Below are 55796 nucleotides of genomic sequence, written 5' to 3' on the forward strand. Positions count from 1 at the left end.
TTGTGCTTTTGCGGTTCGGTGTTCCGCACCTTCTGCCGGGGTGTTCGAACAGTTCAGGGGGCAATGCATCTGCAAAAAGTGATGAATCCAATGGGCTTTTTGTGTATGCTCACAGGATTGCAACCAATGCACTTCGGTGCCTGTCCTCCGTGAGCGATCCAACCCCTTCCCCTGCAGCGGGAAGTGAAGACAAGCGAAGCCTGATGCAGAAAATAGTCGAGTTTCTGCATCCAGGGCCAGATTCTCGAGAAGAACTTTACAACACCCTTTCCCAGGCCGAACAAAATCAGGTGATTGCGCCAGACAGCCGTGCAATGCTGGAGGGTGTGATCCGCATTTCACAGATGACGGTGACCGATGTGATGGTCCCGTCCAAGCGCATGGATCTGCTCGATATCGACAGCGAGTACGATGCGCTTCTTGCTTCTGTGATTGAGACAGGGCACTCCCGCTTTCCTGTATACGACGGCGAAAAGGCCAACATCGTGGGTGTGCTGATGGCCAAGGATTTGCTCAAGCTGCAGCGTGCGCCGGAGCTCAACATCAGAGCATTGCTGCGCCCCCCTGTGTTTGTGCCGGAGAGCAAGGCACTCAATGATCTGCTGCGGGAGTTCCGTGCCAAGAGAAATCATCTGGCCATCGTGATTGATGAATTTGGTCGGGTAGCGGGTTTGATCACGATTGAGGATGTCCTGGAAGAAATCGTCGGAGAAATCGAGGATGAGTTTGACGATGACGATGACGACGAGGGGGATATCTACAACCTCGTGGATGGCAGCTATCGCATCAGCGGCGACACTCCGATCGAACGCTTGGATGAGTATTTCGATGTGAAGCTGGCTCCGGAGGATACAGAGGATGAGAACGCCTTCGACACGATAGGTGGGCTTGTCGCACATGAACTCGGGCATGTGCCTCGTAGAGGGGAAGTGATCACGTTGCAGGGATTGAACTTCATGGCACTGCATACACAGGCAGGTGCGGTGCGCTGGTTCAAGGTGACTCCTGCAGTGAAGACAGAATGAGTGGCGCGGGATTTGCTGTGGCCGATCATACAGAGTGTGAGGTTGGGCACGGCACAGGGGGTGCCTGGCGTCAGGGAATCACAGGGGGATGCTTGGCATGTCTGGGGATTCTGCAGGCATGGAGCGTGGCATTGCCATGGAGTGGGCAGAACAGCTGGTGGCTGCAGGTGCTGTCTTTGGCGGGTCTGTTCGTGCTGTTGACGCCATCGGATGCGCAGGTGGATGACCAGAGACGCGCATGGCGTGGGTTTGCCATGGGATGGTGGTTTGGCTGCTGCTGGCTCCTGGGCAGTTTCTGGTGGCTCTATGTCTCGATGCATGCCTACGGAGGATTGCCTTCGTGGCTGGCGGGTCTGGCCGTGGCGCTGCTGGCGTCCGCAGTAGCTGTGTTCTACGGGCTAGCAGCGGCACTGTACCGGGGATGGGCATCGGCATGGGGGGCAGCGGGGCGCATCATGGGCTTTGCGGCATTCTGGACGCTTGCTGAACTCTGCCGAGCGGAGTGGTTTACCGGTTTTCCATGGGGGGCTTCGGGATACGCCCACCTGACGGGACCTCTCAAGGGCATGGTGCCATGGATTGGTGTCTATGGGGTGGGTTGGGCTGCCGCCTTGTGGGCTGCAGGGATAGGCTGCACTGTGCGATGGGGCTTGTTGCGGCACACCACCTTGCGACGGAGCGGAGTGCGAAAGCGTGAGGGCGCGGTGGTGCATATGCTGCTTGCCTGGATGTTGGTGCCCCTTTTTGGGGGGGTGGCGGGCCTGGCGTGGAGAGGTGGGACGGAGGTAGTGGGGAGGCCGCTGCGGGTGACTCTGTTGCAGGGGAATGTGTCGCAGGATCAGAAGTTCCAGCAGGCTTCCGGGATTCTGCTGTCTCTGCAGTGGTATGGACAACAGCTGGATCTGGCGAAGGGCGATCTGGTGGTGACACCGGAAACTGCCTTGCCCCTGCTGCCTCAATATCTGCCGCAGGCCTATTGGCAGGCATTGAACAAGCGCTTTGCGACAGGACAGCAGGCTGCACTGATCGGGATGCCGGTTGCTGTGCAGGGGCAGGGCTATGCCAATGCGGTATTGGGCATGGCTCCGGGAGGGGCGGTCTCGAAGGGATCGGGACAGGCATTGCCTCTGGAACTGCCTCCTGTGCCAGATCAGGTGTATGGCTATGCCAAGCATCATCTGGTGCCTTTTGGGGAGTTCGTGCCCTGGGGGTTCAGGTGGTTCGTGGACATGATGCACATCCCGCTGGGGGATTTCCGTCGAGGTGCTCTGCCGCAGCCAGGCTTGGCGTGGCATGGGGAACGTATCCAGCCGAACGTGTGCTATGAGGATCTCTTTGGCGAAGAGTTGGCTGCAGCCTTCGTGGATGGGGCGCAGGCGCCCACGCTGCTGGTGAATCTCAGCAATATTGCTTGGTTCGGGGACACGATCGCCATTGATCAGCACCGCAACATCAGCCGCATGCGTGCTCTTGAGCTGGATCGGCCGATGGTGCGTGCCACGAATACGGGAGCCACGGCGATCATTGCCCCGGACGGCACGGTGATCCAGGGGCTGCCAAGACTGACCCGCGGTGTGCTGGAGGGAGAGGTGCGCGGGCGTACAGGGATTACGCCCTATGCCTGGTGGGTTTCCCGCTGGGGACTGATGCCGCTGTGGGTGTTGGCCATTCTGGTCTGTCTGGCATGCGTGTGGCAGACCAGATGTTTCTCGGTGCGAGTGCCTTCCGGGAAGTCGCTTGAGGATCGGCGCCGCTAAAATCGATCCATGATGCTCCATGGGTGGAGCGATTCAGAAAAGATTCATGCTGACTTTCCAACAAATCATTCTCAAGCTGCAGCAATACTGGGATGCCCAGGGCTGCGCGTTGCTGCAACCCTATGACATGGAGGTGGGCGCAGGGACCAGCCATACGGCCACGTTCCTGCGCGCCATTGGCCCTGAGCCGTGGAAGGCTGCCTATGTGCAGCCCAGCCGTCGGCCCAAGGATGGGCGCTATGGCGAGAATCCGAATCGGCTGCAGCACTACTATCAGTTTCAGGTGGTGCTGAAACCGGCGCCGTCCAACATTCTGGAGCTGTATCTGGGAAGCCTGGAGGCCCTGGGATTCGATTTGAAGAAAAACGATATCCGGTTCGTGGAGGACGACTGGGAGAATCCTACGCTCGGGGCCTGGGGCTTGGGATGGGAGGTCTGGCTCAATGGCATGGAGGTGACGCAGTTCACGTACTTCCAGCAGGTGGGAGGGATCGACTGTCATCCGGCCACGGGCGAGATCACCTATGGACTGGAACGTCTGGCAATGTATCTGCAGGGGGTCGACAACGTCTACAAGCTGCAGTGGACCGAGGGGCTGACCTACGGCGATGTCTACCACCAGAACGAAGTGGAGCAGAGTACCTACAACTTCGAGTACAGCGACGTGGACTTTCTGTTTCAGGCGTTTGCTGCCCACGAGAAGGAGGCCCAGTTCCTCATGGACAAGCAGCTGGCGCTTCCCGCCTACGAGCAGGTGCTCAAGGCGGCCCATACGTTCAATTTGCTGGATGCACGCGGGGCGATCAGTGTGACCGAGCGTGCTGCCTATATCGGGCGGATTCGCAATCTGGCACGGAGTGTGGCGCAGAGCTACTACGAAAGCCGTGAACGGTTGGGATTCCCCATGGCGCCACGCGAGTGGATTGCAGCGATGGAACAGAAACAGGACAAGAAGGCCGCTTGAGGAAAAACATCAACATGACTACAGAAAACCTTCTCGTCGAACTTTTCGTGGAAGAGCTGCCGCCCAAGGCACTCCAAAAACTGGGAGACGCTTTTGCGGCAGGACTGACAGCGTCTTTGCAGGTGCAGGGGTTGACGGCACCGGATTCGGTGACGACCGCCTATGCCAGTCCGCGTCGTCTCGCTGCCCACATCACCCATGTGGCGGCCAAGGCCGAGGATCGGGCCGTGCAGCACAAGCTGATGCCCGTGAGCGTGGGGCTCAATGCCGAGGGGCAGGCGACTCCCGCACTGCTCAAGAAGCTGGCCGCGCTGGGGGCAGATGCGAACGTGGTGCCGCATCTGATCCGGCGTGTGGATGGAAAGGCCGAGGCTCTGTTCCTGGATGCGGTGCGCGATGGCGTGGCGCTGGATGAGGGCTTGCAGAAGGCGCTCGATGAGGCGCTTGGCAAGTTGCCCATTCCCAAGGTCATGACCTATCAGCTCGAATCGGAATGCGCGCTTCCCGGATGGAGCAGCGTGCAGTTCGTGCGACCGGCCCATGGGCTGGTGGCTCTGCATGGAAGTGCGGTGGTGCCGGTGTCTGTGCTGGGGCTGCATGCGGGGCGCACTACGCATGGACATCGCTTCGAGGCGCGGGGGGACCCGGTGGTGATCGAGGATGCCGACAGCTATGCGCGGACTCTGCGTGAGCAGGGGGCCGTGATTGCGGGCTTCGAGGAGCGGCGCGCCGACATCGCCAGCCAGCTGGAGCTGGCAGCTGCCCGCGTTGGCGGAGGATGCAGCCCGATCAGTGACGGCGCCTTGCTCGACGAGGTGACTGCCCTGGTGGAGCGGCCCAAGGTGCTGGTGTGCGAATTCGAGAAGGAATATCTCCAGGTGCCGCAGGAGTGTCTGATTCTCACGATGAAGGCGAACCAGAAGTATTTTCCCCTGCTGGATGCGCAGGGCAAGCTGACGAATCGTTTTCTGGTGGTCAGCAACATCAGCCCGGATGATCCGTCCGCGGTGATCGGTGGAAACGAGCGGGTGGTGCGTCCCCGCCTGGCCGATGCCAAGTTCTTCTTCGATCAGGATCGCAAGAAGAAGCTGGAGGAGCGCATTCCCGGATTGGCGAAGGTGGTGTACCACAACAAGCTGGGCACTCAGGCCGAACGCAGCGAACGCGTGCGAGAGATTGCGCATGCAGTGGTGGAGCAGCTGCGACTGGCACAGTACCCCTATGGGGTCGAGGCCAAGGACGAGTTCGATGTGCTCGACAGCAAGGCGCAGCAGGCCGCACGCCTGGCCAAGACCGATCTGCTGACCGATATGGTGGGCGAGTTCCCGGAGCTGCAGGGCATCATGGGCAACTACTACGCGCGGCATGAGGGCTTGCGCGACGGCGTGGCCATTGCCATCGAAGACCATTACAAGCCCCGCTTCGCTGGGGATGCCCTGCCGCGCAACCATACCGGTTCCGTGCTGGCCCTGGCCGACAAGCTGGAAACCCTGGTGGGCATGTTCGGCATCGGCAATGTGCCGACAGGCGAGAAGGATCCCTTTGCCCTGAGGCGCCATGCGCTGGGAGTCGTGCGGATTCTCATCGAGAAGCAGATGCCTGTGGATCTCGGTGCGCTGGTGGCATCGGCAGCGGCCAGCTTCGGTGCCCTGTTGCCTGATGCGCCAGCCAGCAATCGGCAGCTGCTGCACTTCATCGATGAGCGGCTTGCGGGCTACCTGCGGGAACAGGGATTTGCGGCACGCGAGGTCGAGGCTGTGCTGTCGGTGCACCCGATGTGGCGTGAAATTCCGGCACGGCTCGAAGCGGTTCGGGCCTTTGTGGCGCTGCCCGAGGCAGGCGCTCTGGCTGCTGCCAACAAGCGCATCGGCAACATCCTGAAGAAGGCAGGCAATGCCGAGCAGCTGGCCGATGCCCATGTCAGCACCGCCCTGCTGCGCGAGCAGGCTGAAAAGGATCTGCAGGCTGCCATGCAGCAGGTGCTGCCTGAAGCCGATGCGCAGTTCGAGGCGGGGAGCTACACGGCCTCGCTGCAGACGCTGGCTGCGCTGCGGGGACCTGTGGATGCCTTTTTCGATGACGTGATGGTCAACGCCGAGGAGGACGATCTGCGGCTCAACCGGCAGGCTCTGCTCCATGTGTTGCATCAGGCCATGAATCGCGTGGCAGAACTGGCGCAGCTGGCCGTCTAGGTCGGCTGCCTGTCGTCCGTTCTGCCCTCCTTCGGCCCTTCTTTGTTCCCTGGAGTGTGGCCATGGCCCGTCCCCACAAGACCAATTTCAAGCTCGTGGTCATCGATCGCGATGGCACGCTCTGCGAATACCGCGAGGGTTACATCAAGTCGCCCGAGGAGTGGGTGCCGGTGCCAGGTGCCCTGGAGGCGGTGGCACTGCTCAACCGCGCAGGCTGGCATGTGGTGATGGCCACGAACCAGCCGGCCATTGGTCGCGGTGTGATGGACATGGCTTCGCTCAATGCCATCAATGCCGTCATGCATCGGCAATTGGCTGCAGCGGGGGCGCGGGTCGATGCGATCTTCTTCTGTCCCCATTTGCCGGAGGAGGGATGCCATTGCCACAAGCCCGCTCCCGGACTGCTCGAAGAAATCGGCCACTGCTATGGAGTGGAACTGTCCGCAGTGCATGCCGTGGGGGATGCACTGCGGGATGTGCAGGCGGCGGTGGCGGCCGGATGTGTGCCTCACCTGGTCTGTACCGGGGAAGGTGCACGCTGGCTGGATCAGCCGTTGGATGCAGAGTTTCCTCCGCATGTGCAGGTGCATCGGGATCTGATGGATTTTGCGCGCCATCTGCTTGCACAGGAGGAGCGGCAGAAAGAAGAGTCTGCACGCCGCCGCAGGGAAGAGGCAGAAGAACGCGCCAGCGATGGGGATCTCTCGATGGGGTCTGCACCGCAGGCAGGCCCGTCGCCTCATTCCGGGCATGGAACTGCATCGTGAGCTTTCCGGTGAACGGGATACGCTGCCGCGCGTGCGTCATGAGGCGGAAGCGGACACGGCAGGGTCTGCAGGGCCTGTGACGCACGGATGGCATGATGGAGCGTTCTGTCTTTCAGCATCCGCAGGCCACGCATAGGGTGGTGCTGGACGGCGAGGCTGTGGCATACCTGCTGCGGCGTTCGGCGCGGCGGTCCATCGGCATGCGGATTTCAGAGGAGGGGCTGCAGGTCACGGTCCCTTCGCGGCTCGCCCTTTCGGATGTCGAGGCAGGGCTGCAATCCAGGGCACGCTGGATACTGAAGCACCTCCATGAGGTGCAGACACGTTCTGCGGAGATGCCGAAGCAGATGCAGTGGGAGGATGGCAGCCTCTTGCCTTACCTGGGACGCGAGATGGTGCTGCGAGTGCATGCTGCCGCTTCACCGGCCTGGGAAGGTGTTCTTCCTGTGGTGCAAGGGTGTGTCCCGGGTCGCAACCGCAGGGCCCGGCATGCGGTGCAGCACGTGCCGGCGGAGAGACTGGAGCGGGCGGGAGGTCATTGGCGTGACGAGCTGCATCTCCAGTGGGATGGAGAGCTCATGTCCACAACGGGACAGATCCAGCATCTTGTCATGCAGTGGTACCAGGAGCGGGCACTGGAATGGTTTGCTGCACGCATGGATCATTTTGCGCCGCGTGTCGGGGTGGAGTATCGGGCGCTTCGGCTGAGCAATGCGCGCACCCGCTGGGGCAGTGCCAGTGTGCGGGGCGTGATCCATCTGCACTGGCGGCTGATGGAGTGCGAGCCGGCACTCATCGACTATGTGGTGGTGCATGAACTCTGCCACTTGCACGAGATGAACCACAGTCCGCGCTTCTGGGCTCTCGTGGAGTCTGTGTTGCCCGATTTTCGCGATCGGCGGCAGCGCCTGAAGCAAAAACGGCTGTCACCCTGGTAGGGGCAACAGCCGACGATTGCGCGGGAATGATCCGCCACTCAGGAAAAGAGAAAGGGGAATTTATTCGTCGTCGTCCTTCAGGGCCAGCTGCTGTGCCTTCTGGTCGCCGCGGGTGGCTCGGTACAGCACGACCTTGTAGACCCCATGTCCATGCACGCCGAGACGCTCGGCTGCCGCACGGCTCAGATCAATGACGCGCCCCTTGACATAGGGACCCCGGTCGTTGATGCGCACCACGACCGACTTGCCGGTGGTGGGGCTGACCACGCGAACCAGCGTGCCGAATGGCAGGGTCTTGTGTGCAGCGGTCAGTGCATGCATGTCATAGCGCTCGCCATTGGCGGTGCGGCGATTGTGGAACTGGTCGCCGTACCAGGAGGCAGACCCCTGCTGGAAGGAGGAGGCATCGGCATGGGCGATCCGCAGTTCCGTGGGGGTGGACAGCGAGGGAGCAGTGGCTCCGCTGTGTGCCACCTGACGGGCAGTGCGGCGCTTGGCGCGCTGGCTCGACATGCTGTTGGAGAACACTCCGTCCTGTGCATCAGCCGTGGGAGATGCCGTGGAGGAGGATGGGGGGGCGGCATTCATGCCTTGGGACACCGCTGTCTGCTGGGCAGCAGAAGTGGCTTTCGTCCCTGCGTGGGCGGGAGATGAAAACACGGCCAGGCACAGGGCCAGACCCGTTCCCATCTGCGCGCCATACGCTCGAAAGGAGATGAAATGAGGCTTCTTCATGGCTGGTGAGCATAACGCTATCGCCAGAATATGGCAAGTTTTTGACCCCTTGACGACGTTTGGTTATATGGAAAGCCCCGATCGGCCCGGTTGGAGTCGTGTACTGGGTGCGCGGAGCGTGCGTCGGGACAGGTACGGAACCGGGCAGTTCAAGGCGGTGAGGGTGGGCAGAGAGGCGCTATTGCCGTCAGGGGTAGTCGGTCCGCACATACAATTCGGCCATGGTCAAGTGGCCTGATGCAGGAAGGCCACAGAGATTTCTGGCAGTCATCGGTGCTGTGCATCCAGGTGTGCAGAAGGCGGTGGCGAATTCCCCCACGCATTGCGAGAGCAGGCAACCTTGCCATATCAAGGCAAGGCGCTTTTTTCGGATGCTCATGACGGACAACATGGTTTCACGCAACGCCACCTACTCCATCGGCGATCTGGCCCGGGAGTTCGATCTCACGACACGCACCATCCGCTTCTACGAGGATGTAGGGCTGCTGCAGCCCGTGCGGCAGGGGAGGGGGGGACGGGTGCGCGTGTATTCGCCCCGGGACCGGGCGCGTCTCAAGCTGATTCTGCGTGCCAAGCGACTGGGATTCAGTCTGAGCGAAGCCCGTCAGATCATCGAGATGTATGACAGCCCGCGGGATACGGAGGCACAGATGCGGGCCTATCTGGAGGCATTGGCGACCCATCGGCTGCGTCTGGAGATGCAGCTGGCCGAGCTGCAGGCGAATCTGATGGAGGTGGAGTCCCACGAAGAACAGGCACGGCAGGCCTGGCGCCAGATGCAGGCTGGCGCACAGGAGCAGGAGTGACCGTGCGTACTCGTACCCATGCGATTCATGGGAATGGTGCATGGCGGAGTCTGTGCTTCGCGCATGCCATACAACAGCAAGGAAGGAAACTTCAATGACAGACCCACAGCAACAGCCACCCGTGGACAAGCTGGAGCACTTGTTCGAGAACAACCGCCGCTGGGCGGCGCAGGTGGAAAGTCATCGACCGGGCTTTTTCAGCAGCCTGCGGGCGCAGCAGAATCCCAGGTACATGTGGATCGGCTGCTCGGACAGTCGCGTGCCCGCCAACCAGATCACGGGTCTGGACCCGGGAGAAGTGTTCGTGCACCGCAATGTGGCCAATGTGGTGGTGCCTTCCGATCTGAACTGTCTGTCGACCATCCAGTATGCGGTGGACCAGCTCAAGGTCCAGCATCTGCTGGTGGTGGGGCACTATGGCTGTGGCGGAGTGCAGGCGGCGCTGTTCAACCAGCGCGCGGGGCTGGTGGACAACTGGCTGCGCCACGTGCGCGATGTGCTGGACCGCCACCAGCACCGCATGGATCGCGTGCCTGAAGAGCGCAAGCTCGATGCGCTGTGCGAGCTCAATGCCATCGAGCAGGTGGTGCGCGTGTCGCAGACCACGGTGGTGGTCGATGCCTGGTCGCGCGGGCAGGATCTGACCCTGCATGGGTGGGTCTACGGCATCAGCGATGGTCTGGCCCATGACATGGACATGACCGTGCGCAGCACCGAGGAGGTCCGTGCGGCCCGCACGCGCGCCATTGCCCGCTGGGAAAGCCAGTATTGCGAGTAAAGTGCAGGCAGTGCCGTTCCGGCAGCAGCACCCGCCCGGTTCGTGCCGGCGGGGGCGGCCCGGGCGGCACGCAGGGGTCTGTGTTCATGCGGAACCAGACCTGCGGTTCCGCCCACCGACACACCGAGCCACATGATCGTTGACACCACGCTTCCCCAGCGTCTGGATGAGCCGCGCGCACTGGATATCGCGCATGCCATGCTGGACGGGTTCAATCGCCACTATCGGCTGTTTCGCGCCGAGTCCGCGCGGTCCAAGCACCGGTTCGAGACGCAGGACTGGCAGGCCCAGCAGCGGGCCCAGCGCGATCGCATCGAGTTCTACGATCTGCGCGTGCACGAGTGCGAACGCCGACTGGAGCGGGAGTTCGACGCGAGCCATCTGTCGATGGCCGTATGGCAGCAGGTCAAGCTGTTCTACATCGGACTGCTCGCCGATCACCTGCAGCCCGAGCTGGCAGAGACGTTCTTCAATTCGGTGACCACCAACATCCTGCACCGAAACTATTTCCACAACGAATTCATCTTCGTGCGGCCGGCGATCAGCACGGAATACATGGAGATCCGGCCGGACGTGCAGACGTCCTACCGCGCCTATTACCCCAAGCCCGACCATCTCCCGGATGTGGTGCGGACCATCCTCAACGACTACGGGCTGCATGCCCCCTTTGCCGATCTGGAGTCGGATGTGGCACGGGTGGTCGAAGTGTGGAAGCTGCAGATCGGAGGCGGCAAGCTGCGCGCGAACTTTCAGATTCAGGTGCTGTCGAACCTGTTCTACCGCAACAAGGGGGCGTATGTGGTGGGCAAGATCGTCAACAGCTTCAACGAGGCGCCCTTTGCCCTGCCGATTCTCTACAACGAGCGTGGCGAGCTCTACATCGATGCCGTGCTCATCGGCGAAAACGATCTGCTGGCGCTGTTCAGTTTTGCGCGGGCCTATTTTCTGGTGGACATGGAGATTCCTTCGGCCTATGTCCAGTTTCTGCGCACGCTCATGCCGCGCCTGCCCAAGGGGGAAATCTACAACGCCCTGGGGCTGGCCAAGCAGGGCAAGAACCTGTTCTACCGGGATTTTCTGTTTCACCTGCGGCACAGCACGGACCGCTTCCGCATCGCGCCCGGCATCAAGGGCATGGTGATGCTGGTGTTCGACCTGCCGAGCTTTCCGTATGTGTTCAAGATCATCAAGGACTACTACCCGCCCCAGAAGGACACCAGCCGCGAGCAGATCAAGGAAAAGTACAAGCTCGTGCGCTACCACGACCGGGTGGGGCGCATGGCTGACACCATGGAATACCGGGATGTGGCCTTTCCCATGTCGCGCTTCGAGCCGGAGCTCATCGAGGAGATCCAGAAGTACGCGCCCAGCCAGATCGACATCGTGGACCGCAACCACGATGGCCATCTGGAGGTGATCATCAAGCATGCCTACATCGAGCGGCGCATGATTCCGCTCAACATCTATCTGCAGGAGGCGTTCGATGCCGGGCTCGACAATCCCAAGTCCCGCTACCAGATGGAGCATGCCGTCGTCGAATACGGCAATGCGATCAAGGATCTCGTGGCCGCCAACATCTTCCCCGGCGACATGCTGTGGAAGAACTTCGGGGTGACGCGTCACGGAAAGGTCGTGTTCTATGACTACGATGAAATCGAGTACCTGACCGATTGCCATTTCCGGCGCGTGCCGCCGCCGCGTCACGAGGAAGACGAGTTGAGCGGCGAGATCTGGTACAGCGTGGGGCCCAAGGATGTGTTTCCGGAGACCTTCGGTCCGTTTCTGCTCGGCAATCCGGCCGTGCGGGAGGTGTTCATGAAGCACCATGCCGACCTGCTCGACCCCCAGTTCTGGCAGGCGCACCAGGAGCGCATCCGTCGGGGCGAAGTGCTCGACGTGTTTCCCTATGAGCAGGAGAAGCGCTTCATGCGCCATCCGCAGTCCCATCCTCATCCTTCTGCAGTCCCTTCACCAACCAAGGAGAATTGAAATGTCCGAATCCATCGTGATCGTCGCTGCCAAGCGCACCCCCATGGGCGCCTTCCAGAGCGACTTTGCCGGCGTGTCCGCCAACGAGCTGGGCGCCGTGGCCATCAAGGCCGCTGTGGCCCAGGCCGGCATCCAGCCCGAACAGGTCGAGGAAGTGATCTTCGGCAACGTGCTCACCGCTGGTCAGGGTCAGGCCCCTGCCCGCCAGGCCACCATCAAGGCGGGGCTGCCGCAGTCCGTGGGTGCCGTGACCCTCAACAAGGTGTGCGGTTCTGCGCTGAAGTCCATCATGATGGCGGCCGACACCATTGCGGCCGGCAATGCGGACATCATGGTGGCGGGCGGCATGGAAAGCATGACCAACGCGCCCTATCTGCTCAAGAAGGCGCGTGGCGGCTATCGCATCGGGCACGACAAGGTCTTCGACCACATGATGCTCGACGGCCTGGAAGATGCCTACACCGGGCTGGCCATGGGCATGTTTGCCGAAGACTGTGCTGCCAAGTACGGCTTCACCCGTGAAATGCAGGATCAGTTTGCCGTGACCAGCGTGGAACGCGCCAAGGCAGCGATCGCCAGCGGTGCCTTCAAGGAAGAAATCGCTCCTGTCACCGTGGTGGAACGCAAGGGCGAACGTGTGGTCGATACCGATGAAGGCCCCGGCCGCATCAAGACCGAGAAGATCACCACCCTGCGCCCCGCCTTCAAGAAGGACGGTACCGTGACGGCCGCCTCCAGCTCCAGCATCAACGACGGTGCTGCTGCCGTGGTTCTGATGACCGAGGGCAAGGCACGCGACCTGGGCCTGCAGCCGCTGGCACGCATCGTCAGCCATGGCACTTTTGCCCATGAGCCCCAGTGGTTCACCACCGCGCCCATCGGCGCGACCAAGAAGGCACTGGTCAAGGCAGGCTGGAACGTGGAGGACGTGGAACTGTGGGAAATCAACGAGGCCTTTGCTGTGGTTCCCATGGCCATGATGAAGGAACTTTCCATTCCCCATGACAAGGTCAACGTCAATGGCGGCGCCTGTGCGCTGGGGCACCCCATCGGGGCGTCCGGTGCGCGCATTCTGGTCACCCTGCTGCATGCCATGAAGCAGCGCGGCCTCAAGAAGGGGCTGGCTACCCTGTGCATCGGCGGCGGCGAGGGCGTCTCGATGTGCGTCGAGATGCTGTAAGCGTCCACACTCGGACGGTTCGGGTCTTGCAGGCCGGACCGTCCGGGACACATGCCAACTGAAGGGGCTCCGCAAGGAGCCTTTTCTGTGGGGAGGCAAAGACCGTCACAATGGGCGCATGGGTGGTGAGGGCCCCGGGAAGCAGCTGCTCTCCGGCCCTGTGCCGCCGCATCATGCGAAAGGAGACAGCATCATGGGAACCGTGGTCTTGATAGGCGCCTCGAGGGGCATTGGTCTGGAATTGGCTGCGCAGTATGTGCGAGCAGGCGAGCGGGTCATTGCCACGGCGCGCGACGAGGCGGGCCTGGCGCGGCTGGCTGCCGTGGGTGTGGCACAGACCCTGCGGGTCGATGTGTCCGATCCGGCCAGCGTAAGCGGTCTGGCCTGGCAGCTGGGCAGCGTGGCGATCGATCTGGCGCTGTACGTGGCCGGACAGATGAGCCGTGCCGATGCCACCATGCCGCCCACACAGCCGGAATTCGACCGGGTCATGCACGCCAATGTGCTCGGAGCCATGCAGATCATTCCCCAGCTGGCGCCGGGAGTGGAGCAGGGGCGTGCCGGTCAGGGCGGTACCTTTGCCTTCATTTCCAGTGCCATGGGGCGGATGACGGAGACAGGCGGCAGCGATGCCTGGCTGTACCGCGTCAGCAAGGCTGCACTCAATATGGCGGTGGTGTCTGCCCAGCACAGCTACCCCACGGTCTCCATGGTGCTGGTGCATCCGGGATGGGTGCGCACGGACATGGGCGGGGATCGGGCTCCGCTGTCGGTGCAGGACAGCGCCACCGGCATCCGCCAGACCCTGGATGCGCTGACGCCTGCTGCCCATGCACGATTCGTGCGGTACGACGGTACGGAATACCAGGGCTGGTGAGGCATGGCGGCAGGTGCAGAGACGCTGGCCTGACCGGCTGCCTGCCATGGGAGCACGGGTAGACTACCCGGCATGAAGAAACATCCTGCCTCTCCTGTCTGGCCAGATGGCCCCTGCCCGTGCGGCCGAAGCGATGCCGCAACGGGCCGCCCCCTGTCGGGGGCTGCCTGCTGTGGGCGCTACATCGGGCATTTTGCCGACGTACCGGCTCCGGATGCCGAAAGCCTCATGCGCTCGCGCTATACCGCGTTTGTACGGGAGGATGTCGACTACCTCCTGCACACCTGGCATGCCGACACCCGCCCACCCACGCTCACCTGTGAAGCCGGCGTGCGCTGGCTGGGGCTGGAGGTGCGGGACGTGCATGTGGCAGACGCCTGCCATGCGGAGGTCGAATTCGTGGCCCGTTCGCGACTGCAGGGGCGCGCTTCCCGCCTGCACGAGCGCAGCCGGTTCGTGCGCGAGCCCGATGCACAGGGCGTGTGGCGGTGGAGCTATGTGGATGGGGAGCTGTCATGACGATGACGCGACAGGCATGGACCTGCCTGCTGTTCGATTGCGATGGCGTTCTCGTCGACAGCGAGCCGCTCACCATGGGCGTGCTGCGCGACATGCTCGAGGAGCTGGGCTGGACGATGGATCTCGAGGAGTGCATGCGCCTGTTCGTGGGCAAGGCCACCCGTGACGAGGCGGCTCGCATCGAGCGCGAGACGGGGAAACCCTTCACGGTGGAATGGCTGCATCGTTTCTGGGCACGTCGGGATGTGGCCTTGCGCGCCCATCTGCAGCCCATGGCCGGTGCGCCGGAACTGGTGCATGCCGCGCGTGCGGCGCTGGGACGATCCATGGCCTGCGTGTCGGGAGCCGACCGGGACAAGCTCCGGCTCCAGCTGGAAAAGACCGGCATGTGGGCGGCGTTCGAGGGGCGGGTGTTCAGTGGCCATGATTTCCCGCGCAGCAAGCCCCATCCCGACGTGTACTGCGCAGCCATGCGGGCCCTGGCAGTGCAGCCCGAACAGTGCGTGGTCATCGAGGATACGGCCACCGGCGTGCGCGCGGGCGTTGCGGCCGGGGCACAGGTGCTGGGCTATTGCTGCGAAGGCAATCCCGTGGTGACGCCCGAGCTGCTGCGAGCAGCTGGAGCCCATCGGGTGGTGCGCGATCTCGCAGAGGTGACCCGCTGGGTGAAGAGGGGGTTGGGCCCGGAGCTGCCCGGAAGCTGAAGAAGACGTGCCGCCCGCGCCCCGCAGGGCGGCATTGTGTCTGTGTCGTGTGCTTTTGTCAGAAACAGAAAAGCCTGTCTCTTCGAGATGAAGAAACAGGCTTTGCAGGTATTTGGTGGGCCCTGTAGGGATCGAACCTACGACAAACGGATTAAGAGTCCGCTGCTCTACCAACTGAGCTAAGAGCCCTGCGACAGAGATGAATTATGCACGTTTTCAGCCCGGTTTGCCAGGTTTCCGAAAAATTTTTTCGGAAACCTGTGCGCGGGCCCTGCATGCCCGGGGCAGGAAAAGGGGGGAACCGGGCACAATGCCCCTATGAGTGCCATCTTGCCTGGTCTTTCTGCTGCCACAACCGTACCCTCCGGAGTCTCTGCGGACGAGGTGTCTTCTCCATGTCGCAAAAAATGCCGCATCGACGAGGCGACTGGTCGGTGCGAGGGATGTTTGCGCACCCTCGACGAGATCGTGCGGTGGAGGGACATGGACTCCGTCGCGCGGCAGGCCGTGTGGGCAGCGATTCGGCAGCGGGCGGCTGATGGGCCGTTGCGCTGATGGGGCGCTGTGCGGACAGAGTTTTTGGAAGGGGGATTTCATCCATGCCAGTTGTTCATTTCTTTTTTGACGTGGTGTCGCCGTATGCCTATCTGGCATTCCATCTGCTGCCGCAGACGCTGGAGGGGCTGGCGTGCCGAGTGAACTACCGACCTGTGGTGCTGGGAGCGCTGCTCAAGGCGCACGGCACTCCACCGCCGGTGCAGCTCCCGCCCAAGCGGGACTGGATCCGGCGGCACACGCTCTGGCTGGCTGGGCAGCATGGCCTGCCCATGCGGATGCCGGCGGTGCATCCGTTCCGTTCCCTGCCGTGGCTGCGCATGGCCTTGGCGAGCAGTCCGCACGGGCTGCCGAGTCGGTATGTGTGCGAGACCCTTTTTCAGGCCATCTGGGAGGAGGGACGCGATCCCGATGATGCGGACTTCCAGCAGGAGATCTGGCAGGCCATGACGGCCCTGTTGCCCGAGGTGCGCGATCCAGCGGGAGAGGCGGTGAAGGCCGAGCTGTTCGCTCTGGGCGAGGAAGCACTGCGTCTGGGGGTGTTCGGCGTGCCGACCTTTGTGCTCCAGACGGCTTCGGCTGCGACTGGGGAGGGCACCGACGACCATGCGCTGTTCTGGGGTGTGGACAGTCTGCCGATGCTGCGCGATGCGCTGCTGGCCTGTCAGCCGGGAGCCGACGTGCCGGAGGTGGTCGCATGAAGGCCCTGCTGCAGCGCGTGCGTCAGGCCAGCGTGACGGTGGAGGACGAGGAGATAGGCCGGATCGGTCCCGGTCTGCTGGTGCTGCTGTGTGCGGAGCCCCAGGATGACGAGGCGGTGGCCGATCGCCTGTTGGCCAAGGTGCTCAAGCTGCGCATCTTCAGCGATGCCGAAGGTCGTCTCAATCGCGACCTCAGGGACCTTGATGGCGCAGGGACACCGGGCGGTCTGCTGCTGGTGAGCCAGTTCACCCTGGCGGCGGACTGTTCGCGCGGCAATCGCCCGAGCTTCACGGGGGCAGCGCCTGCTGCGCAGGGGCGTGCGCTCTATGACCATGTGGTGCAGCAGGCGCGGTGCCTGCACCCGGACGTGGCCACGGGGCGCTTTGGAGCCGACATGCAGGTGGCGCTCGTCAATGATGGGCCGGTGACCATCTGGCTCGACATGCAGCCCTGAGCGCGGGAGCTGGCGTCACGGGGCCCCCTACAATCTGCGCCATGTCGTCACGCCGTTCCTCTTCTGCATCCGCTGCCCGGCAGGATGCCGCCTGTCCCGCTGTCCACATCTCCGAGGATGGACGCAGCCGCTATCTGCATCTTGGAGGCACACCCTGGATACAGGGCAGCATGCGGCTGGGCAATGCCTGGGCCATCGATCTGGAGTACGTGCAGCGCATGATGGCATGGCTGCTGTTCGTGGAGCCGGACAGCGTGTCTGAGCGGCGTGCCCTGCAGCTGGGGCTGGGGGCGGCCGCCCTGACCAAGTTCGCCTTTCGCAAGCTCGGCATGCGCACAAGCTGCATCGAGCTCAATCCGCAGGTGGTGGCGGCCTGCCGGCAGTGGTTCCGTCTGCCGGCAGACAGCGAGCGGCTGGAGGTGCGGATCGCGGATGCGGGTCTGGCCATTGCGGAGCCCGAGTGGCAGGGCGTGGTCGATGCGCTGCAGGTGGACCTGTACGACCAGGAAGCCGCTGCCCCGGTGCTCGACGATGCGGACTTCTATGCCCGCTGCCGCGACACACTCACTCCCGATGGCTGCATGACCGTGAACCTGTTCGGGCGCGACAGCAGCTTCGTGCGCAGCGTGCAGCGCATGGCCGGGGCCTTCGGGCCAGGTGCCGTGTGGTGCTTCCGTCCTACCCGCGAGGGCAATACGGTGGTGCTGGCCCTGCGCGATGCGGCATCGGCCCCGTCACCGGAGGGGATGCAGGCGCGGGCCGAGGTGATCCGGGCGCGCTGGGGCCTGCCGGCGCACAAATGGATCAAGGTGCTGCGCCGGCTGGAGGACGTGCCGGACGTGGCCTCAATGGCGTGACGACACCACGATGCCTGCCACGATCAGGACAAAGGCCACTGCGTGGAACCAGGCAGGCGATTCGCCGAGGAAAAAGGCCGACAGCAGGGCCGCGAAAACCGGCGTCAGGTTGGTGAAGAAGCTCCCGATGGTGGGGCCTGCCTGCTGCACCCCCATGCCCCAGAAGGCAAACGCCAGAATGGCAGGACCGATGGCCACGTAGGCCAGCCCCGCCCAGAGGGCCGGGCTCCAGACGATGTGCAGATCGGGCTCGACGGCCCATTCGATGCCCGTGAAGAAGAGCGACCACACCACCCCCAGGGCGATCTGTGCGAGCAGAAAGGCCTTCCAGTCCCCGCGGAGTCCGGCGGGTTCGCGGGTGTGCATCAGCATCCAGCTGTAGAACGACCAGCACAGTGTGGCCGCCAGCATGAACAGGTCGCCCACCACAAGGTGCAGGTGCAGCAGGTTGCTCCAGCTTCCCCGCGACAGCACGAGCAGCACGCCGGCCAGCGAGAGGGCAGCGCCCCACAGCTTGGGGCGCGTGATCGGCACATCGTAGAACAGGCGGCCGACGAGCATCATGCCCAGCGGCATGCTGCTGGCCACCAGGGTGACGTTGACCGGGGTGGAGGTCCGCAGTGCCATGTACTGCAGCATGTTGTAGCAGCCGATGCCCAGCAGTCCCAGCAGGGAAAACCGCTTCCAGTGCGCCCACAGCGGGCTGCCGGGACGCAGGACACCGCCGGCAAAGGGCAGCAGGATCAGGCATGCGAGCACCCAGCGCAGCAGGTTCAGGGTGACGGGGGGAATGAGCGGGTTGAGTGCACGGCCCACCACGGCATTGCCGGCCCACAGCAGCGGGGCCACCGTGAGCATGGTGGCCGCCCGCGCCGTGAGGTGGGGCGTGGCCGCAGCCGAGGCAGAGGAGGGGGCGCCCGAGGCGGAGTGTGAGGGTACAGACATTCCCCAGACTGTAACAAAGATCGATGCATGGCCTCTGGCCGGACAGGGCTGGCAGAGTCAGGGCCCCCGTCTCATCGGCCCTGAGGGTGTCGGGGATATCCGTTCCGGGTGGGAGCCAGGCGGTCGGTGCGCGGTACGATCGCCGCATATCGAATACCAGCCCAGGAGCACTCCATGTCGTCCTCATCCATTCGCAGCCGTGTCGTGCAGGTGAACGCGCCCGGGGGGCCGGACGCCATGGAGATCTGCACTGTCGACATTCCGGCGCCCGGGCCCGGTGAGGTTCGGGTGCAGCACCATGCCGTAGGGCTCAATTTCATCGATGTGTACCAGCGTACCGGGCTGTATGCCCTGCCCATGCCCTTGCGGCTGGGTCTGGAGGCTGCCGGGGTCGTGGAGTCGGTGGGGGAGGGCGTGAGCCATCTCCATGCCGGCGACCGCGTGGCCTACGTGGCGCCCAGTCCCGGCAGCTATGCCGATTGGCGCACCCTGCCGGCCATGACCGTCTGCCGCCTGCCGGATGGGATTTCCTTCGAGACGGGCGCAGCCATGATGCTCAAGGGGCTGACGGCCGAATATCTGCTGCGCCGCGTGCGGGGGCAGCTCGACGTGGAGGCAGGGGATCATGTGCTGTTCCATGCCGCTGCCGGCGGCGTGGGGCTCATTGCCTGCCAGTGGGCACGGGCGCTGGGGCTGCAGCTCATCGGCACGGCGGGCAGCGACGAGAAGTGTGCCCTGGCGCAGAGCCTGGGGGCTGCCCACGTCATCAACTACCGCACCGAGAACTTCGTGGAGCGTGTTCGCGAGATCACAGGCGGGCAGAAGGTCAAGCTGGTGCTGGACTCGGTCGGCAAGGACACGTTCGAGGGATCGCTCGATTGCCTGATGCCCTTCGGCCTCATGGTGACCTACGGCAATGCCTCTGGACCGGTGCCTCCGGTGGCACCGCTGGTGCTGGCCCAGAAGGGCTGCCTGTACCTCACGCGGCAGACGCTGTTCACTCACCTGCGCTCGCGGGAAACCGTGCAGGCCATGGTCGATGAACTCTTCGGCATGGTGACCTCGGGCAGGATCCAGATCCATATCGGGCAGCGATTTGCGCTGGAGGACGTGCGCGAGGCCCACCGGAGCCTGGAGGCGCGTCAGACCATGGGCTCCACCATCCTGACCCTGTAGCACGGCGGCGAGGCACGTCGACCGCTGCCGCCCGAGGGTGTGGCGGAGGCCCGACAGCCCTGCGGCCGGCGGGCCTCCGGGGCCGTGGCGCCGCCGCAAGGTTTCTGGCGAACGGTATGATGTAGCGCAAAAGACAGCAGCAGCGTGCCCCGAGCGGAGCCGCGCTGGCTGTGCAGCACACACAAGGCCAGAGACCCAGGCGGAGGACCCATTCCATGCACACCACAACCCATCGCATCGGCATCCAGTGGATTCTGGGGGCGGCAGCCCTGCTGGCTGCGGCCGGTGTGCAGGCCTCCTGCTTCACGGTCTACAACGCCAGGGGGCACATGGTGCAGCGTTCGGCGGAGACGCCGGTGAACATGGCCTACCAGCTGCACCAGACCGTGCCGCGCCGCTTCGGGCGCGGGGCCTCCATGGTGTTCGAGAACTCCACCTCGCGCTGCATCGACTACGAGAACCGCCGCAGCGTGCGGCTCTCGCGCCACGGCGGAGCGCATGCGCGGGACGACACCAACTCCATTCTCGACGACATGGCCAGCGCCTACCGCGGGTCGGCCGGCTACCGCACGGACACCTGGCTGGCGGATGTCAAGCTCAACGGTAGCCGCTGATCATCGCGATCCGGGCTGCGTGCGGGGGCCTGCAGCCACCGCCTGAGGGCGCAGGCAGCAGGGGGCACAGCCCCGCCATCAGACCGTGCGGCTGCGGGCCAGCGGCGGGTTGCGGCTGAAATAGTCCTGGATGCCGCGGTGCAGCGAGTCGGCCATGCGGGCCTGGTAGGAGGGATCGCGCAGCCGGGCCTCTTCCTCGGGATTGCTGACAAAGGCGGTTTCCACCAGCACGCTGGGAATGTCGGGGGCCTTGAGCACGGCAAATCCGGCCTGCTCGACCTTGCCCTTGTGAAGGCGGTTGATCTTGCCGATTTCGCCCAGCATGGAGTTGCCGAGCACCATGCTGTCGCGGATCTGGGCGGTGGTGCTCAGGTCGAGCAGGGCACGCTGCACGAGCGTGTCGCGGCTGCGCACATTGATGCCACCCACCAGATCGGCTTCGTTTTCCTTGTTGGCCATCCAGCGAGCGGCGCTGCTGCTGGCTCCCTTGGAGCTCAGGGCAAAGACACTCGATCCCCGTGCCTGGGGCGTGATGAAGGCATCGGCGTGGATGCTCACGAACAGGTCGGCCTGCACCCTCCGGGCCTTCTGGACCCGCACGTGCAGCGGCACGAAGAAGTCGGCATCCCGCGTCATGAACACCCGCATCGGGTTGCCGCGGACCGTGGTGCCGTCGATGCGCTGGCGCAGCAGGTGGCCGATGCGCAGCACGATGTCCTTTTCGTGGGTGCCCGCCGGGCCGGTGGCGCCCGGGTCCTCCCCTCCATGTCCGGGGTCGATGGCGACGATGATGAGCCGGCTGGTCTTGCGGCCCGTGAGCACGGCAGGGGCTTCGATGGAAGGGGCTGGCTCGGCGGGAGCCGGGGCGCTGTGCCTGCGTGGCGGGGCGTCCAGGGCAGCCAGCTCGGGCAGCTGGTGGGCGGGGCCTGTACGGCCGTTGCGGCGGGCAATGAGTGCGCCGAGGGCATCGGGAGGCGTTCCACGGCGCACTGGCGGGGCTGCCGGACGGGCGGGGGGAGGGGCAGTCGGAGCAGGGGCAGCGGTGTCGCGTTCGGCGATGAACTGCGCCAGCGGATCGACCGGACGGGAGGGAAACAGGTCGAACACCAGCCGGTTGCGATAGGCAGCGACCGGCGGCAGGCTGAAGACCTGGGGCGAGATCGGCTGTTTGAGGTCGATCACGATGCGCACGAGTTCCGGGGTGTACTGTCCTACGCGGATGCGGGCGATGTTCGGGTCGTTGGCCTGCACCTTGGCCACCAGATCGCGCAGGGCAGGGGTGAGCGGCACCCCCGTGAGATCCACGGCCAGCCGGGGCGGATTCTGGATCGCGCGCTGGCTGTACTGCAGGGGCTGGTCCGATTCGAGGGTGATGCGGGTGTAGTCCGGTGCGGGCCAGACCCGTACGGCCACGATGTTGGCTGCGCGCGCAAGGGTATGCACCCCCGCCATCAGGGCGCCCGCGAGTTGCACGAGATGCCGACGCTTGATCATCATGAGAGAGCCTGCAGGAGATGTTCGCCGGTGGGAGTGGCGGCCTCGATGCGCACGTGGCGGACATCGTCGTCCTGCACGGCCACATGCAGCGTCCAGTCGGCCACGGGCAGGAGCGGGCCCGCTTTTTCGGGCCATTCGACCAGTTTGAGCCCGGGGCTGGCAAACAGGTCGCGGAAGCCGGCATCCTCCCACTCGCGGGGATCGTTGAAACGGTAGAAATCGAAGTGCCAGACCGGCGCCAGCGCGGTGTCATACGGCTCCACCACGGCGTAGGTAGGGCTCTTGATGCGGCCATGCACCCCGAGCGCGCGCAGCACGTGGCGCACCAGGGTGGTCTTGCCCGCTCCCAGGTCGCCATCGAGCAGCAGCACCATGTCGAGGGGAGAGGGCAGACTGCACCACTGCGCAACCAGCCGCGCCGCAAAGTCGGCGGTGGCGGATTCGTCTGGCCAGGTGAAGGTTTTTACAATCATGGGCGTGAACTGTCAGTCCTCCGCATTATCTCCCGATCATCTGCTGGCGTGCATCCGCGAGGCAGCCCACTCCCTGGGCTTTGCCCACGTGGGGGTGGCCGATGTCGATCTGGCCAGTGCCGAACCGGGTCTCCTGGCCTGGCTGGCGCAGGGTTTCCATGGGGAAATGGCCTACATGGCCGCCCACGGGCTGCGCCGCGCCCGCCCCGCCGAACTGGTGCCGGGCACGGTGCGGGTGCTGACCGTGCGCATGGACTACCTGCCGGCGGCCACCCCGGCCGACTGGCGTGCGCGGGAGCTGCGGCGCCTGACCGAGCCTGGCGAGGCCGTCATTTCGCTCTATGCCCGAGGCCGGGACTACCACAAGGTCGTCCGTGGCCGGCTGCAGAAGTTGGCCGACACCATCGCAGGCTGGGTGGGGCCCTTCGGGCACCGCGTGTTCACCGATTCCGCCCCTGTGCTGGAGGCCGAGCTGGCCGGGCGCAGCGGACAGGGCTGGCGGGGCAAGCACACCCTGGTGCTGAGCCGCACGGCGGGGTCCACCTTCTTCCTGGGGGAGATCTACATCGACTTTGCCCTGCCGCTCACGGAGCCCGAGCAGGGGCACTGCGGGCACTGCCATGCCTGTCTCGATGCCTGCCCCACCGGGGCCATCACGGCCCCCTATCGGCTCGATGCGCGGCGCTGCATCTCGTACCTCACCATCGAGCATGCGGGCAGCATCCCCGAAGACCTGCGACCGCGCATGGGCAACCGCATCTACGGCTGCGACGACTGCCAGCTCGTGTGCCCCTGGAACAAGTTCGCACGGCGCAACGCACTGCCCGATTTCGACGAACGCCACGGGCTCGGGCATGCCGAGCTGCTGACGTTGTGGCAGTGGAGCGAGGAGGAGTTCCTGCGGCGGACCGAGGGCAGCCCCATCCGGCGCATCGGGCATGCACGCTGGCTGCGCAATCTGGCCGTGGCCCTGGGCAATGCCCTGCGGGTGGCGGCTCCGGCACAGGTGCCCGCAGTGCGCGCCGCCCTGCAGCAGCATCTGGCACATCCCGACCCGATCGTGCGCGAACATGTGCAGTGGGCCCTGCGCCAGCGGGACGCCGATGATCCCGCTGGCGGCAGTGCGCGCGCATAGGCTCCTGTGCACCGCAGCAGACATCTGCCCATACGCCTTGCGCCGGATAATCATGCCATGACGCGCACTTCCGCTCCTTCCCCTGTGCCCGCCGATGTCTCGGCCATCGACGCCTTCGTCGACGCGCTGTGGCTGGAAGACGGGCTGTCGACCAACACCCTGGCCGCCTACCGGCGCGATCTCACCCTGTTTGCAGATTGGCTGCTGCATCACAGCGGTTCAGGCTGCACCCTCGATACCGCTTCCGAGCCCGAGCTGCAGCACTACCAGGCGGCCCTGTACCTGCAGGGGGGCAAGGCCACGAGCGCCAACCGCAAGCTCACCGTTCTTCGGCGCTATTACCGCTGGGCCGTGCGCGAGCGGCGCAGGGCCGAAGACCCGACCCTGCGCCTGATGGCCGCCAAGCAGCCGGTGCGGGTGCCCCACAGCCTGTCCGAGGCCCAGGTCGAGGCCCTGCTGGCCGCGCCCGATGTGACGACCCTGCTCGGGCTGCGGGATCGGGCCATGCTCGAACTGATGTACGCCAGCGGGCTGCGCGTGAGCGAGCTGGTGGGGTTGCGGCGCCATGGGCTGGGTCTGGGCGAGCAGGTGGTGCGCGTGACCGGCAAGGGGGACAAGGAGCGCCTGGTGCCTTTCGGTGACGAAGCCGCACGCTGGCTGGAGCGCTATCTCCAGGAGGTACGCCCCGTGCTGCTGGCCGGCCGTGCGTCCGATGCGGTGTTCGTCACGGCCCGGGGCATGCATGCCGGCGAGGCGATGACGCGCGTGATGTTCTGGAACCTGGTCAAGCGGTATGCGCGCAAGGCCGACATCCAGGCGCCGCTGTCGCCGCATACCCTGCGGCATGCATTCGCCACCCATCTGCTCAACCACGGAGCCGATCTGCGCGCGGTGCAGATGCTGCTCGGGCATGCCGACATCAGCACCACCACCATCTACACCCATGTGGCGCGCGAACGGCTCAAGACGCTGCATGCCCGGCACCACCCGCGTGGCTGAGGCCGTGACTCCGGGCCGGGCCATCCAGCTCCAGGGCTTGCGTACAGGGCAGTACGCCCGTGGCGGAGCCCCCTTCGCTGGCATGGTTCGATGAACCAGAAAAAAGGCGCCGCTCCCGAAGGAGCCGCGCCTGTGGCCGGCATATAGCCCGTGACATGGCACGGGGCGCAGGAGGGGCTCAGTGCTCGACCTGCGTCACGTCGCGCACGGCACCGGTGTCGGCACTCGTCGTCATGGCGGCATAGGCACGCAGGGCAGCCGAAACGTGGCGCTCGCGGTTGACCGGCTTCCAGGCCGTCTTGCCACGGGCTTCCATGGCGCTGCGGCGTTCGGCGAGCACGTCATCGCCCACGGCCAGATGGATGCGGCGCTGCGGAATGTCGATCTCGATGGCATCGCCTTCCTCGATGAGGCCAATGGCGCCACCTTCGGCTGCTTCGGGCGATGCGTGTCCGATGGACAGGCCCGATGTGCCGCCCGAGAAGCGGCCATCGGTCAGCAGCGCACACTGCTTGCCCAGCCCCTTGCTCTTGAGGTAGCTCGTGGGGTAGAGCATTTCCTGCATGCCAGGGCCTCCCTTGGGGCCTTCGTAGCGGATCACCACCACGTCACCGGCAACGACCTGGTCGGCCAGAATGGCCTCGACGGCATCGTCCTGGCTCTCGAACACGCGGGCACGGCCGGTGAACTTCCAGATGCTTTCATCGACACCAGCCGTCTTCACCACGCAGCCGCGTTCGGCAATGTTGCCGAACAGCACGGCCAGGCCGCCATCCTGCGAGTAGGCATGGGCCTGGTCGCGGATGCAGCCTTCGGCGCGGTCGGTATCGAGCGACTTGTAGCTGCGGCTCTGGCTGAAGGCCTGCGTGGTGCGCACGCCGCCGGGGGCAGCCAGGTAGCGCAGATGGGAGGCACTGCCCTCGTTGTTGCGCATGACATCCCACTCGGCCAGCGCCGTGTCGAGCGAGGGGCTGTGCACCGTGTGCACATGGCCGTGCAGCAGCCCGGCGCGGGACAGTTCGGACAGGATGCCCATGACCCCGCCGGCGCGGTGCACGTCTTCCATGTGGTACTTCTGCGTGGCAGGGGCCACCTTGCACAGGCACGGCACATGGCGGCTCAGGCGGTCGATGTCGGCCATGCGGAAATCCACCTCGGCTTCGCTGGCAGCCGCCAGCAGGTGCAGGATGGTGTTGGTCGAGCCACCCATGGCGATGTCGAGGCTCATGGCGTTCTCGAACGCTTCCTTGGTGGCGATGGAGCGGGGCAGCACGCTGTCGTCGTCCTGCTCGTAGTAGCGCCGCGCCAGTTCCACCACCAGGCGGCCTGCCTGCAGGAACAGTTCCTTGCGCTGGGCATGGGTGGCGACGAGCGAGCCGTTGCCCGGCAGGGAGAGGCCGAGCGCCTCGGTCAGGCAGTTCATGGAGTTGGCCGTGAACATGCCCGAGCACGAGCCGCAGGTGGGGCAGGCCGAGCGTTCGGTGGCGGCCACTTCGGCGTCGGGGATGCGGTCGTTGGCGGCGTCGACCATGGCATCGATCAGGTCGAGCTTGCGTTCCACCTGGCTGCCGTTGGCAATGGCGATGACCTTGCCGGCCTCCATGGGGCCGCCGGACACGAACACCGTGGGAATGTTCAGGCGCATGGCGGCCATGAGCATCCCGGGGGTGATCTTGTCGCAGTTGCTGATGCACACCAGGGCGTCGGCGCAGTGCGCGTTGACCATGTATTCGACGCTGTCGGCGATCAGGTCGCGGCTTGGCAGGCTGTAGAGCATGCCCAGATGCCCCATGGCAATGCCGTCGTCGATGGCGATGGTGTTGAACTCCTTGGCCACGCCGCCTGCGGCTTCCACTTCGCGGGCCACCAGCTGGCCGAGGTCATGCAGGTGCACATGCCCGGGCACGAACTGCGTGAACGAATTGGCAATGGCGATGATGGGCTTGCCGAAATCCCCGTCCGTCATGCCGGTGGCGCGCCAGAGCGCACGGGCGCCGGCCATGTTGCGGCCGTGGGTGGAAGTGTGGGAACGGTATTGCGGCATGAGTGAAATCCTTGTGGTGAGGCATGTGCGTCAGACACATGTCATGTATCGATCGATTATGCCAAATCACTCTGGAAAGTCACGATTTCCCTGACTGGGGAGAGAGGGGGGTGGTGTTACAATTTATCAGATTAACTAGTGACGGAGACACCGACGATGGGACAGAGCTACCAAGATCTTTACCGGCAAAAACTCGTATCGGCTGAAACGGCTGCTGCGCTGGTCAAGTCGGGCGATACCGTTTTCATGGGCGAATTCGTCCAGAACGTCGAGGCATTCGATGCCGCACTGGCACTGCGCAAGAACGACCTGCGCGATGTGATCCTGACCACCACCACGCGCGTCAAGCCGCTCAAGTGCGTGGAGGCCGATCCGCGCCGCGAATCGTTCATCTGGAACGACTGGCATTTCTCCGGCCTGGCTCGCAAGGGCGCCGAGAAGGGGCTGGCCAGCTACATTCCCTTCACCTACCACCAGGGCCCCAAGATCGTGGACGAGTACATCGCTCCCGATGTGGCCGTGGTGCAGGTCACTCCCATGGACGTGCATGGCTACTTCAACCTGTCGACCAGCTGCTCGATGGGCCCGGCCTATCTGCGCAAGGCCAAGAAGGCCATTGTGGAAGTCAACACCTCCGTGCCGCGCTGCCTGGGTGGGCTGGAGGAGTGCATCCACATCTCCGAAATCGACCATGTGATCGAAGGCCCCAACACGCCGCTGGTCCAGCTGCCGGCCACTCCGGTGAGCGAGGCCGACCAGGGCATCGCCAACCACGTCATGAACCTGATCGAGGACGGCTCCACGATCCAGCTCGGCATTGGGGCCCTGCCCAACATCGTCGGGGCCATGATCGCTCAGAGCGACCTCAAGGACCTTGGCGTGCACACCGAGATGCTGGCCGACTCCTATGTCGACATGTACGAGGCTGGCCGCATCACCGGCAAGCGCAAGGGCATCGACCACGGCAAGATGGTCTACACCTTCGCCATGGGCTCCCAGAAGCTCTATGACTTCCTGGACATGAACCCGGCCGCCGCGATCTTCCCGGTGTCCTACACCAACAACCCGAACGTGATCGGCAGCAACCCCAAGGTGGTCGCCATCAACAACGCGATCGAGGTGGATCTGTTCTCGCAGGTGTCGAGCGAATCGGCCGGCACGCGCCAGATCTCCGGCACCGGCGGGCAGCTCGACTTCATCCTGGGTGCCTTCAACTCCGAAGGCGGCAAGGGCCTGATCTGCATCAGCTCCACCTTCAAGCAGAAGGACGGCACGCTGGCCTCGCGCATCGTGCCCACGCTGTCTGCCGGCTCCGTGGTGACCTGCCCGCGTTCGCTGGTGCACTACGTGGTGACCGAATACGGCTGTGCCCAGCTCAAGGGCAAGTCGACCTGGCAGCGTGCCGAGGCCCTGATCGCGATTGCGCACCCCGACTTCCGCGACCAGCTCGTCAAGGACGCCGCAGAAATGGGCATCTGGCGCCATTCCAACAAGCTGGACTGAGCCTGTCCGGCGCAGGCAGAAGCCTTTCGATGGCTGTCTGCCTCACCGCACAAAAAGGCGCTGCCCTTGCCCGGCAGCGCCTTTTTGCATGGACGGTGCAGCGGCAGCGTGCGGGGGCACCACATGATGTGCAGGATAAGGTGCTGGCCGGCAGGGCCTGAAGACAGAGGAGAAGACAGATGTCCGTGCAGACGGGATTGGTGTTTCTGGGAGTCAGTGTGGTGTGCAGCGTGGCCGTGGGCGCGCTTCTCAAGGCGGGGCGGGCACGCGGGCTGGATGTGCGGCAGGCCATCTTCATGAACTATGTGGTGGCGTCTTCCCTGTGTGCCTGGCTTCTGCGCCCGGATATTCCCCGGCTGTTCGAGCCAGGTCAGCCCTGGGGCATCTTTCTGGCGCTCGGGGTGTTGCTGCCGTCGGTGTTCCTGCTGCTGGCCCGTTCGCTGCACGAGGCGGGGCTGGCACGCACGGATGCAGCGCAGCGGCTTTCGCTCATCATTCCGCTGCTGGCGGCCTTTGTGTGGTTCGGCGAGCCCCTGACGGCGCGCAAGCTGCTGGGGGTAGGGCTGGCGCTCGGAGCCATGGCCTGCCTGCTGACCCGTTCCGGGCGCGGCGGTGCCCGCAAGGGGCATGGGGCAGGGAGCTGGATCTGGCCCCTGACCGTGCTGCTGGGGTATGGCGTGATCGACATCCTGTTCAAGCAGATGGCGAAAGCAGGGGCCGCCTTCCCGGGCGGCTTGCTGGCGGCCTTTGCGCTTGCCGGCGTGCTCATGCTGGGCTATCTGGCCGTGGTGCGGGTGCGCTGGGGAGCAGGGCATCTGCTGGCCGGTGTGCTGCTGGGCGGGCTGAACTTTGCCAACATCTATACCTACATCCGGGCGCACCAGAGTCTGCCGGGCAATCCGGCGCTGGTGTTCTCCTCGATGAACATGGGGGTCATCGTGGGCGGGACGCTCCTGGGAGCCTGGGCTTTCCGTGAACCGCTGGGGCGGCTGAACTGGCTGGGCGTGGCGCTGGCGCTGGGGGCCATCGGGGCGATGATGCCGGCATAATCCGGAAAGCCCGGCAGCCTGTCGGCGACAGCGTCTCCCGGAGACGAGGCGCCGATGCAAGGCGCCGCGCCTGCCTTGCCTTCTCCATTCCTCTCGCTCTCGACTGTTGCCCATGCGTCTGCGCCCTGCCTGGATCATCGTTGCCGCCTGCATTGCCACGGCCTGCGCCGGACTGGGAGTGTGGTACTGGCTCACGGCTCCCACGGTGCTGCGGCTGGCCGTGGGCAACGAAGGCCGTGAGCATGCACGGCTCATGAACGCCTTTGCGCAGAAGCTCACGGCCGAGCACGCCGCCGTGCGGCTGAAGCTGGTGCGCAACCAGAATCTGGTGGAGAGCGCGGCCATGCTCGATGCCCACGAGGCCGATGTGGCCGTGGTGCGCAGCGACCACATGCCGCGCGATGGACTCACGCTGGCAATCCTGAACCGTTCGGCCATCGTCTTTGTGGCGCCCGCAGGCAGCCGGCTGCGCCGGGTAGCCGACCTGCGGGGGCACGCGGTAGGGGTGCTGCGGGGTGCGACCGACAACACGGGCATCTTCGATGCGCTGCTGGCCAAGGACAAGCTCGACCGCAGCCATGTGCGCGTGGTGTCCGTCACCTACGGCGATCTGCAGGAAGTGATCGACACCCATCGGGTGGATGCGATCATGGTGGCTTCTCCGATCCAGAGCGGCATGGTGGAGCGGGTGCTGACGGCCATGACCACGGGAACCGGCCCCCGGAGCCGCCCGGTGCTCTTCGGCGTGGAAGATGCCGAGGCGCTGGCCGCGCACGACCAGGCCTTCGACGCGACCGATCTGCCGCGCGGTACCTTCGGCACCGACCCGGCATGGCCGGCGGAGGATCTCTCTACCGTGTCGATCACGCAGCGTCTGGTGGCGAGCCGCCAGGTGCGCGATGGCCCGGCGGGTGACCTGACGCGGCTGCTGTTCACCATGCGCACGGCACTGGCTGCGCAGATACCCTCGGCCAATGCCATCGAGGCGCTTGACCCCGACGATGCGGCCACGGTGGGGCTGCATCCGGGGGCGCGGCAGTACTATTCAGGCGAGCAGCAGACGTTCATCGAGCGCTACTCGGATTTTTTCTATATCGGGATCACGCTCCTGACCATGGTGGCATCGGCCATCGGGGGGCTGTGGAGCTACCTGCTGTCGCAGCGGCAGGAGTCGGCCGTGCACATGGCGCACCGGCTGCTCAAGCTGCAGTACCACGCCCGGCTGGCGGCCGATGCCGAGGTGCTCGACGACATCGAGGCCCAGGCCGATGAGCTGCTGGGTCAGGCGGTGACCATGGCCGAGGAGGGGCGCATGAATGGCTCCCAGTTCCATACCTTTGCCGTGCTCAACCAGAGTCTGCTGGCCGCGATTGCCCAGCGCCATGCCCGGCTGGCTGCTGCATGGGGGCCAGAGCACGCCGGGGCTGTATCCGGGGATCAGCGGTCCGCGTAGGGGTTGGCAATGCCCAGGCCAGCCAGGATGCGGATTTCCTCGGCTTCCATGGCTTCGGCATCGGCCTCACTGGTTTCGTGGTCCCAGCCCTGGGCGTGCAGGGCACCGTGCACGAGCAGGTGGGTGTAGTGCTCGGCCAGGGGCTTGCCGAGCTCGGCAGCCTCGCGTGCCACCACGGGAGCGCACAGCACCAGATCGGCCATGACCATGGGCGCGCCGCTGTAGTCGAAAGTCAGCACGTTGGTGGCGTAGTCCTTGTTCCGGTAGTCGCGGTTGAGCGTCTGTCCTTCTTCGGCATCGACGATGCGCACGGCGAATTCCCCATGCTGCACGTCCTGCCCCAGGGCGTGACGCAGGGTGCGGATGACATGGTGGCGGGGCAGGGCCGCGCGGTGCAGGGGCGCATCGGCAAGGCGGGCGAACTGCAGCGAAAGAGCGAGCGGAGGCAGGGGGGCGGTCATGCGGTGTCCTTGGCGCGGCGGGTGGCACTGGTGGCGGCATCGTAGGCGTCGACGATGCGCCCGACCAGGGGGTGACGCACCACGTCGGCGCTGGTGAAGCGCACATGGGAGATGCCATCGACCCGGCGCAGGACGCGCTCGGCATCGATCAGGCCGCTGGTCTGCCCTTTGGGCAGGTCGATCTGGCTCACGTCGCCCGTCACCACGGCCTTGCTGCCGAATCCGATGCGGGTGAGGAACATCTTCATCTGCTCGGGGGTGGTGTTCTGGGCCTCATCGAGAATGACGAAGGCGTTGTTGAGCGTGCGGCCCCGCATGAAGGCGAGCGGAGCGATTTCGAGCGCGCCGCGCTCGAAGGCCTTCTGCACCTTCTCGAACCCCATGAGTTCGTAGAGTGCGTCATAGAGCGGGCGAAGGTAGGGATCGACCTTCTGCACCATGTCGCCCGGGAGAAAGCCGAGCCGCTCGCCCGCCTCGACCGCCGGCCGGGTGAGCACGATGCGCTGCACGCTGCTGCGTTCGAGGGCGTCGACGGCACAGGCCACGGCCAGCCAGGTCTTGCCCGTGCCGGCCGGCCCGATGCCGAAGGTGATGTCGTGGTCGGCAATGTTCTGCAGGTAGACGCCCTGGGTGGCGGTGCGCGCACGCAGGTCTCCCCGGCGGGTGGAAAGCCCGGCGTCCTCGGTGGGCAGGGGCTCGGTGCCGTCCCCGGCGAGCATGAGCTGCACGAGGCTGGCCGGCACCGGGCGGGCGGCCTGTTCGTAGAGGGCCTGCAGCACCTCCATGGCCTGGTGGGCGGCGGCCTTGGGGCCTTCGACCTTGAACTGTTCGTGGCGGTGTGCGATGCGCACTTCCAGAGAGCGCTCGATGGTGCGCAGATGCTCGTCGAGCGGGCCGCACAGGTGGGACAGCCGGCTGTTGTGAAGGGGGGTGAAGCTGTGGCGTAGGATCATGATGGAGAGGGCGCATGGCTGCCGCCGCAGGCGGGATGCGGCTGTGGCATCATCGCGGGGGCTTGCGCTCGACAGGTTCAAAGGATACCCCATGATCGGAAAACTCACCGGCACGCTGCTGGAAAAAACGCCTCCCCAGGTGCTCGTGGACTGTCACGGAGTGGGCTACGAGGTAGATGTGCCCATGGGCACGTTTTACAACCTCCCGGCCGTGGGGGCGACGGTGAGTCTGCTGACCCATTTTGTGGTGCGCGAAGATGCGCAGCTGCTCTATGGCTTCGGGACTGCGCAGGAGCGGGAGGTGTTCCGGCAGCTGCTGCGCATCAGTGGCGTGGGCGCGCGCACGGCGCTGGCCATTCTCTCGGGCATGAGCGTGGCCGATCTGGCCCAGGCCGTGGCAGCGCAGGAGACGGCGCGGCTGGTCAAGGTGCCCGGCATCGGCAAGAAGACGGCGGAACGGCTGCTGCTCGAACTCAAGGGCAAGCTCGGAGAAGTGGCGATGCCGGCAGCCGGCACAGGCGCGACAACCGAAGCCCAGCAGGACATTCTCCAGGCGCTGCTGGCCCTGGGCTACAGCGACAAGGAAGCCAGTGCCGCACTCAAGGCCCTGCCGGGCGATATCGGGGTCAGCGAGGGCATCCGCCAGGCCCTGCGTGCCCTGGCCCGATAGGGGGCGCTTGTCCCTGCCAAGCAGAGGAGCTGGCAGGGAGTGCGGCGGTTCTGGGCTGAGCGCCTCGTCTTAGCCTCGTCCTATCGTGAGACCGGCGCGGGGCATCCGGCCAGCCGGTGGGCATCTGCCGGAGTGAGCTGCCACAGCCGGCGGTGGTCGCGGTCCGAGGCGGGGGCCTGCCACACGAGCGGAGCATGGGCCAGCAGCGGCAGAGTGCGTTCCACATCGACACTGCCCCAGAGCCACAGGGTGTGGGTCAGTGTGGGGCTGCACAGGCGCTGGCGGAACTGCGAGAAGGTGAGCAGGTTGTCGTGCCGGACGGCGGGATCGAACTCCCCGGCATCCCATAGCTCCTTGCGCCAGGTGTCGCCCCACATGGCTTCGGGGTCGTCCCATACGCTGACGATCCAGGAGGGGGTGGGCTTGGCCAGATGGAACTGCAGGTCGGAGGCCAGGCTGTCGAGCATGACGACCTGATCGCCCGGCTGCAGGCGCGGGGCGAGCCAGCGTGCGGCGGCAGCGGCAGGCTGTGGGCGCATGAGCGTGATGGCGATCACCGTGGCCAGGCACAGCGCCACTGCACCCAGCACCGTGGCACCGACCAGCCGCGGGGAGGGGCTGCAGGCATTCGCCGGCGTCTGCTCGGCTGAGGCTGAAGAACTGCGGGGCTGTTCGCTCGAGATGCCCATCCCGATGCGCACCACCAGGAAGGCCCAGGCCGGCAGCACGGGCAGGATGTAGCCCACCAGCTTGGATTCGGGCAGGGAGAAGAAAAGAAGAATGAGCAGCAGCCACACCACGGCCAGGCGGTCGAGGCCGGCGGCGCTGTCGGGCGGGACGGGGCGGCCCCAGGTTCCCATAGCCGGCAGACTGCGTGCCGCCGGGCCGGAGGACCGGCGCCAGAGCGGGCGCAGGAACCAGAGGGTCCAGGGCAGGCACATGAGGATCAGCGTGGCGGGATAGAACCAGGCCGGATGGGCATTGTTGAAGCCGCCTGCGGCAAAGCGCTGAAACTGCTGGTAGACGAAGAAATAGTGAAAGAAGCCCGGAAAGCGCTGTTCCATGGCTCCATACCACGGCAGCACCACGACCGCAAAGAGCCCCATGCCCACGGGCGAAAGCAGTCGCAGGATATCGGCTCCGCGCCGCTGCCAGGCCAGCCACACCAGCAGCACCCCGCCGGGCAGGACAATGCCGATCAGGCCCTTGGCCAGCACGCCCAGTCCGGCCAGTCCGTAGGCGATCCAGACCCAGCGGCGGAACGGGCGCTGCCGCTGCGCCTGCAGCACGGCATGGGCGCCCGCCAGAATGGTGACGCTGATGAGCGCGCCGACCAGCATGTCCAGATTCAGGTATTGCCCACCCCCGAACAGCAGCGGCATGGTGGCGAGCACGAGCAGGGTCCGGCCGGCAATGCGCGGGCCGGCATGGCTGCGCAGGAAAAGGTAGGTGCCCATGCCCATGGTCCAGGCGGCCAGGGCGGCGGGCAGGCGGGCGACCCAGGGCGCCGCCCCCAGCAGCTGCATGGCTCCGGCAGCAAGCCAGTAGTACAGCGGAGGCTTGTGAAAGAAGGGCATGCCGTCGAGGCGTGGGGTGATCCAGTCCCCGCTGAGCAGCATGTGCAGGGCCACGCTGCCGTAGCGCCCTTCGTCCGGCATGGCGAGGGGGCGTACCCCAATGGTGGCCAGCAGCCACAGCGCCAGCAGCACGCCCGGCACAAGAAAGGGATGGCGCGCGCAGCGGGCGCGCCAAGGGCACAGGGAGAGGGAGGGCATGGGCCTGAGGGAGTGGGGTAAGGCGGAAAGACCGTAGGGCACCGAGCAGACGGTGCCGCCGCCAGCGGGCTTCGATATGCCACGCCAACAGCCGAACTGGAGCCGCAGAGCGGTTGCGCATGCTACAGGAAAAACGTGACGCCTAGATGACATTTGCGTGACGTGAATATGTCATCCGGGTGTCGTGCGGCATGACCTGCCTCCGGAGGGGACGCTGGGGGCTTTGCACAACCGCGCCCATCTGGCCGACAATGGGCGGCCTGTGTTTCGCCCCCGGTGGGCGCCGATGGATACCCCCATGCCCCTGCATACCGACAGTCTTTCCACCCTGGATTCCGAACCGGCACCGCGCATGGTGTCGGCTGCCCCCGTGTCGACGGGCGAGGAGGTGCTTGAACGCGCCCTGCGTCCGCGCCTGCTCGACGAATATGTGGGGCAGCACAAGGTGCGCGAGCAGCTCGAGATCTTCATCGGTGCGGCCCGCAAGCGGGGCGAGGCGCTCGACCATGTGCTGCTGTTCGGTCCGCCGGGGCTGGGCAAGACCACACTGTCGCACATCATTGCGCATGAGCTGGGCGTGAACCTGCGCCAGACGAGTGGCCCCGTGCTCGAAAAGCCCAAGGACCTGGCGGCCCTGCTCACGAACCTCGAACCCAACGATGTGCTGTTCATCGACGAGATTCACCGACTGAGTCCGGTGGTCGAGGAAATCCTCTACCCGGCCCTGGAGGACTACCAGATCGACATCATGATCGGCGAGGGCCCGGCGGCCCGCTCGATCAAGCTCGACCTGCAGCCCTTTACCCTGGTCGGAGCCACCACGCGCGCGGGCATGCTCACCAATCCGCTGCGGGACCGCTTCGGAATCGTGTCGCGGCTAGAGTTCTACACGCCGGAGGAACTGGCCGCCATCGTCACCCGCAGTGCGCGTCTCATGGAGGCGCCCATCGACGCCGAAGGCGCCTTCGAGATCGCGCGCCGCAGCCGCGGCACCCCGCGCATTGCCAACCGCCTGCTGCGTCGGGTGCGCGACTATGCCGATGTGAAGGGCACGGGGCGCATCACGCTGGACATGGCCCGCAGGGCACTGGCCATGCTCGATGTCGATCCCCAGGGCTTCGACCTGATGGACCGCAAGCTGCTGGAGGCCGTGGTGCACCGTTTCGATGGCGGGCCGGTGGGACTCGACAACATTGCGGCAAGCATCGGGGAGGAGCCCGGCACCATCGAGGATGTGATCGAACCCTACCTGATCCAACAGGGCTTCCTGCAGCGCACCCCGCGCGGACGGATCGCCACCTCGGCCGCCTACCGGCACCTGGGCGTGCTCCAGCCCGAAGGGGCGCAGCCGGGAGGGCTGTTCTGAGTGCGCCGCCCAGTGAGGGGGATGTCGTCTGGAGGGGCAAAGAGGGTTTCTGGCCTTGTGGAGCGGCTGGTTTGATGCATAAAAGATGATTCAAATCATGGGGTTGCTCCGCTCGGCTGGCGTTGCGTTGCGGAAACATCTCTCCTTGAGATGACGCAAAGTGAGGAGGATTTCACAGGGAGAAACCATGATGGAAACGGTCCGCACCGGGAGCGGATGCACTGCACTTCTACAATGTCATGACCGCCAGTTTTAAAGAAGGGCATGTACATGCATGCAGCTTCTCATGCTGGCAAGGGCTCCCCGTCGGGACATTCTGTCTGCGATGCGTCATGAGGGGCAGGCCCTGGGAATGGCAGCTCCGATGCAGGTGCCATGTCGGTGGGCAATGGTTGCAAGGAGGGAAGACAGGGCATGATGGGGCTGTCGTCCGGATTCTGGGAAGTGCTGCGCGGTGCCCTGATGGGCATTGTGGTGCTGCTCGCCTTCTATACCGCGCGCCATGTCATGTTTTCCCTGCAGCGGCTGTTCGGGAGGCAGCGTGGGCTGTATGCGCCCGTGGCGCTCGGGCCCTGGCCCCGGGTGACGGTGTTCATTGCAGCGCACAACGAGGAGGAGGTGATCGCCGACTGCCTCGAATCGCTGCTCGCGGTGGACTATCCGCACGAACTGCTGACGCTCATGCCGGTCAATGACCGCTCCAGCGACGGAACCTACGACATCATCGAGTCCTATGTGCGCCGCTATCCCGGGCGCATCCGGCCCTTTCACCGCAAGGATGGCAAGCCGGGCAAGGCGGCAGCCCTCAAGGACGCCACGCAGATCGTGCGCGACCACGGGCTCGGGGACATCATTGTGGTCTTCGATGCCGATTACACCCCCAGCCGCAGCCTGCTCAAGCAGATTCTGGCGCCATTCTTCGATCCGGAGGTGGGCTGCGTGATGGGGCGCGTGGTGCCGCAGAACGCGGGGGTCAATCTGCTCACGCGCATTCTCGACCTCGAACGTTCGGGCGGCTACCAGGTCGACCAGCAGGCGCGGGAGAACATTGTGGGCGTGCCCCAGTATGGCGGCACCGTGGGCGGTATCCGGCTGCGTGCGCTGGCCGATGCCGGAGGCTGGCACGACGACGTGCTGGCCGAGGACACGGATCTGACCTTCCGGCTGCTGCGCACCGGCTGGCGCACGGTCTACATCAACCATGCCGAGTGCTACGAGGAAGTGCCCCAGAGCTGGGCGGTGCGGGCCCGCCAGATCGGCCGCTGGGCCAAGGGGCACAACCAGGCACTCGCCCGTCACGGCTGGCGCGTGCTGCACCAGCGCACCATGCCCTTTGTGACGCGGATCGACGCCACGGCGCTGCTGGGCGTCTACATCATGGCCCCCATCCAGATGCTGGGATGGATGCTGGCCCTGCTGATGTTCTATGGGGAGCAGGGGGCGAATGTGCTGGCATATCTGTCGCTTGCCACGGTGATGGTGTTTTCGTGCTTCGGCAACTTTGCTGCGTTCTTCGAGGTGGCAGCGGCCGTGCATCTGGACGGACACCGAGGGCGGCTGCGGCTGTTGCCCCTGCTGGGTGAGGGCTTTCTGGTGAGCGTGGTCAGCATCACCAAGGCGACGCTCGACCTGATGGTGCTCGACCGCCTGCTGAACCGGCAGTTTCAGTGGGACAAGACGGCCCGCTACCGCCGTTCGCAGGGGGCACCGGCCTTGCCGGGCAGCGTGCCGGCTTCTGGGGGCGCCCTGTCGCCGGCATTGCCTGCGCCGGGAGGACTGCCTGCCGGACATGCCGCTGCACCCGGCCCGGCTGCCGTGCCTGCGACGGAAGGGAGGGCGGCATGAATCTGCCTTCCTGGGGCTGGGCCATTCTGCTGCTTGTGCTGACACTGGTCTGGTTTGTGCTGCCGCTTGTTCCCGCGTTCTGGGAGCTGTGGCGCAACCGCGATGCAGATCCCGTGGAGGTCGATCCGCTGGGCTCGGCGCTGATTCCCCTCTCGGACGGCAGCCTTGATGTCGATGGCGCGGCGGGGCCCGTGAGGCTGGCGGCAGGCCAGCGGTTTTACCGTGTGCAGGGAAGCTGCATCCGTTTTGGCCGGGGGCCGTGGCTGGAGGATCGCCCCGATGCCCTGGGGGTGCATGTGGCCTTCGACGAGCGCCCGACCACCCACGCGGGGTCGCTCACGATCCCGCGCGGACAGACGCTGCAGGGCAGTCAGGTGGTGCATGGCGATCTCGTGATGGAAGAATCCAGCGTGCTCGATGGCAGCGCCAAGGTGCATGGACAGGTGCGCATGGCGCGTGGCTGTCTGGTGACTGGCACGGTGTTCGGCATGGACCGCATGGCCGTGGGGCCGTGGGGCCGGGCGGGCGTCTGCGCGGGACCGTGTCGGTGCAGGAGTCGCTGCACATCGCGGCGCATTGCGCGCTGGGCTGGGCCGACCACCCCGTCAGCGTGTCGGCCCGGCGCATCGTGGTGGGTGAAGGCACCACCGTGCATGGCGTGATCTGGGCGCTGATCCAGGGACGGGTGGAGGCGGAGGCTGCATGAAGGCGCCACGGACTTCCCTGCTGGTGGCGTGCCTGGGGCTGGGCACCGCCCTGGCGTTCGGCAGTGGCCAGGCGCAGGCGGCCGGTGCTGAAGGTGTCGCTGGCACGCCTGCAGCGGCCGCATCGCCGGGGCTGTCCGCCTTTGTCACGCCCGACGGCGCCCTGCGGATCCGTTCCCGTGGCCACGCCTCGCTCCCCGGCCAGCCCGAGATCGACCCCTATTTCGCCACGCAGGCGCTGATCATCGAGCGCCGTGCGGGCAACCGGCAGGCCGATGCACTGGTGGTGGGCTGGCTGCGCTGGCTGCTGCCCCGGCAGGGGGCCGATGGCCGCATCGCCCGGTTCTGCGGTGCGGACGGGGCATGGCGAGCCTGTGCTCCGGCGGACGCGGACGATGCCATGGCGGCTTCACTCATCGAGCTGCTGGCGCGCAGCCGCGACCTGCTGCCGGCAGCGATGCACGCGTCTGCGGATGTGGCCGACCGCCGGGCCCATGCCCTGCTGCGCCAGCTGCGCCGCCCGGATGGGCTGTACCGGGCCCATGCAGGAGAAGGCCCGGCCTATCTCATGGACAACGCCGAGGTGCATTCGGCCTTGCTGGCTGCGGGACAGCGGCAGGAAGCCGCAGCGCTGCAGCGTGCCATGGAGCATACATTCCATCACGGGCCGGGACTCTGGTCGCCCGCCGATCCGGCCTATGCGGACGGGCCGGCGTTCTATCCGCATGCCGTGGCGCCGACCTATCGGTGGCGCGAGGGGCTCATCGATGCACCGGCGCTGCAGGCGGAGGCGGCAGCCTGGCTTGCCCTGTACGGGCGGGCATGGCTGGAACGCACGGCCGACCCCTATCCGTGGGGCATCGTGGCCTGGGCCATGCACACCACCGTGCCACGGGCGGCCGGCTGCTGGCGGCTGCGGGCCCGTGCCGTATGGTCCACGGCGTACTGGACTGTGCTCGATCAGGCGGTGGAAGACGCGCTGGCGCTGCAGGGCATCGTCCCGGCCGTGGCGCCCGAACTGTGTCCCGCCACCGGCAGGGGGGAGGGGGCATGACTGCGACGCGTCCCAAATTTCTGCGCTGGGAGGTGATGCTGGCCCTCGTGGTGCTGGCTCTGGGCTATTTTGCGTGGCAGGACCAGCGTGCCGCGCCGGTGCAGGAGGGGGCAGTCGTGCTGCTGGTGCCGGACGGCATGTCCGCCAGCGCGCCGCAGGCCCGCATGTGGCGCGACGCTGCCTCCGAGGAGGGGGTACAGCTCCAGGTGCTGGCGGTGAGCGAGTGGGCGCGCGCCGTCACGCGGCACCACCGGCAGTGGCCTGCGCTCATCGTGCCCGACACTTTTCAACGCAGCCTCGACGACACGGCGGTGCGCCTGCTGCACGAACAGGTGCGTGCCGGCACGCGGCTGATGCTGGTGTACGACGCCGGCCTGCTGGACGGGCAGGGGCACTATGCGCCCGGAGCGTCGCGCTTCTCGGACCTGACGGGGATGCAGTATGGCCTCTATGACACGCTGCACGCGGGCATGACCACGTCGAGCCAGATCCGGGGTTCGGCCGCCATGATGGAGCATCTGCAGATTCCGCCGGGCCGGTATCTCGATCTTCATGCCGATTTCCAGCATGACACGGTGATGTTCAGCGGGCGGCCCATGAGCCGCGAAGTGGCCGTCAATGGCTACCGGCAGGGCGATGAGGGGCAGACCTTCCCGGTGCTGGTCACGCGGGGCCAGCCGACGCAGGTGCTGCTGCACTCCGAGCAGGGCTACCCCATCCTGTCGCGGCAGGTGCTGGGCAAGGGCGAGACGCTGTTCGTCAACCTGCCCATCGGCTATCTCAAGCAGCGCACCGACGGCATCTTTCTGTCGGGCATGCTGCGCTATTTCGTGCAGGACATGCTCGGCTGGCCACGCCTGGCCAATACGCCGGACGGCAAGGGCGGCATCGTGCTGAACTGGCACGTCGATTCGACTCCCGCCATTCCTGCGCTGCAGGAACTGCAGAAGTCCGGGGTGCTCGACGAAGGGCCGTATTCCTACCACTTCACCGCCGGGCCCGATGTCTACCACCCCGGCGATGGCGCCGGCATGAACGTGCCGGCCAATCCCGAGGTGCGGGCCCTCATCCAGGATCTGGCGCGCAGGGGCAATGCCATCGGCGACCATGGCGGCTGGATCCACAACTACTTCGGCGAGCGCATCAACGACAGCAACGGCCCCGAGTACGTGCAGTATCTCGACCTCAACCAGCAGGCCCTGACCGCGGTGCTGGGCTATGCTCCACGCGAATATTCGGCCCCCGAGGGCAACACGCCGCTCTGGACCCTGCGCTGGCTCGAGCAGCACCACTTTCTGGGCCTGTATCTCACCGGCGACATCGGCATGGGCGCCACCCGCACCTGGCTGGGGGAGGAGCGCCTCAGCCCCACGCTGTGGATGTTCCCGGTGCTCACCATGGGCGAATTCGCCACGGCCGAGGACGTGCACAAAGAAGGCATGCCGCTCGCGCTCTACAGCGACTGGCTGGGGGCCGTGGTCCGTTTCGTGCGGGAGAACCAGGCCGTGCGGCTGGTGTATTTCCATCCGCCGGGCGCCGTCATGGTGCTGCCGGCCGTGCGGACCTTCGTGCAGGAGATGCGTGCCTGCCGGCTCGCCGGTGACTGCCGCTGGTTCACGCTCACCCAGATGGCGGATTTCATGAACCGGCGCGAAGCGGTCCAATGGACGCATACCCTCGCGGCGGAGGGAGACGTGCTGTCCGCATCCGCACCGCAGACGCTGGCGCAGATGAGCTGGTGGGTGCCCCAGGCACGGTTCGGCCGGCCGGAGCTGCTCTCCGGACAGGCTCGGATCGATGCCCATGGGAACCAATGGCGCATCACGGTCCTCTCAGGAAAGGACATCCGCGTGCGCCTGCCGCATGCACGATGAGCTGCAGTCACGAACATCGCAAGAATGTCACAGGGCCTCGTGCCCCTACAGGGAGAAAAAGAACATGCATACCCTTCATAGCGCGCCGGTCGTGCTGGCCATGGGCACACGGCCCGAGATCATCAAGATGGCCCCGGTGGCCCTGTGTCTGCAGCGGCTGGGCGTTCCCGTGCGGATCCTGCATACCGGCCAGCATGACGAGGAGATGGCCCTGCCGCTCTACCGCTTCTTCGGCCTCGTGCCCCACGCCAGCCTGACGCTGGAGCGCCGGCAGCCGGGGCTGGCTGCGCTCTCGGCCGAGCTGCTCGACATCATCACTGTCCAGCTCACGGACTGGCGTCCCTCGGCCGTGCTGGTGCACGGCGATACCAGCAGCGCGGCCATGGCGGCACTCGCCGCGTTCTACCAGCGCATTCCCGTGGGGCACGTCGAGGCAGGGCTGCGGTCGGGGCAGATCTATGAGCCCTTCCCCGAGGAAATGAACCGCCGCCTCATCGGGCAGCTGGCCACCTGGCACTTCGCGCCCACGGCCCGGGCCGTGTCCAATCTGCGCCGCGAGGGGCTGGAGGAGGGCGTGTTCGAGGTCGGCAACACCGTGGTCGATGCCGTGCGCTGGGCCGATGCCCGCCTGCGCCGCATGGCCGAGGAGGGCGCGCCCCTCGATGTGCCTGCGCTCGACTGGTTTGCCCGCACGGGCTGCAGCCGCCTGGTGCTCGTGACCGCCCACCGGCGGGAAAACTGGGAGGCCATGCGCCAGATCGCCAGTGCCGTCAACGACATTCTGCTGGCCGAACCCGGGCTGGCCGTGGTCTGGCCCCTGCACCCCAACCCCGCCGTGCAGCAGGCCGTGCGCACCGTGCACGACGCCGTGCCCGAGGCCGTGCGTCGCCGCTGGCTGCTGGTGGCGCCCCAGGACTATCCGTCCATGGTCTCGCTGATGGTACATTCCGACGTGCTGCTGTCCGACTCTGGCGGCGTGCAGGAAGAGGGCGCCTCGCTGCACCGGCCGGTGCTCGTGCTGCGCAACGTCACGGAACGTCCCGAACTCATTTCGAGCGGTGCGGGGCGCCTCGTCGGCACCGACCGCCGCCAGGTCGCCGTGCACACCCTGGAGCTGCTGCGCGATGCTGCGGCCCGGCAGCGGATGCAGACGCCCGTCAATCCCTTCGGAGATGGCCAGACCGGCCAGCGCATTGCCCGGCTGGTGGCGCAGGGGGTGCGACGTGGCGGAGCGGTGCCTCCCCAGGCCGCCGAGCCGCCTGCCGCTCCCCGCAGCGTTCCTTCCGTTCTTCCTGCCTGAAGCGTTTTCCCATGCGTATGTCCCCGTCTGTTTCCCTGTTCCGCCCCGTCGGGCTGCTGCTGGCCACCGTGTGTGCGGGGTCGGCACTGGCCGCCGAAGCCGCCGACACGCCAGCCGTGGCCCCCGTGGCCGCATCTGCTGTGGTGCCTGCAGCCACTTCCCACGAGATCGAGATCGGCGGCAGCCATGCCGGGCTCAGCGACGGCAGCGCCAGCTGGCGCGATGGCTACGTCAAGGGCACGCACGGCTTCGGGACCCAGGGCACCCTGGCGTGGGAACTCGATGCCCAGCGGCACTTCGGCGAGCAAGGTACTCTGGGCAGCATCGCCTACACGCGCGACCTGTCACCCGACTGGTATGGCTCGGCCGGCCTGAGCGCTGGCTCTGCCAGCTACATGCCCCGTGTGCGCACCGACCTGTCGGTGTACCGCAAGTGGCTGGAGCGCCGGCAGCTCGTCACCGGGCTGGGACTCATGTGGTCGCGCAGCGGCGATGGCGTCCACCACGACCGTGCCGCCACCCTCAGCGGGTCCTATTACTTTGCCGATCTGCCGCTCGTGGCCCAGACCGGCGTGGTGGTCAACACCTCCAGCCCCGGCTCCGTCACCACGCGCCGATGGTTCGGTGCCGTCACCTACGGACAGGCCCGCCATTACTACCTCACGCTGCGGCACGACGTGGGGCATGAGGGCTACCTGCCCGCCGGGCAGGAGGCTGGCAGGGCATTCGATTTCTACAGCCGCGTGACCACGGCCTCCTGGCGCCAGTGGATCACGCCGCGCATGGGCTTTGTCGTGGGCGGCGAGCACTACGTCAATCCCTACTATCGCCGTCAGGGCGTCACGGCCGGGCTTTTTGCCGATTTCTGAGCAGCTCCCGCAGCGCTGCAGTCCATGCCGGCCGGTCCTCCCCATTCGCCCTTCAGCCGGCCTCCACCTCCGCGGGCCAGCCGACGCTATCCGCTGCGTGCCACGACCGTGGTCGGCAATGTGCTGCTCACGGCAGCGATGCTGGCGCTGGTGTGGCAGCTCTGGCCCTCCATTGCCCGCTGGTGGTTCGAGGGGCTGCAGTTCTGGCTCACGCGGATCGATCTGCCCGGCCTGAGTCTGCAGCGCCTGCCGCCGCGCCTGCCGTGGGACGAGGCACCGCTGCGCATCCGGCTCGACACCCCCCTGCCCACGGGCACGCAATGGTGGGGCTGGGTGGTGGTCAGCGCCGCAGCCTTCGGGCTGTCCCTGCGCCTGTCGCGCGAGCGGCTGCCGCTCATCTATCTGCTGCGCCTGCTGGTGCTCATGCAGGTCAGTGCGCTGGTGTACTTCTGGTTCTGGCCCGCCCGCCTGCCGCTCACGCTGGCCCATTTTGCCGAAGACGTGGTGCAGGTGGCAGGCACGCTGCTGTTCGTCACGCCGCTGCTGCACGGCATCATCCTGTACGTGTTTCCCATTCCGCTGTGGCACAAGGTGCTGGCCACGGGGCTCTCGCTCGGCTTTGTGGTGGTGGCACTCCCCCTGCATGTGAGCGTCCTGATGCTGCTGGTCTCATGGGGCTCGGCCATGCTGTTGCCGCTGCTGTACTTTCTGGGGACGCTGCTGCCCTATCTGATGGGGCTCGTCGGCATCTACGGCGACATGCTGTCGCTGGCGCCGGGCGAGCACTCCCTCCGGCATGAGTGGTGAGCGCGCGGGGCAAGGGCCGTGCAGCTGGCGGGGCATACGGGGCGCCGCTATAATCGGGCTCCTTCCAAGGAGCGTTGCAACACCGGGCCCCGTGCAGGGCCATCCGGTGTCAGGCTTGGCATCATTTCCTCAACGACGCTCACCCCCTTGATCCGGTGCGGTGAGCCTGCGTGTTCCTTCAGGAACTCCGTACCGGTAGTCATTACCGTTTTTCAGGAGTCTCCCATGAATGCCCCCCACGCTCCCGTGGCCCCTTCCGACAGCGCCATCGCCGACATCCAGCTCGCCGACTGGGGCCGCAAGGAAATCCGCATCGCCGAAACCGAAATGCCTGGCCTGGTGGCCATCCGCGAAGAATACGCGGCCCGCCAGCCGCTCAAGGGCGCACGCATTGCCGGCAGCCTGCACATGACCATCCAGACCGCCGTGCTCATCGAGACGCTGCAGGCGCTCGGTGCCCAGGTGCGCTGGGCTTCGTGCAACATCTTCTCGACCCAGGACCATGCTGCTGCCGCCATCGCGGCCGGAGGCACGCCGGTGTTTGCCATCAAGGGCGAAACGCTGGAGCAGTACTGGGACTACACCCACCGCATCTTCGAATTCGGCGCAGCCGGCACGGAAGGCGAAGGCCCCAACATGATCCTGGACGACGGGGGCGATGCCACGCTGCTGATGCACCTGGGCATGCAGGCCGAGCAGGACGCCAGCGAGCTCGATCACCCGGCGAGCGAGGAAGAACGCATTCTGTTTGCCGCCATCCGCAGCCACCTGGCCGCCGACGCAAGCTGGTACAGCCGCAAGAGCGCCCAGATCCTCGGCGTGACCGAAGAAACCACCACTGGCGTGCACCGCCTCAAGGAAATGTCCGCCAAGGGCACGCTGCGCTTCCGCGCCATCAACGTCAACGACAGCGTCACCAAGAGCAAGTTCGACAACCTGTACGGCTGCCGCGAGTCGCTGGTCGACGGCATCAAGCGCGCCACCGACGTGATGGTGGCCGGCAAGATCGCCGTGGTGTGCGGCTATGGCGATGTGGGCAAGGGCTGCGCACAGGCCCTGCGGGCACTCTCTGCCCAGGTCTGGGTGACCGAGATCGACCCCATCTGCGCCCTGCAGGCCGCCATGGAAGGCTACCGCGTCGTCACCATGGAATACGCCGCCGACAAGGCCGACATCTTCGTCACCACCACCGGCAACCGCGATGTCATCCGCTACGAGCACATGGCGCGGATGCAGGACCAGTCCATCGTTTGCAACATCGGCCACTTCGACAACGAAATCCAGGTGGCCGAGCTGGAAAAGCACTGCCGCTGGGAAGAGATCAAGCCGCAGGTCGATCACGTCATCTTCGAGGACGGCCACCGCATCATCCTGCTGGCGCGCGGACGCCTCGTGAACCTGGGCTGTGCCACCGGCCACCCGAGCTACGTGATGAGCAGCAGCTTCGCCAACCAGACCCTCGCGCAGATCGAGCTCTTCTGCCACGCCGACTCCTACGACGTGGGCAAGGTCTACGTGCTGCCCAAGCACCTCGACGAGAAGGTCGCGCGCCTGCAGCTCAAGAAGCTCAATGCCCAGCTCTCCGAGCTCACCGACACGCAGGCAGCCTACATCGGCGTGCCCAAGGCCGGCCCCTACAAGCCCGACAGCTACCGCTACTGATCGGGACGGCCGTCCGTTCGCCTGTCTGCCCGTTTGCCCGCCGCAGTCTCGTCCTGTGGCGATCCTGACCTTCCTCGTCCTCCGAACTGCCCATGCGCGCCGATCAGCTCCTCGTGGAACGTGGCCATGCCGCCAGCCGCAGCCAGGCCCAGCGTCTCATCGCGGCCGGCGTGCGCTGGCGGCTGCCCGGTGCTGCCTGGCAGACTGTGCGCAAGAACGGCGAGGAGCTGTCCGCGCAGGCCGAGCTGCAGCTGCAGGATGCCGCCGAGGCCCGCTACGTCAGCCGTGGCGGACTCAAGCTCGAAGGGGCACTGCAGGCCACGGGGCTGAACCCCGCAGGCTGGCAGTGTCTCGATGTCGGCCAGTCCACCGGCGGCTTCACCGACTGCCTGCTGCATGCGGGGGCCGCCCATGTGGTGGGGCTCGACGTCGGCCAGGGCCAGCTCCACGAGCGCCTGCGCCACGACCCGCGCGTGACGGTGCACGAAAAGGTCAACGCACGCGACCCTGCCGCGCTGGCCACCGTGCTCGGTACGTCCGGCAGCGGCTTCGACCTGCTGGTGGGCGACGTGTCCTTCATCTCGCAGACGCTGGTGCTGCCGGCGGTGCTGCCCCATCTCCGCCCGGGCGGGCAGCTGCTCATGCTGGTCAAGCCGCAGTTCGAGCTCCAGCCCGGGCAGGTCGGCAAGGGCGGCATCGTGCGCGATGCGCGGCTCCATGCCGAGGTGGAGCAGCGCATTCGCGCGGCCTGTGCCGCCCTGCAGGTGCAGGTGCTGCACTGGCTCGACAGTCCCATCGAGGGCGGCGACGGCAACCACGAATTCTTCGTGCACGGCAGGCGGGCCTGAGGTCCAGAGTGCCGGGCTCCTCCGCACGGCGTGTGCCCGGACTGCCGACTTTGCTGGTCGATGCCTGTCCGTCCATTTTCAGAACACCCCCATTCCTTTCGAGAGATGCCATGACCGCTCCCTCTTTCAGCTTTGAATTCTTTCCGCCCAAGACCCCCGAAGGCGCCGAAAAGCTCCGCACCGTGCGCCGCCGGCTCTATGCGCTGCAGCCCGAGTTCTGTTCGGTGACCTACGGAGCCGGGGGCTCCACCCAGCAGGGCACCTTCGACACCGTGTGCGCCATCCATGCCGAGGGCATGGCGGCCGCCAGCCACTTCTCGTGCATCGGCGCCACGCGCGAGCGGGTGCGCGAGCAGCTCGACGAACTGCTGGCAGCCGGCATCACCCGGCTGGTGGCCCTGCGCGGCGACCTGCCCAGCGGCCACGGACTCGGGGGCGAATTCCACCATGCGAGCGATCTGGTGAGCTTCATCCGGGTGGAAACCGGCGACGCCTTCCACATCGAGGTGGCAGGGTATCCCGAGGTGCATCCCCAGGCGCGCAGCCCCCAGGCCGACCTGCGGGCGCTCAAGGCCAAGGTCGATGCCGGGGCCAATGGCGTCATCACGCAGTATTTCTTCAACGCCGATGCCTACTTCCGCTTTGTCGACGACGCGCGGGCGCTGGGCATTGCCACGCCCATCGTGCCCGGCATCATGCCCATCACCAGCAGCAGCCAGCTCATCCGGTTTTCCGATGCCTGCGGCGCCGAGATTCCCCGCTGGCTGCGCCTGCGGCTTCTGGAGCTGGGGGACGACACCGAGAGCATCAAGGCCCTGGGCACCGAGGTGGTGGCCGGCATGTGCGAGCGCCTGCTTGCCGGAGGCGCGCCAGCCCTGCACTTCTACACCATGAACCAGAGCGCCGCCACCCTGGCGATCTGTGCCCATCTGGGACATGCACCGGCTGCGTAACGCAGGGGGCTGAGCGGAGGTCCGACGGTCTGGCTGCCGGACGGTTTGTGGCGGAGGAAAATTCGGCCGTTCAGCTGCGGCGGGGGATCAGCCGCCGGGCCAGGCTCACGCCGGCGAGCACCACCGCTCCGAGCATCAGCCCGACGCCCATGTGGGCGCCCATCACGGCCACCGAGCCGGCCAGACCGCTCCAGTGCAGCTCTACCCCATGCAGCCAGTGGGCCAACGGTCCGATGCCGTGGGACAGAATGCCGCCGCCCACCAGGAACATGGCCAGCGTGCCCAGCACCGAGAGCACCCGCATCAGCCAGGGCATGGCGTTCACCAGCGCATCGCCCAGCCGCTGCCCTGCTGCCGTGCGGGAGCGGCGGCGCAGCCAGAGCCCGAAGTCGTCGATCTTCACGATGGCCGCCACGATGCCGTAGACCCCGAGTGTCATCAGCACGGCCACCAGGGCGAGCACCGTCAGGCGTTCCGTCAGCGTGGCCTGGGCGGGCAGGGTGCCCAGGGTGATGACAATGATCTCGGCCGACAGCACGAAGTCCGTGCGGATCGCGCCACGGATCTTGTCGCGCTCGGCCGCTGCCACATCGGGGGCCTCGTTGGCGCGCACCACTTCGGCATGGTGGGCGGCCTCCTCCTCCGGGTGGGGCCGCAGCGAGTGCATGACCTTCTCGACGCCTTCGAAGCACAGGTAGGCCCCGCCCAGCATCAGCAGCCCCTGCACCAGCGCCGGCCAGAGCGTACTGACGAGCAGCGCCAGCGGCACCAGAATGGCCTTGTTCACCAGCGAGCCCTTGCACACGGCCCACACCACAGGCAGCTCGCGCCGCGCATCGACCCCGGCGACCTGCTCGGCATTGAGCGCCAGGTCATCGCCCAGCACGCCAGCCGTCTTGCCGGCGGCCACCTTGGTCATGGCCGACACATCGTCGAGCAGGGTGGTGATGTCATCGAGCAGGGCGAGGAGACTGGTGGCCATGGGGCAGACTGGGAAAGGGGGGGGCTGCAGGGAGCGGAGTGGGGCGAAGAAAGACCGGCTGGGCAGCTGCGCTCAGGCCAGCGTCGCGCGCAGGAACTTGCGCTTGCCGACCTGCAGCACATAGGTGCCGGCGCCGAGCTTGAGCCCGCGGTCGCTCACCACCGAGCCATCCACCCGCACGCCACCGCCGTCGATGAGGCGGTTGGCTTCGCCCGTGCTCGCCGTGAGGCCGCTCATCTTGAGCAGCACGCCAATGCCCAGTGCTCCACCGTCACCCAGCGCGAGCGTGCGCTCGTCGATCTGGTCCGGAATGCCGCCCTTGCTGCGGTTGATGAAATCCTGTTCGGCCGCGTCGGCTGCAGCGGCGCTGTGGAAGCGGGTGGTGATCTCGCGCGCCAGCATCACCTTGGCGTCCTTGGGGTTGCGTCCGGCCTCCACCTCGCGGCGCAGGGCGGCAATGTCGTCCTCGCTGCGGAACGACAGCAGGGTGTACCAGCGCCACATCAGCGCGTCGCTGATCGAGAGCACCTTGGCGAACATGCTGTTGGGCGCTTCGGTGATGCCGATGTAGTTGCCCTTGCTCTTGCTCATCTTGTCCACACCGTCGAGCCCTTCGAGCAGCGGCATGGTCAGGATGCACTGGGGCTCCTGTCCGTATTCCTCCTGCAGGTGGCGGCCCATGAGCAGGTTGAACTTCTGGTCGGTGCCGCCGAGCTCCAGGTCGGCGCGCAGGGCCACCGAGTCATAGCCCTGCATGAGCGGGTAGAGGAACTCGTGCACGCTGATGCTCTGCCCGGCATGGAAGCGCTTGTGGAAGTCGTCGCGTTCCATCATGCGGGCCACCGTGTACTTGGCGGCGAGCTCGATCATGCCGCGCGCGCCCAGCGCATCGCACCATTCGCTGTTGTAGCGGATCTCGGTGCGCGAGGGGTCGAGCACCCGGCTGGCCTGCTGGTAGTAGGTTTCGGCATTGGCCTTGATCTGCTCGGCAGTGAGGGGCGGGCGGGTGGTGTTGCGCCCGCTCGGATCGCCGATGAGGCTCGTGAAGTCGCCGATCAGGAAAATCACCGTGTGCCCCAGGTCCTGGAGCTGCCGCATCTTGTTGAGCACCACCGTGTGGCCCAGGTGGATGTCGGGCGCCGTGGGATCGAGCCCCAGCTTGATGCGCAGAGGCTGGCCGCTGCGTTCGGCCTTGGCGAGCTTGCGCACCCAGTCGTTCTCGGGCAACAGCTCGTCGCAGCCACGCCGCGTGACCTGCAGCGCATGCGCTATCTCAGGAGTGATTTCCAACTGCTTGTTTTCGCTGATATCGGGGGTGTGCATAAGAAAATTCTGAAGCGCGGCAGGAGCTTGGGAACCCCCGCCGGATGATGGGCCTTGTTGCAATTTTTCAGGCTGGCGACAGAGAAAACTGCCATACTGCCGCTCGCGGGGCATGTGCACCGGGCCGTGCCACACGGCCATGGATGCCCCGCAGGTCGCCCGCCATTTTATGCTTTTGCCATGGGGCCGGGGGGTGTGCTCCTGGCCGCTGCGTGCCGCTGCACTTCCCTGCCGACCGTCCGTGAGACAGGCGGTGCGGGTGACCCATTCCCCTTTTCTGCCCGGCGCGCCGCGCCCCTGCGACAGGTGTGCATGTCACGCTGTCGGGGCCAGGGAGCCTCTTTCCGTGCAGGCCACGGACGTCGCGCCCTGCATGCCATTGTCGCCTGTGTGTATGACCTTGCCCGATCAGTTGCCCGTTTCCGTTTCTCCCAGCGTTCCGTCTCCCTCCCCCTCCACGGCTTCCGATGGCCCCACCGCGGCTTCCGTTGCCGCCGTGCCCTCTGTACGTCTGTCGGGCATCACCTGGACCCTGGCGGAGGCTGCAGCCGAGGCGCGTGACTGGCTGCGGCGCCATCCCCTGATGGGCGCGGGAGCGGCAGGGGTGTCGCTGCTGCTGGGAGCCGGAGCGGCCTACGCTGTGGCCACCCCCACCCTGTCGGGGCCTGTCACCGTGCGCCAGGTGCGCGAGCAGGTACAGCCCCTGTTTGCCCTCGACGAGCAGGAAGCGGCTCTCCAGGCCCATCCCTCCACCTTCTACCGCAGCACCGAAACCCGCGAATCCGACACCGCATCCTCCCTGCTGTCGCGCCTCGGGGTGAGCGATGCCGCAGCCGAGGACTACCTGCGCGCCACACCCGAAGTGCGTACCACCGTGCTGGGGCTGCAGCGCCGCCTCGTGCAGGCCGCCTATACGTCCGATCTGCGGCTGCAGAGCCTGCGGGTGCAGTGGCTCGATGCCCAGGACCCTCATCTCAGCCATCTGCTCGTCGTCGAGCGCGATGCGACCTCGGGGGCATTCGGGCATCGCACCGCTACCGAGGTGGCCGACGTGCAGCCGGCCCTCGCCACCGTGCCGCTGGGGGGCAACTTCTTCCGCGACGCGGCCGCCGCACAGGTGCCGACCGCCGTGGCCGAGCAGGTCCTGCGCATCTTCGATCCCGTGGTGGACACGGCGCGCATGGCCCGCAAGGGCGACCACCTCACCGTGGTGTACGAGCAGATTTCGCTGGGGGGCCAGGTCGTCGGCCATGGCCGCGTGCTCAGCGCCACCGAGCATGTGGCCGGCAAGGATTACCGCGTCGTGTGGTTCCCTGCCAAGGGGACGGCAAACACCTCCCGCACACCGGTACCGGCAGACGCCGATCTGCAGGCCCCTGCCGGCGATGGCCAGACCGCCGACGCCACCCCAGAATACTTCACCCCCGAGGGACACAGTCTGGCCGACCGCCCGGTCTATCGCGCGCCAGTGCCCGGGGCGCTGGTCACCAGTCCCTTCGAGCCCTACCGCATCCACCCGCTGTTCGGCACGGCCCGTCCCCATACCGGCATCGATCTCGGGGCGCCTGTCGGCACTCCCGTGCACGTGGCTGCCGACGGACGGGTGCGCTTCGCAGGCGAGCAGACGGGCTACGGCAACGTCATCATCGTCGAACACGGCAAGGGCCGTGCCACCCTTTACGCCCACCTGAGCCGCATGGACGTGCGCGCCGGACAGCGCGTGCGCGCCGAGGACGTGATCGGCGCCGTGGGCACCAGCGGCTGGACCACCGGCCCGCACCTGCATTTCGAGACCCGGGTGCGCGACGTGCCCATGGATCCCCAGGTCGCCCTCAAGGAAGGACACACCGAGCGCATTGCCGCCGGCCAGCGTGCCGCCTTCCGGCGCGTCGTGGCTGCGGCCGAGCGCGACTGGCACTATGCCCAGGACGCCCTGCCGCAGACCCAGGTGGCCCGCGCCGACTGACATCGCATCGCGGCTGCAGGGCAGGGCCTATCGCCTATCATCCCTGCCATGAATGCCCCGACTTTGCCCGATCTCCGTTCTTCGTCGTCGCCCGCGCCTGCTGCCCATGATCCGGCAGCGCCGGCAGGGGCGCTGTGCATCGGGCTCATGTCCGGCACTTCGCTGGACGGGGTCGATGGCGTGCTCGTGCGCATCGCTCCTCATCGGGCGGATGCCTCCCTGCAGCTTGCCACCCTGGCCTTTGCCGGCATCGACATGCCGCAGGCCCTGCGTGCCGAGCTGCTGGCCCTCAACACCCCGGGCGAGCACGAACTCCACCGCGCCGCGCTGGCTGCCAACGCTCTCATGCGGCTCTATGCCGACTGCATCCACACACTCTGCGCCCAGGCAGGGGTGCCGCCCGCCGCCGTGGCGGTGGCCGGGGCCCATGGCCAGACCGTCCGGCACCGGCCTGGCCTGTACGACGGCACCGGCTACACCCTCCAGCTCGTCAATGGGGCCCTCCTTGCCGAGCTGGCCGGCATGCCGGTCGCCTGCGATTTTCGCAGCCGCGACGTGGCCGCAGGCGGGCAGGGGGCACCTCTCGTGCCGGTCTTCCATCAGGCGCTGTGGGGCCGGCAGGGGCAGGCGCTGGCCGTGCTCAACCTGGGGGGCATTGCCAACCTGACCCTGCTGCAGCCAGGACAGCCGCCTCTGGGCTTCGACTGTGGTCCGGCCAATGCCCTCATGGACCACTGGTGCCTGCAGCACACTGGCCAGGCCTATGACGCCGATGGCGCCTGGGCCGCGCAGGGCCGTGTGCACGCGCCGCTGCTCGCACGGCTGCTGGCCGAGCCCTTCATCGACCAGCCTCCGCCCAAGAGCACGGGGCGCGATCTCTACAACCCCGCATGGCTCCTGCAGCAGCTCGAACCCTTTGGGGCGCTGGCTCCGGTCGACGTGCAGGCCACGTTGACGGCCTATACGGCCCAGGCGGCCGTGCTGCATCTGCAGCGCCATGCCCCGGCGGTGCGGCAGCTGGTGGTGTGCGGGGGCGGCGTGCGCAACGGCCAGCTCATGCGCCATCTGGCCGCGGCCCTGCCGGGGGTGCAGGTGCAGTCCTCCGCCGCACTGGGGGTCGATCCCCAGGCTGTCGAGGCCACTGCCTTTGCCTGGCTGGCACACTGCACGCTGGCCGGGCAGCCGCTCGACATGCGTGCCATTACCGGCGCACGGGGACCGCGTGTGCTTGGCTGCCTGTATCCGGCCTGAGCCATCGCCAAGGGCGAGGCAGTGTGGGGGCTGGCTGTGCAGGAGGGCAGGGGCCGATCAGGGAGCAGCGTTCCGCCGCGCCAGGGGCAGGCGTGCCCGCCGCATGCGCACCCACATCCGCCCCTGCAGCCGTTGGCAGTTGCCGTCGGCGCTTGTTTACTTGGACGTGTCCACCGTCCATGCCGCTCCGCCTCCCCGGCGCAGCATGCGATGCACTACGGGCAGCGCCTGCTCCAGCTCTGCCTTGAGCACAAAGGGCGGATTGATCATGAACACCCCGCTGGCGCGCAGGCCGTCGCGGCCCGACGCATCCTGATCGCCACGGCCAATCGAGAGCGTGGCGTGCAGCCATGGCCGGTCGGCCTGCTGCGCCAGTGTCCTGAGCCGCCGGGGCAGCTCGTGGGCCTCGGGGCGCGGAATGACCGGGTACCACACCATGTAGCAGCCCGTGACAAAGCGCTGCATGGCATCCTGCATGCAGCTCACGACCTGCGCATAGTCCGTCTTGAGCTCGTAGCTCGGGTCGATCAGCACCACCCCGCGCCGGCTGGGCGGAGGCAGCAGCGCCTTGAGCCCCGTGAAGCCGTTGTTGCGCACCACCTGAATCTGCCCCGCGTTGGGCAGCTCGGCCACGTTCTTGTCGAGCAGGCGGCTGTCGGTGGGATGCAGCTCGAACAGGCGCAGCTGATCCTGCGGCCGCATCAGTGCCGCCGTGATGAATGGCGATCCGGGGTATCTGCGCAGCGTGCCGCCGGCATTGAAGCCCGCCAGCAGCCGCAGGTAGGCAGCCAGCGCCTCGGGCGCCTTGGCCTCGTCCGGTGCGCCGGGGCCATACTGTTGCCACAGCGGCAGCACCCCTTCGAGTGCCTCTCCGCTGGTCTGGGCATCGCCGCCATCGAGGCGGTACAGGCCGGTACCGGCATGGGTATCGGCCACCAGCAGGGGCGTGTCCTTGGCCGTGGTGAGGTAGCGCAGGGTGGCAATCAGGGCCATGTGCTTGAGCACATCGGCGTGGTTGCCGGCATGGAAGGCGTGTCGGTAACTGAACATGGTCCCGCCATCCTATCGCACCTCCGGGGCAGATCGGGGCGCCGCCGCTCCGGCGGACGGCATCGGCGTAGCCGTCGTGCCGGGACGACGCTCCCGTGCGCACAGCCATTGCCCCACGGCCAGCTCCCTGGCTATAATGGAGAGCTTGCCCGCGGCTGGGCTCCGCAGCAAGAGCAGTACCCCCACCTAAGAGGTTCTCACCAGAAGAACACCGACCGTGGAATAGAGCCCACGCACGTGGCCGCAGGTGTTTCTGTGGCCGCAGGCTTGCGAAAAAGCCGTCAAACCACCTCCCTTAAGGAAAACACATGAAAACATTCAGCGCAAAGCCCGCTGAGGTGCAACATGAGTGGTTTGTGATTGACGCCACCGACAAGGTGCTCGGACGGGTAGCCAGCGAAGTTGCCCTCCGTCTGCGCGGCAAACACAAAGCCATCTATACGCCTCACGTCGATACCGGCGATTTCATCGTCGTCATCAACGCCTCCAAGCTCAAGGTGACCGGTACCAAGTCGCTCGACAAGATGTACTACCGTCACAGCGGCTTCCCCGGCGGCATCTATGCCACCAACTTCCGCGATCTGCAGGCCAAGCATCCCGGCCGTGCGCTCGAGAAGGCCGTCAAGGGCATGCTGCCCAAGGGTCCTCTGGGCTACGCCATGATCAAGAAGCTGAAGGTCTACGGCGGTGCCGAGCATCCGCACAGCGCCCAGCAGCCCAAGGCGCTGGAAATCTAAAGGAGCGTTGCAATGATTGGTGAATGGAACAATGGCACCGGCCGTCGCAAATCCAGCGTCGCCCGCGTGTTTCTGAAGAAGGGCTCCGGCAAGATCACGGTCAACGGCAAGGACATCGAACAGTTCTTCGGCCGCCAGACCTCGATCATGATCGCCAAGCAGCCGCTCGTGCTGACCAACCATGTCGAAACCTTCGACGTGATGGTCAACGTCCAGGGTGGCGGTGAATCCGGCCAGGCCGGCGCCGTGCGCCACGGTATCACCCGCGCGCTGATCGACTATGACGTCAACCTCAAGCCCGAGCTGAGCAAGGCTGGCTACGTCACCCGCGACGCCCGCGAAGTGGAACGGAAAAAGGTCGGCCTGCACTCCGCACGCCGCGCCAAGCAGTTCAGCAAGCGCTGATCCTGCCCGCCCCCTCCAAAACCGCACCAGGCCCCGGCCGGTGCGGTTTTTTTTGTTCTGATCATCCGAAGAGGGGCATGATGCAGTGCATCTGCATGGCAGCCTGGGTTTGGGGAAACCCGCAGGAGACACCGGACGGTTGCACGCTGCAGCGCGGGGCTCGGCAAATCTTTGGGTAGTTCCAAAGCACACTGGATTCGATCCTTGGCCAAAACACGCATGTGAGGTCGGCGGGCATGACCTTGTCCGAAGCA

51 protein-coding genes, 1 tRNA gene, 1 pseudogene and 1 riboswitch are annotated in these 55796 nt (G+C 66.1%); of the genes and pseudogenes, 41 read left to right on the plus strand and 12 right to left on the minus strand.

The genetic code is table 11. The annotated features are described in order from the left end of the window. Window positions 1–149: 149 nt before the first annotated feature. The 7 genes and pseudogenes from ACP2WS_RS06115 (at window position 150) to ACP2WS_RS11405 (ending at window position 7643) form a co-directional block, all read left to right on the plus strand. On the plus strand, window positions 150–1025 hold the full coding sequence (locus tag ACP2WS_RS06115) for an HlyC/CorC family transporter (RefSeq protein ID WP_426460166.1): 876 nt from the start codon (window positions 150–152) through the stop codon (window positions 1023–1025). 125 nt (window positions 1026–1150) lie between these two features. Beyond that, window positions 1151–2782: an apolipoprotein N-acyltransferase gene (gene lnt, locus ACP2WS_RS06120; protein ID WP_426459971.1), complete on the plus strand. Its 1632-nt coding sequence runs from the start codon at window positions 1151–1153 to the stop codon at window positions 2780–2782. Window positions 2783–2828: 46 nt separating this feature from the next. Further along, window positions 2829–3746, plus strand: a complete 918-nt coding sequence (gene glyQ, locus ACP2WS_RS06125) for a glycine--tRNA ligase subunit alpha (RefSeq protein ID WP_426459973.1) — start codon at window positions 2829–2831, stop codon at window positions 3744–3746. Between the two features lie 14 nt (window positions 3747–3760). Then, window positions 3761–5938, plus strand: a complete 2178-nt coding sequence (gene glyS / locus ACP2WS_RS06130) for a glycine--tRNA ligase subunit beta (RefSeq protein ID WP_426459974.1) — start codon at window positions 3761–3763, stop codon at window positions 5936–5938. 62 nt (window positions 5939–6000) lie between these two features. Then, entirely contained in the window at window positions 6001–6705 is a 705-nt protein-coding gene (gmhB, locus tag ACP2WS_RS06135) for a D-glycero-beta-D-manno-heptose 1,7-bisphosphate 7-phosphatase (protein ID WP_374494155.1), read from the plus strand. Window positions 6706–6905: 200 nt separating this feature from the next. Then, window positions 6906–7127: pseudogene (locus ACP2WS_RS11400) on the plus strand (YgjP-like metallopeptidase domain-containing protein); the annotation flags it as partial. Between the two features lie 156 nt (window positions 7128–7283). Further along, window positions 7284–7643 (plus strand): M48 family metallopeptidase, encoded by a 360-nt coding sequence (locus tag ACP2WS_RS11405; protein ID WP_465248521.1) that lies wholly within the window; start codon window positions 7284–7286, stop codon window positions 7641–7643. Window positions 7644–7703: 60 nt separating this feature from the next. On the opposite strand, the gene ACP2WS_RS06145 is transcribed toward ACP2WS_RS11405, so the two are convergent. Further along, entirely contained in the window at window positions 7704–8231 is a 528-nt protein-coding gene (locus ACP2WS_RS06145; protein WP_426459976.1) for a septal ring lytic transglycosylase RlpA family protein, read from the minus strand. 524 nt (window positions 8232–8755) lie between these two features. On the opposite strand from ACP2WS_RS06145, the gene ACP2WS_RS06150 reads away from it, so the two are divergent. The 7 genes from ACP2WS_RS06150 (at window position 8756) to ACP2WS_RS06180 (ending at window position 15231) form a co-directional block, all read left to right on the plus strand. Continuing rightward, window positions 8756–9184 (plus strand): MerR family transcriptional regulator, encoded by a 429-nt coding sequence (locus tag ACP2WS_RS06150; RefSeq protein ID WP_426459978.1) that lies wholly within the window; start codon window positions 8756–8758, stop codon window positions 9182–9184. Window positions 9185–9278: 94 nt separating this feature from the next. Further along, window positions 9279–9962, plus strand: a complete 684-nt coding sequence (gene can / locus ACP2WS_RS06155; RefSeq protein ID WP_426459979.1) for a carbonate dehydratase — start codon at window positions 9279–9281, stop codon at window positions 9960–9962. Window positions 9963–10094: 132 nt separating this feature from the next. Continuing rightward, entirely contained in the window at window positions 10095–11951 is a 1857-nt protein-coding gene (gene aceK / locus ACP2WS_RS06160; RefSeq protein ID WP_426459981.1) for a bifunctional isocitrate dehydrogenase kinase/phosphatase, read from the plus strand. 1 nt (window position 11952) lies between these two features. Next, complete coding sequence (locus tag ACP2WS_RS06165; RefSeq protein WP_426459982.1) at window positions 11953–13131, plus strand: thiolase family protein; 1179 nt, start codon at window positions 11953–11955, stop codon at window positions 13129–13131. A gap of 193 nt (window positions 13132–13324) precedes the next feature. Continuing rightward, a complete protein-coding gene (locus ACP2WS_RS06170; protein ID WP_374494165.1) occupies window positions 13325–14008 on the plus strand; it encodes an SDR family oxidoreductase in 684 nt (227 codons plus the stop codon). Between the two features lie 72 nt (window positions 14009–14080). Beyond that, the gene (locus ACP2WS_RS06175) at window positions 14081–14527 is read left to right on the plus strand and encodes a YchJ family protein (RefSeq protein ID WP_426459983.1); all 447 of its coding nucleotides are present in this window, start codon (window positions 14081–14083) and stop codon (window positions 14525–14527) included. Continuing rightward, window positions 14524–15231, plus strand: a complete 708-nt coding sequence (locus tag ACP2WS_RS06180) for an HAD family hydrolase (RefSeq protein ID WP_374494169.1) — start codon at window positions 14524–14526, stop codon at window positions 15229–15231. The genes ACP2WS_RS06175 and ACP2WS_RS06180 overlap by 4 nt, the downstream gene beginning before the upstream one ends. Window positions 15232–15344: 113 nt before the next feature. Here ACP2WS_RS06180 and ACP2WS_RS06185 read toward each other — a convergent pair. Further along, window positions 15345–15420 (minus strand) — tRNA-Lys (locus ACP2WS_RS06185). A gap of 129 nt (window positions 15421–15549) precedes the next feature. Here ACP2WS_RS06185 and ACP2WS_RS06190 point away from each other — a divergent pair. From ACP2WS_RS06190 to ACP2WS_RS06205, 4 genes are read left to right on the plus strand one after another with little or no spacing between them, the layout of a single operon-like run. Beyond that, window positions 15550–15786, plus strand: a complete 237-nt coding sequence (locus ACP2WS_RS06190) for a DUF1289 domain-containing protein (RefSeq protein WP_426459984.1) — start codon at window positions 15550–15552, stop codon at window positions 15784–15786. Between the two features lie 44 nt (window positions 15787–15830). Next, window positions 15831–16487 (plus strand): 2-hydroxychromene-2-carboxylate isomerase, encoded by a 657-nt coding sequence (locus tag ACP2WS_RS06195; protein WP_374494172.1) that lies wholly within the window; start codon window positions 15831–15833, stop codon window positions 16485–16487. Next, a complete protein-coding gene (dtd, locus tag ACP2WS_RS06200) occupies window positions 16484–16942 on the plus strand; it encodes a D-aminoacyl-tRNA deacylase (protein WP_426459985.1) in 459 nt (152 codons plus the stop codon). Before ACP2WS_RS06195 ends, dtd begins: the two co-directional genes overlap by 4 nt. A 41-nt stretch (window positions 16943–16983) precedes the next feature. Continuing rightward, the gene (locus ACP2WS_RS06205; RefSeq protein WP_374494174.1) at window positions 16984–17799 is read left to right on the plus strand and encodes a class I SAM-dependent methyltransferase; all 816 of its coding nucleotides are present in this window, start codon (window positions 16984–16986) and stop codon (window positions 17797–17799) included. Here ACP2WS_RS06205 and ACP2WS_RS06210 read toward each other — a convergent pair. Then, complete coding sequence (locus ACP2WS_RS06210; RefSeq protein WP_374494176.1) at window positions 17788–18744, minus strand: DMT family transporter; 957 nt, start codon at window positions 18742–18744, stop codon at window positions 17788–17790. The two genes, ACP2WS_RS06205 and ACP2WS_RS06210, sit on opposite strands and share 12 nt — an antisense overlap. Before the next feature lie 174 nt (window positions 18745–18918). Here ACP2WS_RS06210 and ACP2WS_RS06215 point away from each other — a divergent pair, with 174 nt between their 5' ends. Continuing rightward, a complete protein-coding gene (locus ACP2WS_RS06215) occupies window positions 18919–19920 on the plus strand; it encodes a quinone oxidoreductase family protein (protein ID WP_426459987.1) in 1002 nt (333 codons plus the stop codon). Window positions 19921–20135: 215 nt separating this feature from the next. Next, window positions 20136–20534: a hypothetical protein gene (locus tag ACP2WS_RS06220; protein WP_426459988.1), complete on the plus strand. Its 399-nt coding sequence runs from the start codon at window positions 20136–20138 to the stop codon at window positions 20532–20534. Window positions 20535–20612: 78 nt separating this feature from the next. On the opposite strand, the gene ACP2WS_RS06225 is transcribed toward ACP2WS_RS06220, so the two are convergent. Both ACP2WS_RS06225 and tsaE read right to left on the minus strand, forming a co-directional pair. After that, the gene (locus tag ACP2WS_RS06225; RefSeq protein ID WP_374494181.1) at window positions 20613–22031 is read right to left on the minus strand and encodes an N-acetylmuramoyl-L-alanine amidase; all 1419 of its coding nucleotides are present in this window, start codon (window positions 22029–22031) and stop codon (window positions 20613–20615) included. Beyond that, on the minus strand, window positions 22028–22504 hold the full coding sequence (gene tsaE / locus ACP2WS_RS06230; protein ID WP_374494182.1) for a tRNA (adenosine(37)-N6)-threonylcarbamoyltransferase complex ATPase subunit type 1 TsaE: 477 nt from the start codon (window positions 22502–22504) through the stop codon (window positions 22028–22030). The genes ACP2WS_RS06225 and tsaE overlap by 4 nt, the downstream gene beginning before the upstream one ends. Here tsaE and queG point away from each other — a divergent pair. Further along, window positions 22503–23639: a tRNA epoxyqueuosine(34) reductase QueG gene (gene queG, locus ACP2WS_RS06235; RefSeq protein WP_426459991.1), complete on the plus strand. Its 1137-nt coding sequence runs from the start codon at window positions 22503–22505 to the stop codon at window positions 23637–23639. The two genes, tsaE and queG, sit on opposite strands and share 2 nt — an antisense overlap. Window positions 23640–23696: 57 nt before the next feature. Next, window positions 23697–24638 carry a site-specific tyrosine recombinase XerD gene (xerD, locus tag ACP2WS_RS06240; protein ID WP_426459993.1) on the plus strand — a complete coding sequence of 314 codons (942 nt, stop codon included), beginning with the start codon at window positions 23697–23699 and terminating at the stop codon, window positions 24636–24638. Between the two features lie 178 nt (window positions 24639–24816). On the opposite strand, the gene ilvD is transcribed toward xerD, so the two are convergent. After that, the gene (ilvD, locus tag ACP2WS_RS06245; protein ID WP_426459994.1) at window positions 24817–26682 is read right to left on the minus strand and encodes a dihydroxy-acid dehydratase; all 1866 of its coding nucleotides are present in this window, start codon (window positions 26680–26682) and stop codon (window positions 24817–24819) included. A 156-nt stretch (window positions 26683–26838) separates the two neighbouring features. Between ilvD and ACP2WS_RS06250 the strand changes: the two genes are divergently transcribed. The 3 genes from ACP2WS_RS06250 (at window position 26839) to ACP2WS_RS06260 (ending at window position 30687) form a co-directional block, all read left to right on the plus strand. Then, the gene (locus ACP2WS_RS06250; RefSeq protein ID WP_426459995.1) at window positions 26839–28185 is read left to right on the plus strand and encodes an acetyl-CoA hydrolase/transferase family protein; all 1347 of its coding nucleotides are present in this window, start codon (window positions 26839–26841) and stop codon (window positions 28183–28185) included. A gap of 185 nt (window positions 28186–28370) precedes the next feature. Beyond that, window positions 28371–29234, plus strand: a complete 864-nt coding sequence (locus ACP2WS_RS06255) for an EamA family transporter (protein WP_374494198.1) — start codon at window positions 28371–28373, stop codon at window positions 29232–29234. A gap of 112 nt (window positions 29235–29346) precedes the next feature. Next, window positions 29347–30687, plus strand: a complete 1341-nt coding sequence (locus ACP2WS_RS06260; RefSeq protein WP_426459996.1) for a TAXI family TRAP transporter solute-binding subunit — start codon at window positions 29347–29349, stop codon at window positions 30685–30687. Here the strand turns inward: ACP2WS_RS06260 and ybeY are convergent. Both ybeY and ACP2WS_RS06270 read right to left on the minus strand, forming a co-directional pair. Next, the gene (gene ybeY, locus ACP2WS_RS06265) at window positions 30672–31148 is read right to left on the minus strand and encodes an rRNA maturation RNase YbeY (protein WP_426459997.1); all 477 of its coding nucleotides are present in this window, start codon (window positions 31146–31148) and stop codon (window positions 30672–30674) included. The genes ACP2WS_RS06260 and ybeY overlap by 16 nt on opposite strands. Continuing rightward, entirely contained in the window at window positions 31145–32101 is a 957-nt protein-coding gene (locus tag ACP2WS_RS06270) for a PhoH family protein (RefSeq protein ID WP_426459998.1), read from the minus strand. Before ACP2WS_RS06270 ends, ybeY begins: the two co-directional genes overlap by 4 nt. A gap of 91 nt (window positions 32102–32192) precedes the next feature. Between ACP2WS_RS06270 and ruvA the strand changes: the two genes are divergently transcribed. After that, entirely contained in the window at window positions 32193–32771 is a 579-nt protein-coding gene (gene ruvA / locus ACP2WS_RS06275; protein WP_374494196.1) for a Holliday junction branch migration protein RuvA, read from the plus strand. 80 nt (window positions 32772–32851) lie between these two features. Here the strand turns inward: ruvA and ACP2WS_RS06280 are convergent, their stop codons facing one another. Next, window positions 32852–34546 carry an ArnT family glycosyltransferase gene (locus tag ACP2WS_RS06280; protein ID WP_426459999.1) on the minus strand — a complete coding sequence of 565 codons (1695 nt, stop codon included), beginning with the start codon at window positions 34544–34546 and terminating at the stop codon, window positions 32852–32854. Window positions 34547–34844: 298 nt separating this feature from the next. On the opposite strand from ACP2WS_RS06280, the gene ruvB reads away from it, so the two are divergent. From ruvB to metF, 11 genes are all read left to right on the plus strand, one after another. Beyond that, on the plus strand, window positions 34845–35912 hold the full coding sequence (gene ruvB, locus ACP2WS_RS06285) for a Holliday junction branch migration DNA helicase RuvB (RefSeq protein ID WP_374493495.1): 1068 nt from the start codon (window positions 34845–34847) through the stop codon (window positions 35910–35912). 414 nt (window positions 35913–36326) lie between these two features. Further along, complete coding sequence (locus ACP2WS_RS06290; RefSeq protein WP_426460000.1) at window positions 36327–37757, plus strand: glycosyltransferase family 2 protein; 1431 nt, start codon at window positions 36327–36329, stop codon at window positions 37755–37757. Next, window positions 37754–38419 (plus strand): hypothetical protein, encoded by a 666-nt coding sequence (locus tag ACP2WS_RS06295; RefSeq protein WP_426460001.1) that lies wholly within the window; start codon window positions 37754–37756, stop codon window positions 38417–38419. Before ACP2WS_RS06290 ends, ACP2WS_RS06295 begins: the two co-directional genes overlap by 4 nt. Before the next feature lie 40 nt (window positions 38420–38459). Continuing rightward, window positions 38460–39515, plus strand: a complete 1056-nt coding sequence (locus tag ACP2WS_RS06300) for a hypothetical protein (protein WP_426460002.1) — start codon at window positions 38460–38462, stop codon at window positions 39513–39515. Continuing rightward, window positions 39512–41389, plus strand: coding sequence for a polysaccharide deacetylase family protein (locus tag ACP2WS_RS06305; protein WP_426460003.1), 1878 nt, complete (start codon window positions 39512–39514; stop codon window positions 41387–41389). Before ACP2WS_RS06300 ends, ACP2WS_RS06305 begins: the two co-directional genes overlap by 4 nt. 64 nt (window positions 41390–41453) lie before the next feature. Further along, the gene (wecB, locus tag ACP2WS_RS06310) at window positions 41454–42689 is read left to right on the plus strand and encodes a non-hydrolyzing UDP-N-acetylglucosamine 2-epimerase (RefSeq protein ID WP_426460004.1); all 1236 of its coding nucleotides are present in this window, start codon (window positions 41454–41456) and stop codon (window positions 42687–42689) included. 17 nt (window positions 42690–42706) lie between these two features. Beyond that, the gene (locus ACP2WS_RS06315; protein ID WP_426460005.1) at window positions 42707–43558 is read left to right on the plus strand and encodes a YaiO family outer membrane beta-barrel protein; all 852 of its coding nucleotides are present in this window, start codon (window positions 42707–42709) and stop codon (window positions 43556–43558) included. Window positions 43559–43582: 24 nt separating this feature from the next. Then, a complete protein-coding gene (locus ACP2WS_RS06320) occupies window positions 43583–44365 on the plus strand; it encodes a YbhB/YbcL family Raf kinase inhibitor-like protein (protein WP_426460006.1) in 783 nt (260 codons plus the stop codon). A gap of 60 nt (window positions 44366–44425) precedes the next feature. Continuing rightward, a riboswitch (S-adenosyl-L-homocysteine riboswitch) is annotated at window positions 44426–44513 on the plus strand. A gap of 77 nt (window positions 44514–44590) precedes the next feature. Continuing rightward, the gene (ahcY, locus tag ACP2WS_RS06325; protein ID WP_426460007.1) at window positions 44591–46027 is read left to right on the plus strand and encodes an adenosylhomocysteinase; all 1437 of its coding nucleotides are present in this window, start codon (window positions 44591–44593) and stop codon (window positions 46025–46027) included. Between the two features lie 92 nt (window positions 46028–46119). Further along, window positions 46120–46875 (plus strand): TlyA family RNA methyltransferase, encoded by a 756-nt coding sequence (locus tag ACP2WS_RS06330; protein ID WP_426460008.1) that lies wholly within the window; start codon window positions 46120–46122, stop codon window positions 46873–46875. 110 nt (window positions 46876–46985) lie between these two features. After that, complete coding sequence (gene metF, locus ACP2WS_RS06335) at window positions 46986–47828, plus strand: methylenetetrahydrofolate reductase [NAD(P)H] (protein ID WP_374493515.1); 843 nt, start codon at window positions 46986–46988, stop codon at window positions 47826–47828. 70 nt (window positions 47829–47898) lie between these two features. Here the strand turns inward: metF and ACP2WS_RS06340 are convergent, their stop codons facing one another. Together ACP2WS_RS06340 and tyrS are read right to left on the minus strand one after the other, a co-directional pair. Next, window positions 47899–48810, minus strand: coding sequence for a DUF808 domain-containing protein (locus ACP2WS_RS06340; RefSeq protein ID WP_426460009.1), 912 nt, complete (start codon window positions 48808–48810; stop codon window positions 47899–47901). 72 nt (window positions 48811–48882) lie between these two features. Then, window positions 48883–50133, minus strand: coding sequence for a tyrosine--tRNA ligase (gene tyrS / locus ACP2WS_RS06345; RefSeq protein ID WP_374493518.1), 1251 nt, complete (start codon window positions 50131–50133; stop codon window positions 48883–48885). Window positions 50134–50629: 496 nt separating this feature from the next. Here tyrS and ACP2WS_RS06350 point away from each other — a divergent pair, with 496 nt between their 5' ends. Further along, window positions 50630–52099, plus strand: a complete 1470-nt coding sequence (locus ACP2WS_RS06350) for a M23 family metallopeptidase (RefSeq protein ID WP_426460010.1) — start codon at window positions 50630–50632, stop codon at window positions 52097–52099. A 48-nt stretch (window positions 52100–52147) separates the two neighbouring features. After that, window positions 52148–53350 (plus strand): anhydro-N-acetylmuramic acid kinase, encoded by a 1203-nt coding sequence (locus tag ACP2WS_RS06355; protein ID WP_426460011.1) that lies wholly within the window; start codon window positions 52148–52150, stop codon window positions 53348–53350. Between the two features lie 156 nt (window positions 53351–53506). Here the strand turns inward: ACP2WS_RS06355 and ACP2WS_RS06360 are convergent, their stop codons facing one another. Further along, the gene (locus ACP2WS_RS06360) at window positions 53507–54400 is read right to left on the minus strand and encodes a 23S rRNA (adenine(2030)-N(6))-methyltransferase RlmJ (protein ID WP_426460013.1); all 894 of its coding nucleotides are present in this window, start codon (window positions 54398–54400) and stop codon (window positions 53507–53509) included. Between the two features lie 308 nt (window positions 54401–54708). On the opposite strand from ACP2WS_RS06360, the gene rplM reads away from it, so the two are divergent. Both rplM and rpsI read left to right on the plus strand, forming a co-directional pair. Continuing rightward, entirely contained in the window at window positions 54709–55137 is a 429-nt protein-coding gene (rplM, locus tag ACP2WS_RS06365; protein WP_426460014.1) for a 50S ribosomal protein L13, read from the plus strand. Between the two features lie 12 nt (window positions 55138–55149). Next, entirely contained in the window at window positions 55150–55542 is a 393-nt protein-coding gene (gene rpsI / locus ACP2WS_RS06370) for a 30S ribosomal protein S9 (protein WP_374493528.1), read from the plus strand. The last annotated feature ends 254 nt before the right edge of the window (window positions 55543–55796 follow it).

The sequence above is a fragment of the Brachymonas moutaii (nom. illeg.) genome, assembly GCF_049977365.1.
Classification (GTDB): Bacteria; Pseudomonadota; Gammaproteobacteria; order Burkholderiales; family Burkholderiaceae_C; genus Brachymonas.

What these genes read in the sequence shown, in the direction of transcription:
- ACP2WS_RS06280 (WP_426459999.1), bottom strand. Translation starts at nt 34,546, where the DNA reads ATGCCCTCCCTCTCCCTGTGCCCTTGGCGCGCCCGCTGCGCGCGCCAT.
- gmhB (WP_374494155.1), top strand. Translation starts at nt 6,001, where the DNA reads ATGGCCCGTCCCCACAAGACCAATTTCAAGCTCGTGGTCATCGATCGC.
- ACP2WS_RS06295 (WP_426460001.1), top strand. Translation starts at nt 37,754, where the DNA reads ATGAATCTGCCTTCCTGGGGCTGGGCCATTCTGCTGCTTGTGCTGACA.
- ACP2WS_RS06195 (WP_374494172.1), top strand. Translation starts at nt 15,831, where the DNA reads ATGCCAGTTGTTCATTTCTTTTTTGACGTGGTGTCGCCGTATGCCTAT.
- queG (WP_426459991.1), top strand. Translation starts at nt 22,503, where the DNA reads ATGGGCGTGAACTGTCAGTCCTCCGCATTATCTCCCGATCATCTGCTG.
- ACP2WS_RS06205 (WP_374494174.1), top strand. Translation starts at nt 16,984, where the DNA reads ATGTCGTCACGCCGTTCCTCTTCTGCATCCGCTGCCCGGCAGGATGCC.
- ACP2WS_RS06225 (WP_374494181.1), bottom strand. Translation starts at nt 22,031, where the DNA reads ATGATGATCAAGCGTCGGCATCTCGTGCAACTCGCGGGCGCCCTGATG.
- ybeY (WP_426459997.1), bottom strand. Translation starts at nt 31,148, where the DNA reads ATGACCGCCCCCCTGCCTCCGCTCGCTCTTTCGCTGCAGTTCGCCCGC.
- ACP2WS_RS06290 (WP_426460000.1), top strand. Translation starts at nt 36,327, where the DNA reads ATGATGGGGCTGTCGTCCGGATTCTGGGAAGTGCTGCGCGGTGCCCTG.
- ACP2WS_RS06355 (WP_426460011.1), top strand. Translation starts at nt 52,148, where the DNA reads ATGAATGCCCCGACTTTGCCCGATCTCCGTTCTTCGTCGTCGCCCGCG.
- ACP2WS_RS06320 (WP_426460006.1), top strand. Translation starts at nt 43,583, where the DNA reads ATGCCGGCCGGTCCTCCCCATTCGCCCTTCAGCCGGCCTCCACCTCCG.
- wecB (WP_426460004.1), top strand. Translation starts at nt 41,454, where the DNA reads ATGCATACCCTTCATAGCGCGCCGGTCGTGCTGGCCATGGGCACACGG.
- ACP2WS_RS06360 (WP_426460013.1), bottom strand. Translation starts at nt 54,400, where the DNA reads ATGTTCAGTTACCGACACGCCTTCCATGCCGGCAACCACGCCGATGTG.
- ahcY (WP_426460007.1), top strand. Translation starts at nt 44,591, where the DNA reads ATGAATGCCCCCCACGCTCCCGTGGCCCCTTCCGACAGCGCCATCGCC.
- ACP2WS_RS06260 (WP_426459996.1), top strand. Translation starts at nt 29,347, where the DNA reads ATGCGTCTGCGCCCTGCCTGGATCATCGTTGCCGCCTGCATTGCCACG.
- metF (WP_374493515.1), top strand. Translation starts at nt 46,986, where the DNA reads ATGACCGCTCCCTCTTTCAGCTTTGAATTCTTTCCGCCCAAGACCCCC.
- ACP2WS_RS06175 (WP_426459983.1), top strand. Translation starts at nt 14,081, where the DNA reads ATGAAGAAACATCCTGCCTCTCCTGTCTGGCCAGATGGCCCCTGCCCG.
- ACP2WS_RS06220 (WP_426459988.1), top strand. Translation starts at nt 20,136, where the DNA reads ATGCACACCACAACCCATCGCATCGGCATCCAGTGGATTCTGGGGGCG.
- ACP2WS_RS06150 (WP_426459978.1), top strand. Translation starts at nt 8,756, where the DNA reads ATGACGGACAACATGGTTTCACGCAACGCCACCTACTCCATCGGCGAT.
- ACP2WS_RS06190 (WP_426459984.1), top strand. Translation starts at nt 15,550, where the DNA reads ATGAGTGCCATCTTGCCTGGTCTTTCTGCTGCCACAACCGTACCCTCC.
- dtd (WP_426459985.1), top strand. Translation starts at nt 16,484, where the DNA reads ATGAAGGCCCTGCTGCAGCGCGTGCGTCAGGCCAGCGTGACGGTGGAG.
- ACP2WS_RS06315 (WP_426460005.1), top strand. Translation starts at nt 42,707, where the DNA reads ATGTCCCCGTCTGTTTCCCTGTTCCGCCCCGTCGGGCTGCTGCTGGCC.
- rplM (WP_426460014.1), top strand. Translation starts at nt 54,709, where the DNA reads ATGAAAACATTCAGCGCAAAGCCCGCTGAGGTGCAACATGAGTGGTTT.
- rpsI (WP_374493528.1), top strand. Translation starts at nt 55,150, where the DNA reads ATGATTGGTGAATGGAACAATGGCACCGGCCGTCGCAAATCCAGCGTC.
- tyrS (WP_374493518.1), bottom strand. Translation starts at nt 50,133, where the DNA reads ATGCACACCCCCGATATCAGCGAAAACAAGCAGTTGGAAATCACTCCT.
- ACP2WS_RS06180 (WP_374494169.1), top strand. Translation starts at nt 14,524, where the DNA reads ATGACGATGACGCGACAGGCATGGACCTGCCTGCTGTTCGATTGCGAT.
- can (WP_426459979.1), top strand. Translation starts at nt 9,279, where the DNA reads ATGACAGACCCACAGCAACAGCCACCCGTGGACAAGCTGGAGCACTTG.
- ACP2WS_RS06300 (WP_426460002.1), top strand. Translation starts at nt 38,460, where the DNA reads ATGAAGGCGCCACGGACTTCCCTGCTGGTGGCGTGCCTGGGGCTGGGC.
- ACP2WS_RS06330 (WP_426460008.1), top strand. Translation starts at nt 46,120, where the DNA reads ATGCGCGCCGATCAGCTCCTCGTGGAACGTGGCCATGCCGCCAGCCGC.
- tsaE (WP_374494182.1), bottom strand. Translation starts at nt 22,504, where the DNA reads ATGATTGTAAAAACCTTCACCTGGCCAGACGAATCCGCCACCGCCGAC.
- ACP2WS_RS06305 (WP_426460003.1), top strand. Translation starts at nt 39,512, where the DNA reads ATGACTGCGACGCGTCCCAAATTTCTGCGCTGGGAGGTGATGCTGGCC.
- ACP2WS_RS06215 (WP_426459987.1), top strand. Translation starts at nt 18,919, where the DNA reads ATGTCGTCCTCATCCATTCGCAGCCGTGTCGTGCAGGTGAACGCGCCC.
- ruvB (WP_374493495.1), top strand. Translation starts at nt 34,845, where the DNA reads ATGCCCCTGCATACCGACAGTCTTTCCACCCTGGATTCCGAACCGGCA.
- ACP2WS_RS06165 (WP_426459982.1), top strand. Translation starts at nt 11,953, where the DNA reads ATGTCCGAATCCATCGTGATCGTCGCTGCCAAGCGCACCCCCATGGGC.
- ACP2WS_RS06340 (WP_426460009.1), bottom strand. Translation starts at nt 48,810, where the DNA reads ATGGCCACCAGTCTCCTCGCCCTGCTCGATGACATCACCACCCTGCTC.
- ACP2WS_RS06145 (WP_426459976.1), bottom strand. Translation starts at nt 8,231, where the DNA reads ATGAATGCCGCCCCCCCATCCTCCTCCACGGCATCTCCCACGGCTGAT.
- glyQ (WP_426459973.1), top strand. Translation starts at nt 2,829, where the DNA reads ATGCTGACTTTCCAACAAATCATTCTCAAGCTGCAGCAATACTGGGAT.
- ACP2WS_RS06270 (WP_426459998.1), bottom strand. Translation starts at nt 32,101, where the DNA reads ATGATCCTACGCCACAGCTTCACCCCCCTTCACAACAGCCGGCTGTCC.
- ACP2WS_RS06250 (WP_426459995.1), top strand. Translation starts at nt 26,839, where the DNA reads ATGGGACAGAGCTACCAAGATCTTTACCGGCAAAAACTCGTATCGGCT.
- ruvA (WP_374494196.1), top strand. Translation starts at nt 32,193, where the DNA reads ATGATCGGAAAACTCACCGGCACGCTGCTGGAAAAAACGCCTCCCCAG.
- ACP2WS_RS06170 (WP_374494165.1), top strand. Translation starts at nt 13,325, where the DNA reads ATGGGAACCGTGGTCTTGATAGGCGCCTCGAGGGGCATTGGTCTGGAA.
- aceK (WP_426459981.1), top strand. Translation starts at nt 10,095, where the DNA reads ATGATCGTTGACACCACGCTTCCCCAGCGTCTGGATGAGCCGCGCGCA.
- ACP2WS_RS11405 (WP_465248521.1), top strand. Translation starts at nt 7,284, where the DNA reads ATGTCCACAACGGGACAGATCCAGCATCTTGTCATGCAGTGGTACCAG.
- xerD (WP_426459993.1), top strand. Translation starts at nt 23,697, where the DNA reads ATGACGCGCACTTCCGCTCCTTCCCCTGTGCCCGCCGATGTCTCGGCC.
- ilvD (WP_426459994.1), bottom strand. Translation starts at nt 26,682, where the DNA reads ATGCCGCAATACCGTTCCCACACTTCCACCCACGGCCGCAACATGGCC.
- glyS (WP_426459974.1), top strand. Translation starts at nt 3,761, where the DNA reads ATGACTACAGAAAACCTTCTCGTCGAACTTTTCGTGGAAGAGCTGCCG.
- ACP2WS_RS06210 (WP_374494176.1), bottom strand. Translation starts at nt 18,744, where the DNA reads ATGTCTGTACCCTCACACTCCGCCTCGGGCGCCCCCTCCTCTGCCTCG.